56 protein-coding genes and 1 tRNA gene (2 of these 57 cut by a window edge) are annotated in these 57,671 nt (G+C 48.7%); 29 read left to right on the top strand and 28 right to left on the bottom strand.

The window, feature by feature from the left end:
• The 4 genes from AC6R10_RS07235 to xni form a co-directional block, all read left to right on the top strand.
• Window positions 1-328: the 3' end of a tetratricopeptide repeat protein gene (locus AC6R10_RS07235; RefSeq protein ID WP_500671876.1), read on the top strand. The gene continues 1,943 nt to the left of window position 1, outside the view; only the last 328 of its 2,271 coding nucleotides appear in the window; its start codon lies off the left edge, out of view; the stop codon is at window positions 326-328.
• A gap of 111 nt (window positions 329-439) precedes the next feature.
• Window positions 440-2,005, top strand: a complete 1,566-nt coding sequence (locus AC6R10_RS07240; RefSeq protein WP_334555224.1) for a diguanylate cyclase — start codon at window positions 440-442, stop codon at window positions 2,003-2,005.
• Between the two features lie 170 nt (window positions 2,006-2,175).
• Complete coding sequence (gene ppnN, locus AC6R10_RS07245; RefSeq protein ID WP_500671877.1) at window positions 2,176-3,537, top strand: nucleotide 5'-monophosphate nucleosidase PpnN; 1,362 nt, start codon at window positions 2,176-2,178, stop codon at window positions 3,535-3,537.
• Between the two features lie 70 nt (window positions 3,538-3,607).
• A complete protein-coding gene (gene xni / locus AC6R10_RS07250) occupies window positions 3,608-4,387 on the top strand; it encodes a flap endonuclease Xni (RefSeq protein WP_334555222.1) in 780 nt (259 codons plus the stop codon).
• A gap of 50 nt (window positions 4,388-4,437) precedes the next feature.
• On the opposite strand, the gene rlmM is transcribed toward xni, so the two are convergent.
• The 7 genes from rlmM to pomA form a co-directional block, all read right to left on the bottom strand.
• Window positions 4,438-5,529, bottom strand: a complete 1,092-nt coding sequence (gene rlmM / locus AC6R10_RS07255) for a 23S rRNA (cytidine(2498)-2'-O)-methyltransferase RlmM (RefSeq protein WP_500671878.1) — start codon at window positions 5,527-5,529, stop codon at window positions 4,438-4,440.
• Window positions 5,526-5,924 carry a DUF423 domain-containing protein gene (locus AC6R10_RS07260; protein ID WP_500625975.1) on the bottom strand — a complete coding sequence of 133 codons (399 nt, stop codon included), beginning with the start codon at window positions 5,922-5,924 and terminating at the stop codon, window positions 5,526-5,528. Before AC6R10_RS07260 ends, rlmM begins: the two co-directional genes overlap by 4 nt.
• Complete coding sequence (locus tag AC6R10_RS07265; protein ID WP_500671879.1) at window positions 5,914-6,537, bottom strand: alpha/beta fold hydrolase; 624 nt, start codon at window positions 6,535-6,537, stop codon at window positions 5,914-5,916. The genes AC6R10_RS07260 and AC6R10_RS07265 overlap by 11 nt, the downstream gene beginning before the upstream one ends.
• Window positions 6,530-7,438: a transcriptional regulator GcvA gene (locus AC6R10_RS07270; RefSeq protein WP_334555218.1), complete on the bottom strand. Its 909-nt coding sequence runs from the start codon at window positions 7,436-7,438 to the stop codon at window positions 6,530-6,532. Before AC6R10_RS07270 ends, AC6R10_RS07265 begins: the two co-directional genes overlap by 8 nt.
• Window positions 7,439-7,849: 411 nt before the next feature.
• A complete protein-coding gene (thiI, locus tag AC6R10_RS07275; protein ID WP_500671880.1) occupies window positions 7,850-9,298 on the bottom strand; it encodes a tRNA uracil 4-sulfurtransferase ThiI in 1,449 nt (482 codons plus the stop codon).
• A gap of 221 nt (window positions 9,299-9,519) precedes the next feature.
• Entirely contained in the window at window positions 9,520-10,467 is a 948-nt protein-coding gene (locus tag AC6R10_RS07280; protein ID WP_500625972.1) for a flagellar motor protein MotB, read from the bottom strand.
• 9 nt (window positions 10,468-10,476) lie between these two features.
• On the bottom strand, window positions 10,477-11,241 hold the full coding sequence (gene pomA, locus AC6R10_RS07285; RefSeq protein WP_334555215.1) for a flagellar motor protein PomA: 765 nt from the start codon (window positions 11,239-11,241) through the stop codon (window positions 10,477-10,479).
• Window positions 11,242-11,457: 216 nt separating this feature from the next.
• On the opposite strand from pomA, the gene xseB reads away from it, so the two are divergent.
• From xseB to dxs, 3 genes are read left to right on the top strand one after another with little or no spacing between them, the layout of a single operon-like run.
• The gene (gene xseB, locus AC6R10_RS07290) at window positions 11,458-11,700 is read left to right on the top strand and encodes an exodeoxyribonuclease VII small subunit (RefSeq protein WP_500625971.1); all 243 of its coding nucleotides are present in this window, start codon (window positions 11,458-11,460) and stop codon (window positions 11,698-11,700) included.
• Window positions 11,701-11,720: 20 nt separating this feature from the next.
• Window positions 11,721-12,605, top strand: coding sequence for a (2E,6E)-farnesyl diphosphate synthase (gene ispA / locus AC6R10_RS07295; RefSeq protein WP_500671881.1), 885 nt, complete (start codon window positions 11,721-11,723; stop codon window positions 12,603-12,605).
• 20 nt (window positions 12,606-12,625) lie between these two features.
• The gene (dxs, locus tag AC6R10_RS07300; protein ID WP_487902607.1) at window positions 12,626-14,509 is read left to right on the top strand and encodes a 1-deoxy-D-xylulose-5-phosphate synthase; all 1,884 of its coding nucleotides are present in this window, start codon (window positions 12,626-12,628) and stop codon (window positions 14,507-14,509) included.
• A gap of 107 nt (window positions 14,510-14,616) precedes the next feature.
• Here the strand turns inward: dxs and truC are convergent, their stop codons facing one another.
• Complete coding sequence (gene truC / locus AC6R10_RS07305; protein ID WP_500671882.1) at window positions 14,617-15,351, bottom strand: tRNA pseudouridine(65) synthase TruC; 735 nt, start codon at window positions 15,349-15,351, stop codon at window positions 14,617-14,619.
• A complete protein-coding gene (locus AC6R10_RS07310; protein ID WP_500671883.1) occupies window positions 15,348-15,662 on the bottom strand; it encodes a YqcC family protein in 315 nt (104 codons plus the stop codon). The genes truC and AC6R10_RS07310 overlap by 4 nt, the downstream gene beginning before the upstream one ends.
• Window positions 15,663-15,738: 76 nt before the next feature.
• Between AC6R10_RS07310 and AC6R10_RS07315 the strand changes: the two genes are divergently transcribed.
• The 3 genes from AC6R10_RS07315 to AC6R10_RS07325 all read left to right on the top strand — a co-directional run bounded on the left by AC6R10_RS07315 (window position 15,739) and on the right by AC6R10_RS07325 (window position 18,107).
• Window positions 15,739-16,782: a DUF3549 family protein gene (locus AC6R10_RS07315; protein WP_500671884.1), complete on the top strand. Its 1,044-nt coding sequence runs from the start codon at window positions 15,739-15,741 to the stop codon at window positions 16,780-16,782.
• A gap of 12 nt (window positions 16,783-16,794) precedes the next feature.
• Window positions 16,795-17,094: a DUF3301 domain-containing protein gene (locus AC6R10_RS07320; RefSeq protein WP_334555208.1), complete on the top strand. Its 300-nt coding sequence runs from the start codon at window positions 16,795-16,797 to the stop codon at window positions 17,092-17,094.
• Window positions 17,095-17,825: 731 nt separating this feature from the next.
• A complete protein-coding gene (locus tag AC6R10_RS07325; protein ID WP_487903182.1) occupies window positions 17,826-18,107 on the top strand; it encodes a hypothetical protein in 282 nt (93 codons plus the stop codon).
• An 82-nt stretch (window positions 18,108-18,189) separates the two neighbouring features.
• Here the strand turns inward: AC6R10_RS07325 and sucD are convergent, their stop codons facing one another.
• The 8 genes from sucD to sdhC all read right to left on the bottom strand — a co-directional run bounded on the left by sucD (window position 18,190) and on the right by sdhC (window position 27,816).
• On the bottom strand, window positions 18,190-19,062 hold the full coding sequence (sucD, locus tag AC6R10_RS07330; protein WP_334555206.1) for a succinate--CoA ligase subunit alpha: 873 nt from the start codon (window positions 19,060-19,062) through the stop codon (window positions 18,190-18,192).
• Complete coding sequence (gene sucC, locus AC6R10_RS07335; protein WP_334555205.1) at window positions 19,062-20,228, bottom strand: ADP-forming succinate--CoA ligase subunit beta; 1,167 nt, start codon at window positions 20,226-20,228, stop codon at window positions 19,062-19,064. Before sucC ends, sucD begins: the two co-directional genes overlap by 1 nt.
• A gap of 206 nt (window positions 20,229-20,434) precedes the next feature.
• Complete coding sequence (gene odhB / locus AC6R10_RS07340; RefSeq protein ID WP_334555204.1) at window positions 20,435-21,643, bottom strand: 2-oxoglutarate dehydrogenase complex dihydrolipoyllysine-residue succinyltransferase; 1,209 nt, start codon at window positions 21,641-21,643, stop codon at window positions 20,435-20,437.
• Between the two features lie 28 nt (window positions 21,644-21,671).
• On the bottom strand, window positions 21,672-24,497 hold the full coding sequence (sucA, locus tag AC6R10_RS07345) for a 2-oxoglutarate dehydrogenase E1 component (RefSeq protein WP_500671885.1): 2,826 nt from the start codon (window positions 24,495-24,497) through the stop codon (window positions 21,672-21,674).
• 96 nt (window positions 24,498-24,593) lie between these two features.
• Window positions 24,594-25,304, bottom strand: coding sequence for a succinate dehydrogenase iron-sulfur subunit (locus tag AC6R10_RS07350; RefSeq protein WP_334555202.1), 711 nt, complete (start codon window positions 25,302-25,304; stop codon window positions 24,594-24,596).
• A 14-nt stretch (window positions 25,305-25,318) separates the two neighbouring features.
• Window positions 25,319-27,085, bottom strand: a complete 1,767-nt coding sequence (gene sdhA, locus AC6R10_RS07355) for a succinate dehydrogenase flavoprotein subunit (RefSeq protein WP_334555201.1) — start codon at window positions 27,083-27,085, stop codon at window positions 25,319-25,321.
• Window positions 27,086-27,430: a succinate dehydrogenase, hydrophobic membrane anchor protein gene (sdhD, locus tag AC6R10_RS07360; protein ID WP_334555200.1), complete on the bottom strand. Its 345-nt coding sequence runs from the start codon at window positions 27,428-27,430 to the stop codon at window positions 27,086-27,088. It abuts the gene before it with no gap.
• A complete protein-coding gene (sdhC, locus tag AC6R10_RS07365) occupies window positions 27,424-27,816 on the bottom strand; it encodes a succinate dehydrogenase cytochrome b556 subunit (RefSeq protein ID WP_334555199.1) in 393 nt (130 codons plus the stop codon). Before sdhC ends, sdhD begins: the two co-directional genes overlap by 7 nt.
• Before the next feature lie 394 nt (window positions 27,817-28,210).
• Between sdhC and AC6R10_RS07370 the strand changes: the two genes are divergently transcribed.
• Window positions 28,211-29,500 (top strand): citrate synthase, encoded by a 1,290-nt coding sequence (locus tag AC6R10_RS07370; protein WP_334555198.1) that lies wholly within the window; start codon window positions 28,211-28,213, stop codon window positions 29,498-29,500.
• A gap of 71 nt (window positions 29,501-29,571) precedes the next feature.
• Here AC6R10_RS07370 and AC6R10_RS07375 read toward each other — a convergent pair whose 3' ends face one another.
• Window positions 29,572-30,330, bottom strand: a complete 759-nt coding sequence (locus AC6R10_RS07375; protein WP_500671886.1) for a Nif3-like dinuclear metal center hexameric protein — start codon at window positions 30,328-30,330, stop codon at window positions 29,572-29,574.
• A gap of 85 nt (window positions 30,331-30,415) precedes the next feature.
• On the opposite strand from AC6R10_RS07375, the gene AC6R10_RS07380 reads away from it, so the two are divergent.
• A complete protein-coding gene (locus AC6R10_RS07380; RefSeq protein ID WP_500671887.1) occupies window positions 30,416-31,165 on the top strand; it encodes a DUF1853 family protein in 750 nt (249 codons plus the stop codon).
• 166 nt (window positions 31,166-31,331) lie between these two features.
• Here AC6R10_RS07380 and pgm read toward each other — a convergent pair whose 3' ends face one another.
• Entirely contained in the window at window positions 31,332-32,978 is a 1,647-nt protein-coding gene (pgm, locus tag AC6R10_RS07385) for a phosphoglucomutase (alpha-D-glucose-1,6-bisphosphate-dependent) (protein ID WP_500671888.1), read from the bottom strand.
• A 110-nt stretch (window positions 32,979-33,088) separates the two neighbouring features.
• Entirely contained in the window at window positions 33,089-33,628 is a 540-nt protein-coding gene (gene seqA / locus AC6R10_RS07390; protein ID WP_487903176.1) for a replication initiation negative regulator SeqA, read from the bottom strand.
• A gap of 105 nt (window positions 33,629-33,733) precedes the next feature.
• Between seqA and AC6R10_RS07395 the strand changes: the two genes are divergently transcribed.
• The 3 genes from AC6R10_RS07395 to fldA all read left to right on the top strand — a co-directional run bounded on the left by AC6R10_RS07395 (window position 33,734) and on the right by fldA (window position 35,408).
• A complete protein-coding gene (locus AC6R10_RS07395; RefSeq protein WP_487903175.1) occupies window positions 33,734-34,498 on the top strand; it encodes an alpha/beta fold hydrolase in 765 nt (254 codons plus the stop codon).
• Between the two features lie 92 nt (window positions 34,499-34,590).
• Window positions 34,591-34,812 (top strand): DUF2788 domain-containing protein, encoded by a 222-nt coding sequence (locus AC6R10_RS07400; protein ID WP_053440537.1) that lies wholly within the window; start codon window positions 34,591-34,593, stop codon window positions 34,810-34,812.
• 62 nt (window positions 34,813-34,874) lie between these two features.
• Window positions 34,875-35,408: a flavodoxin FldA gene (gene fldA, locus AC6R10_RS07405; protein WP_500671889.1), complete on the top strand. Its 534-nt coding sequence runs from the start codon at window positions 34,875-34,877 to the stop codon at window positions 35,406-35,408.
• Between the two features lie 58 nt (window positions 35,409-35,466).
• Here fldA and AC6R10_RS07410 read toward each other — a convergent pair whose 3' ends face one another.
• A complete protein-coding gene (locus AC6R10_RS07410) occupies window positions 35,467-35,970 on the bottom strand; it encodes a DUF4442 domain-containing protein (RefSeq protein WP_334555191.1) in 504 nt (167 codons plus the stop codon).
• A gap of 203 nt (window positions 35,971-36,173) precedes the next feature.
• Here AC6R10_RS07410 and fcrX point away from each other — a divergent pair, with 203 nt between their 5' ends.
• Window positions 36,174-36,623 carry a ferric iron uptake transcriptional regulator FcrX gene (gene fcrX, locus AC6R10_RS07415; RefSeq protein WP_334555190.1) on the top strand — a complete coding sequence of 150 codons (450 nt, stop codon included), beginning with the start codon at window positions 36,174-36,176 and terminating at the stop codon, window positions 36,621-36,623.
• 120 nt (window positions 36,624-36,743) lie between these two features.
• On the opposite strand, the gene glnS is transcribed toward fcrX, so the two are convergent.
• Together glnS and nagE are read right to left on the bottom strand one after the other, a co-directional pair.
• Window positions 36,744-38,414 carry a glutamine--tRNA ligase gene (gene glnS / locus AC6R10_RS07420; protein WP_500671890.1) on the bottom strand — a complete coding sequence of 557 codons (1,671 nt, stop codon included), beginning with the start codon at window positions 38,412-38,414 and terminating at the stop codon, window positions 36,744-36,746.
• A 269-nt stretch (window positions 38,415-38,683) separates the two neighbouring features.
• A complete protein-coding gene (gene nagE / locus AC6R10_RS07425; protein ID WP_487903173.1) occupies window positions 38,684-40,171 on the bottom strand; it encodes an N-acetylglucosamine-specific PTS transporter subunit IIBC in 1,488 nt (495 codons plus the stop codon).
• 516 nt (window positions 40,172-40,687) lie between these two features.
• Between nagE and nagA the strand changes: the two genes are divergently transcribed.
• From nagA to asnB, 4 genes are all read left to right on the top strand, one after another.
• Window positions 40,688-41,824, top strand: coding sequence for an N-acetylglucosamine-6-phosphate deacetylase (nagA, locus tag AC6R10_RS07430; RefSeq protein WP_500671891.1), 1,137 nt, complete (start codon window positions 40,688-40,690; stop codon window positions 41,822-41,824).
• Between the two features lie 2 nt (window positions 41,825-41,826).
• Window positions 41,827-43,041, top strand: coding sequence for a DNA-binding transcriptional regulator NagC (gene nagC / locus AC6R10_RS07435; protein WP_334555186.1), 1,215 nt, complete (start codon window positions 41,827-41,829; stop codon window positions 43,039-43,041).
• Between the two features lie 76 nt (window positions 43,042-43,117).
• Window positions 43,118-44,707, top strand: coding sequence for a cation:proton antiporter domain-containing protein (locus AC6R10_RS07440; protein ID WP_500671892.1), 1,590 nt, complete (start codon window positions 43,118-43,120; stop codon window positions 44,705-44,707).
• A 225-nt stretch (window positions 44,708-44,932) separates the two neighbouring features.
• A complete protein-coding gene (gene asnB, locus AC6R10_RS07445) occupies window positions 44,933-46,597 on the top strand; it encodes an asparagine synthase B (protein WP_487903170.1) in 1,665 nt (554 codons plus the stop codon).
• A gap of 104 nt (window positions 46,598-46,701) precedes the next feature.
• On the opposite strand, the gene rfaH is transcribed toward asnB, so the two are convergent.
• Window positions 46,702-47,193, bottom strand: a complete 492-nt coding sequence (gene rfaH / locus AC6R10_RS07450; RefSeq protein ID WP_500672021.1) for a transcription/translation regulatory transformer protein RfaH — start codon at window positions 47,191-47,193, stop codon at window positions 46,702-46,704.
• Window positions 47,194-47,478: 285 nt separating this feature from the next.
• Between rfaH and AC6R10_RS07455 the strand changes: the two genes are divergently transcribed.
• Window positions 47,479-48,861 carry a peptide MFS transporter gene (locus AC6R10_RS07455; protein ID WP_500672022.1) on the top strand — a complete coding sequence of 461 codons (1,383 nt, stop codon included), beginning with the start codon at window positions 47,479-47,481 and terminating at the stop codon, window positions 48,859-48,861.
• Window positions 48,862-48,996: 135 nt separating this feature from the next.
• A complete protein-coding gene (locus AC6R10_RS07460; protein ID WP_500671893.1) occupies window positions 48,997-49,863 on the top strand; it encodes a TraB/GumN family protein in 867 nt (288 codons plus the stop codon).
• 300 nt (window positions 49,864-50,163) lie between these two features.
• Here the strand turns inward: AC6R10_RS07460 and AC6R10_RS07465 are convergent.
• A tRNA-Pro gene (locus tag AC6R10_RS07465) sits at window positions 50,164-50,240 on the bottom strand.
• 240 nt (window positions 50,241-50,480) lie between these two features.
• Here AC6R10_RS07465 and AC6R10_RS07470 point away from each other — a divergent pair.
• From AC6R10_RS07470 to rluF, 3 genes are all read left to right on the top strand, one after another.
• Window positions 50,481-50,621 carry a DUF3149 domain-containing protein gene (locus AC6R10_RS07470; RefSeq protein WP_334555181.1) on the top strand — a complete coding sequence of 47 codons (141 nt, stop codon included), beginning with the start codon at window positions 50,481-50,483 and terminating at the stop codon, window positions 50,619-50,621.
• A gap of 145 nt (window positions 50,622-50,766) precedes the next feature.
• Window positions 50,767-51,348 carry a DNA endonuclease SmrA gene (gene smrA / locus AC6R10_RS07475; protein ID WP_487903168.1) on the top strand — a complete coding sequence of 194 codons (582 nt, stop codon included), beginning with the start codon at window positions 50,767-50,769 and terminating at the stop codon, window positions 51,346-51,348.
• Between the two features lie 122 nt (window positions 51,349-51,470).
• Window positions 51,471-52,478 carry a 23S rRNA pseudouridine(2604) synthase RluF gene (gene rluF / locus AC6R10_RS07480; RefSeq protein ID WP_487903167.1) on the top strand — a complete coding sequence of 336 codons (1,008 nt, stop codon included), beginning with the start codon at window positions 51,471-51,473 and terminating at the stop codon, window positions 52,476-52,478.
• Window positions 52,479-52,600: 122 nt separating this feature from the next.
• Here rluF and upp read toward each other — a convergent pair whose 3' ends face one another.
• Window positions 52,601-53,227: a uracil phosphoribosyltransferase gene (gene upp, locus AC6R10_RS07485; protein ID WP_334555178.1), complete on the bottom strand. Its 627-nt coding sequence runs from the start codon at window positions 53,225-53,227 to the stop codon at window positions 52,601-52,603.
• A gap of 177 nt (window positions 53,228-53,404) precedes the next feature.
• Between upp and purM the strand changes: the two genes are divergently transcribed.
• The 4 genes from purM to AC6R10_RS07505 all read left to right on the top strand — a co-directional run bounded on the left by purM (window position 53,405) and on the right by AC6R10_RS07505 (window position 55,678).
• Window positions 53,405-54,445 (top strand): phosphoribosylformylglycinamidine cyclo-ligase, encoded by a 1,041-nt coding sequence (gene purM, locus AC6R10_RS07490; RefSeq protein ID WP_500671894.1) that lies wholly within the window; start codon window positions 53,405-53,407, stop codon window positions 54,443-54,445.
• A gap of 2 nt (window positions 54,446-54,447) precedes the next feature.
• Entirely contained in the window at window positions 54,448-55,089 is a 642-nt protein-coding gene (gene purN, locus AC6R10_RS07495; RefSeq protein WP_334555176.1) for a phosphoribosylglycinamide formyltransferase, read from the top strand.
• Window positions 55,090-55,280: 191 nt separating this feature from the next.
• Window positions 55,281-55,487: a YaeP family protein gene (locus AC6R10_RS07500; RefSeq protein WP_500671895.1), complete on the top strand. Its 207-nt coding sequence runs from the start codon at window positions 55,281-55,283 to the stop codon at window positions 55,485-55,487.
• Complete coding sequence (locus AC6R10_RS07505) at window positions 55,487-55,678, top strand: DUF4250 domain-containing protein (protein WP_334555174.1); 192 nt, start codon at window positions 55,487-55,489, stop codon at window positions 55,676-55,678. The genes AC6R10_RS07500 and AC6R10_RS07505 overlap by 1 nt, the downstream gene beginning before the upstream one ends.
• A 96-nt stretch (window positions 55,679-55,774) precedes the next feature.
• Here the strand turns inward: AC6R10_RS07505 and AC6R10_RS07510 are convergent, their stop codons facing one another.
• Window positions 55,775-55,990 carry a DUF3622 domain-containing protein gene (locus tag AC6R10_RS07510; protein ID WP_334555173.1) on the bottom strand — a complete coding sequence of 72 codons (216 nt, stop codon included), beginning with the start codon at window positions 55,988-55,990 and terminating at the stop codon, window positions 55,775-55,777.
• Between the two features lie 173 nt (window positions 55,991-56,163).
• On the bottom strand, window positions 56,164-57,671 hold the 3' portion of the coding sequence (gene purL / locus AC6R10_RS07515) for a phosphoribosylformylglycinamidine synthase (protein WP_500671896.1). Its footprint extends 2,386 nt past the window's final position; only the last 1,508 of its 3,894 coding nucleotides appear in the window; the start codon falls outside the window, past its right edge — the gene reads right to left on this strand; the stop codon is at window positions 56,164-56,166.

Below are 57,671 nucleotides of genomic sequence, written 5' to 3' on the forward strand. Positions count from 1 at the left end.
TGAGTTTGAGCCTCAACGCTCGCTTAACCGCATCGTACGAATTGGTATGGCGGATTACCCCTTCCTACCAAGGGCTTATACGGCCGTGAATGATAAAGAGTTGATTGATGTGTTGTTGATGTCCACCAGCACGGCGCGTACCTTAAGTATGAAAGAACACAGCAGTCAATGGGTTTACCTCAAGGCGATTGAGAATGCTCCGGCGGCGAGCCTTGCAACTGGTAACATACGTAAAGCGTGTAAACATTCCATTAATCAAGGGTTAATAAAGGTCCATTCATCGTTCAAGAATGAGGACAGTATCAAAAAACTATTAAAAGATGAGTAAAACCTGGGCAAACGACGTCGGTATGTCGTGACGGGCGGATTTATTTTGATATTATCGTTAAATTCGTTATTAAGGTTAGGCTTTTCCTATCCGTCTTAAGTTTAGATTTTCATGGGCGTTCTTGAGCAAGATCTTCAGTCACAGCTGTACAATCTGAAATCTCAATTGGAACAAGTCCGATTGAATCACAGAGATACCTCGTTCAAGTTTCAACGAGAACAAAAGGTATTGAAGCGAATCGTCGCGTCCCTAAGTAGCGCCTATACTTATGAGAACCCTAGGCTTCAAGATGGCTTGATAGAACTGCGTCGAGCCTTAGAACAGCAGCAAGATGTCACTACCATGATACCGAAGCTCGCCGTTCTTGAACGCCTGCTTAAACAGCAGAGCATAGCGATGGACAAACAGAGCGACAATTTAGACTCGAAAATCAAAGCAAGCGGTGAAACCCTGCTACGCCTGACGGGTTTGCCTGCCAAGATTAAGCGTGATCTGCGCGATTTACTCAGTTATTCCAACGGCATTGAGCGGCCTAAAGCAGAACAAGCTTTGACTCTACTTGGCCTCTACGAACGCTCCATCAAAATCATTACTTCCAATCCTGACACTTCCATCAATCAAATCGCCAACAGCTCGGATCGCGAACTGCTTTTGCGCCTTTCGGATGAACTGCAACACCTCATCACTGAATTGGATTTTGAGGGCGAGTCAGGGGATCTCTTAGCGGATATCCGTGCCAAACTGCTGATTGGTGTCTCTTCACATGTACTGCTTGAGCTCACCTTACAAACGCTCAAGCTGGTCATCGAAGGCACCAAGTATGAGCGCAAGACCTCTGAGCAGTTTTTAGAGCAAGTGAACGCTTCTCTCGCGACGACACTCAAAAGTAGCGCGCAAAATACGCAGCAGTCAGAAAGCTACTTTGAGCAGCGCAAAGAGATGAACATCGAGCTCTCCGAGTTACTGGGCAGCACTCAATCTAAGGTCAACAACGCGCAGTCGCTCGATGATCTCAAGCAAGATCTCAATCCACTGTTGAGTCAGCTCAATGCATTAACCGAACGGTTACACTTAGCGGAGCAGCGTGAGCAAGCCCTCATCGAGCGGATGGAATATGGCAATAATCAGTTGGAAGCGCTGTTCGAAGTGACACAAGATTACCGTCGTCGACTTGAAGATCAAGCGCAGCGCATGTTGCTTGACCCACTGACCAAGGTCTACAACCGCACCGCCTTTAACGATCGTTTAGAGCTTGAATATCGCCGCTGGATTCGCGCGCAACATAATCTTCGCGTGGTGATGTTTGATATTGATGGTTTTAAAGTCATCAATGACAGCTTTGGGTATTCTGCGGGCGACAAAGCACTCAAGATCATTGCACGCACCATTAAGAGCCAGTTGAATAGCACTGATACGGTCGCCCGTTTCTCAGGCGAAGAGTTCATCATTTTACTGCCTGAATCCGATGACAACGCCAGCTTTAAGCTCATCCAAACTGTTCAGTCTCAGGTCTCGAAGCTGCCATTCAAATTCCGCGACCAAAACCTCTCCATCACCTTGTCGGCAGCCAGTACCTCCTTCAAAGAGTCCGATACCCCAGAAGAAGTGCTCGAACGCCTAAACCTTTCACTGAAAGAAGCGAAATCCGTCGGCAAAAGCCAACTGGTTTGGAAATAACCCTCCCTTCATTTCTCAGCTTGATATAAACATATCAAATACTTAGCCTTTATTATCTGTTAAAGCATGCTAAGCTAGTAGTAACTCAGTTATTCACTCCCTCTCCATTTTCCACTGAGCACTAACAATAATAAATCACCGCATGAAACAATTCTGGTTAAGGAGACTTCATGATCACACATATCAGCCCAGCCGGTAGTATGGACTTACTGTCTCAACTTGAAGTTGAGCGCCTTAAAAAAACGGCCTCGAGTGATCTCTACCAACTGTATCGCAACTGCACGCTGGCGGTGCTTAACTCCGGCAGCCACACGGACAACTCAAAAGAGCTACTCGACAAATACAAATCCTTTGATGTCAATGTTTTACGCCGTGAGCGAGGCATCAAACTCGAACTCATCAATGCACCAGAGCACGCCTTTGTTGACGGGGAAATCATCAAAGGTATTCAGGAGCATCTCTTCTCTGTGCTGCGCGACATTGTCTATGTCAACATGCACTTAGCGGACAATCAACGTCTAAACCTGACCAATGCCAGCCACATTACCAACTTGGTGTTTGCCATTTTGCGTAACGCCGGAGCCCTAATCCCTGGGCTTGAGCCTAACTTAGTCGTCTGTTGGGGCGGCCATTCTATCAATGCGACGGAGTACCAGTACACGCGCGAAGTGGGTAACGAGCTGGGTCTGCGTGAAATGAACATCTGTACCGGCTGTGGTCCTGGTGCGATGGAAGGCCCAATGAAGGGGGCTGCGATCGGTCATGCCAAACAGCGCTACTACGAGCAGCGTTATCTTGGCCTCACTGAGCCATCGATCATTGCTGCTGAGCCGCCAAACCCGATCGTCAATGAACTGGTCATCATGCCGGACATTGAAAAGCGCCTCGAAGCCTTTGTGCGTATGGCGCACGGCATTGTGATTTTCCCCGGCGGCGCGGGCACAGCGGAAGAGCTGCTTTACGTGTTAGGCATTATGATGCACCCAGAAAACGCCGATCAGCCGCTGCCCATCGTACTGACCGGGCCAAAAGAGAGTGAAGAGTACTTCCGCTCCATTGACCAGTTTATCGGTGCCACGCTAGGTAAAGCTGCACAACAACACTACGAAATCGTGATTGATGATCCCGCGCGTGTGGCGCAAATCATGAAACATGGAATGAGTGAAGTGCGTGCTCATCGTAAAGAAACCGGCGATGCATACAGCTACAACTGGTCACTTAAAATTGAGCCTGAGTTCCAACTGCCCTTTGAACCGACCCACGACAACATGGCAAGTTTGGATTTGCACCTCAATCAACGACCTGAAAACCTCGCCGCTTCTCTGCGTCAAGCGTTCTCGGGTATTGTGGCGGGTAATGTTAAGGCAGAAGGTATTCGTGAGATTGAACGCCACGGCCCGTTCGAACTCGATGGCGATAGTGAGCTGATGAAAAAGATGGACAGACTATTAAAAGACTTTGTCAGCCAAGACCGGATGAAACTGCCCGGAGGCAGTGCCTACGAACCGTGCTATCGGATTAAGACCGCCTAGCAATCTATCACTCAATCATTACAATAAGGGCCTTAGAGCCCTTATTTTATGCCGTTTTGGTAACGCTGTTATGTCTATACACCTTGTGATCATCGATGCCCTCAATTTGATTCGCCGAGTCCACTCAGCGCAGCCTGATGCGTCAGACATCGCACGTACCGCTCAAACCACCTCGCGCACTTTAAGTCGCATCATCAACGAAAGCCAACCCACCCACATCATTGCGGTGTTTGATCATCACCTGCAAGAGCGAGGCTGGCGCGCCGAACTGTTACCTGAATACAAACAAAACCGCAAACCGATGCCCGAACCACTGCAAGAGGGCCTAGAGAGCATTCAAGAAGCATGGTGGCAATTGGGGGTGGATTCGCTGTTATCTGAAGGGGATGAAGCGGACGATTTGGTCGCTACACTGGCGATGAAGGTCGCGAGTCACGGAGAAAAAGTGACCATCATTTCCACCGATAAAGGCTATTGCCAATTGCTCTCTCCCACCTTGCAAATTCGCGACTATTTTCAGCATCGTTGGTTGGACGCGCCATTTATCGAACAAGAATTTGGTGTCAAACCCGAGCAATTGGCCGACTACTGGGGATTGGCTGGCATTAGCTCAAGCCAAGTGACTGGGGTTCCGGGCATTGGCCCGAAAGCCGCCAAAGAGATCCTGACCCAATTTGCCAACATCGATGAGGCCTACGCCAGCGAGAGTTTAGCGCCCAAATATCGTAAAAAATTGGACGAGCATATTGAGCAAGCCAAACTGTGCCGCCAAGTTGCCGCGCTGAAAACCGATATCGAGCTTGGATTCAACTTACAAGATTTGCGCTATTCACCGCCCGAACAAGGATAAAAAAACAGCCCTGACAATGCAGGGCTGTAACTTGACCTTTATCGGTTAGCTTAGTGCGGCGAGATGTTCGATAAACACTGGACGTGTACGGTGATCTCTTCTCGATCATGATACAAGTGCTTAGCTTGCAGCTTGAATTTTACCTTGTTTTCAATCAGGAAAATCTTCAAGTTTTCAATATCTTCCAACACTTCATCGTAACGCCCTTTCATCGGCAACTTTAAATTGAAGATCGCCTCTTTCGCCCAACCACTGATGATCCATTCGCCCATCAATTGCGCCACACGTGACGGTTTTTCAATCATATCACACACGAGCCAAGTGACGTTTTTACGCGCGGGTTCGAACTTAAAACCATCTTCTTGATGGTGTTTCACCTGCCCTGTTTCCATCAAGCTGTCCGCCATCATGCCGTTATCAACCGCATGGACAAACATCGAACGCTTGACCAGTTGATAGGTCCAACCGCCCGGACACGCACCTAAGTCCACACCCCACATGCCAGAGGCAAGACGCTCGTCCCACTCTTCTTTTGGGATAAAGACATGGAACGCTTCTTCAAGCTTCAACGTCGAACGACTAGGCGCATCAGCAGGGAACTTAAGACGCGGGATGCCCATAAAGAATTGGGAGTTGTTGCTAGGTAACGAGTAGCCAACAAAACAGTGCCCCGGCGCTACAAAGCAGAGGTGCAAGACTGGCTTCTTCGGGCTCTCTCTATCGAAAAGAATGCCTTTGCCGCGCATCGCTTGGCGCATCGGTACGGTAAATTTTCGGCAGAACTTGAGTAGCTCTTTGGCCTCATTGGTGTCTGGCGTCTCAATTCGGATATCGCCGCAACGAGGAAAACCTTCGACCTCAGCCAGAAATTGCAAAATCGGCGTGATACGATCTTCACGAGGCAGTTGGTCAACCTCTACCGCCACCGCAAACATCTGACGGGCAAAAATGAGCGACTTAAAGTCGAGCTCTTTGACCAACTTCTCGGCATCGCCCTCTTGATAGCATTCAAACAGCACGTATCCCGAATTCTTTTTCAGGCGAGGGAAACCATACACTTCCAACTGGGTGGCGCGATCTTGAATTTCTCCGGCACACTCTTTCTCAAACCCAGAACGGCAATAGAGCATTAACTGTTTCACTGATTCACCTCGTTACTTTGCAGTGCGGCGACAACAAACAGCGCCCAACCAATCAAAAACATCACTCCACCGAACGGAGTGATCGGGCCAAACCATTTGATGCCCGTGATCGCGAGTGCGTATAAGCTGCCGCTAAAACAAAAGATGCCGATGATAAAGCAAATTGCCGCACGTGCGAAATTTTTTTCTCCCGCGGAAAATGACGTCAACCGAAGGAAAAGCGCGCAGAGCATGATCGCGATAGCGTGGAGGAACTGATAATGGACGCCGGTTTGGAACACCTCCAGAAGATAAGGCGGCAGCATGGCTTTTAAACCATGAGCAGCAAAGGCTCCTAACGCGACACCAAGACCGGAAAACGTGCCCCCCAAGGCAAGTAAGTGGTTACTTTTCACTGTAGACTCCTTGAATAAACTCGGCCAACTTCTCGACCGCTAAGGCGATATTCCTTTGCTCAGTATGCCCAGAGCGTTTGCGAGGTTTAAAGCTATGATCGCCATCTGGAATGAACACAAGCTCGGTACATGACGACAAAGAGAAATTCACGCACTCATCTTTTGAGCCGAACGCATCACGCTCACCTTGCAAAATCAAGGTGGGTTTGTGGATAGTGCTTAGGTGGTCGCCCTTAAAGTTCTCTGGCTTGCCCGGCGGGTGAAAAGGAAACCCCAAACATGCCACCGCGCGCACCTTATCGTCATCAGCCAATAAACTCGCCATGCGTCCTCCCATCGACTTACCGCCGATCACCACAGGGGAAGCGGCATGTTGCTCAAGTACCTGTTGATAGGCTTCCAGTAACTTGGGCGCTCTGTCTGGCGGGCGGCGCTTGCCATCTTGTTCGCACTTTTCCATATAGGGAAAATTAAAACGAATCACTTGAATACCGTGACTCGCGAGCCCCTTGGCGACGGCATCCATGAACGCATGATCCATTCCCGCCCCCGCGCCATGAGCAAAAATAAACACAAGATCATGGCTGTGGCCGTCAATACGTCGATTATTCATCCAGCAATACCTCTTGTTCTTTGTGCGCCTTGGCCAGCATCCAATCACGGAAAGTGGCAATACGACCCATATCCGCCTGCTTCTCATGGCAGACCACATAAAAGGCGTTCTTGGAGACCAATACCTCATCGAATGGGGCAATTAAGCGTCCTGCCTCCAACTCTGGCTGGGCAAGCACGTTGTTACCCAAGGCGACCCCTTGGCCGTGAGCAGCCGCCTGCAGCACCATGGTTGAGTGGCTAAAGATGGGGCCATGGTTGACGTTGACGCCTTCAATGTCATGCTCTTTCGCAAACTGCTTCCAATCTTTGCGCGAGGTATCGTGAAGCAGAGTATGCTGCTTGAGGTCACTTAATGTTTCTAATGGTTTGTTACCTAAAAGTAACGACGGGGAACAAAGTGGGATTAAAAATTCTTGGTAAAGTTTGTCTGCTCGAAGCCCGGGCCAATTACCGCGCCCGTAGTAAATAGCCACATCGACATCATCGGTCAGAGACCCCTCGTCCATATCAACGGCTTTAATACGCACGTCGATATCTGGCTCTTGCTGGTTAAAGTCCGCCAGTCTTGGAACAAGCCATTGGATCGCAAAGCTCGGCGGTAAGCTGATAGTTAGGGCACCTTTCTCACTTCTTTCCAGAACTTTATCTGTCGCTTCGGCCAGTGAAGAGAAGATATCTTTGATATCAAGGAAATAACTTTGACCTTCCTCGGTGAGCAGTAACGAGCGATTTCGGCGACGAAACAGTTTCAAGCCGAGAAACTCTTCCAGCGCTTTAATCTGGTGGCTCACTGCCGCTTGAGTCACAAACAACTCTTCGGCAGCACGGGTAAAGCTCAAATGACGTGCGGCGGCCTCGAACACTTTTAATGAGTTCAAAGGGGGCAATCTTCTGGACATTAGGGTCGCCTCTATATGGATTAGTTTTTTTAATCTGAAACATTATAAATTGTCCATTGCCTGACGACTAGAGAAATTCTATATTTCTCACCGCACCAAGAGCCTGAACGGCTTGATATTTCGGTATCAATTGGCTTCTTGTTGCGATGTTGTGTTTGCAAACTCGAATTTCGAGTTCGGTAGTATTCTACCCGCTTTGATAACTATCAAAGCGCATACTTCCTGTATTTATTTTGACCTGTCTGTCAAATTTTTTAGCACCGCCTTATGGCGGTGTTTTTTTATGCCCTGTATTCGTGTTCTTCAGACAATAACGGCTTAACGCTTCCTTATCTGCTCACTTACCCAGTCAAACAAAAACGCGCAGCGTGAGACAACTCAGGCTGCGCGTTTATAGGGGTTAAAAAACCACTATGGGCGATAGACTTTGATGTTACTAAAGCCTTGCTCTTGCAGATATAGCGCTTGTAAGCGACTCATCACCCCACGCTCACAGTAAAGCAGATACGTGTGAGACTGATCGAGATCGCCAAATTGCGTGGCTAGCTTGTAGAACGGGATGTGCTTAACCTCGACACCCTCTATTTCTAATGGCTTATCGTCTTCCTCTTCTGGACTACGAATATCCAAAACCACTGCGTGCTCTTCCACCGCTTGAACTTGCTCAACTTCAGGCGCCGCTTGCTCTGTCTCTTTCGCAATATCTCGGATATCCATTTGACGCGCTTCGCGCACCACTTGCTCAAGAATATCAAAGTTGAAGTTGGCCTCTTCCGCTTCTAGCTTGCCTTTCACCGCTTTGACGGTTGGCTTTTTAGAGATCACCCCACAATATTCTGGCATGGTCTTAGCGAAATCTTCGGTGCCGATGTTACGCGCTAGGTTGATGATGTCTTCTTTGTCCCAGTTGATCAGCGGACGAAGAATCAAGGTATCGGTCACGCCGTCAATATGACGCAGGTTGGTTAAGGTTTGGCTTGATACTTGGCCAAGCGCCTCACCTGTGACCAAGGCCTGAATACCAAACTTCTCAGCAATCATACCGGCTGCGCGCATAAACATACGCTTTAGCACCACGCCCATTTGACCATCGTCGACCTTTTCCAAGATCTCTGCGACCACAGGTTCAAAATCGACCGAAATAAAGCGCACTTTGGCCGACGATCCGTATTTATTCCACAAGTAGTAAGAGACTTGTTTAACGCCGATTTCATGCGCCGGACCGCCCAAGTTAAAGAAGCAGTAATGCACTTTTGAGCCACGCTTGATGTGCAGGTAGCTAGAAACACCTGAGTCAAAACCACCTGAAATCAGACTCAGCACATCTTCTTGCGTCCCTAGTGGGAAGCCGCCCAAGCCTTTGTGGCGTGCGATGACTTGGTTAAGTTTGTCGCCTGCGACTTCAACCTTGACTGTCACATCTGGGTTTTGCAGCTTAACGCTGGCACTTTCCACCGCTTGGTTAAGGCCACCACCGACATAGCGTTCCAGTTCGATAGAGCTGAAATCATGCTTGCCACGACGCTTTGCGCGCACCACGAACGTCTTACCTTCAATGTTGGGGCGATTAAGTTCTAGCACTTGCTCGTAGATGTCGTGCAAATCTTTAAACTCTGACTGCTTAACCTCTAAGACATGATGAATGCCCGGCGTGTGCGTCAACACTTCGATGGTTTCGTTGTAGTACTTATCAGACTCGGAGGTCACTTCGATGTGATCACGACGGTTAAATACCGCTACAGACTCCGTTCGGCTTTTGATAATGTTGCGAATATTACACTCTAGAATCTTGGTGAAGCGCTTGCGCACCGATTCACTTTTTACGAAGATTTCTGGATGGGGCTTAACGATAAATTTCATAGTTCACTTCACAAGTTCTGTTTCGCACATAAATAGAGGTTAGCCTTAACGCGTTGCGCTGGCTAAGGGCGCAGGATTATACACGAATGAGTGCGCATAAAAAAGACGAGCCATCGCTCGCCTTTTGACCATTCTCGATGACGCTAAGTTTCCGCCTCTCGAATCGCGCTTTTATCCTAACTGTTTTTGCCCTGACTACTTTTGCTTACTTTTGCTTTAGCTTAGTTGTCCAGTACAGGCACTTCATCGCTGAGCAGGGCTTCCCCTTGCAAGATGCTGATTTCAACTCGGCGATTGCGTGAGCGCTGCGCTTCGGTGTCATTAGGTCCGAGCGGCTGAGTATCCGCCATACCACGCACTTCTAAACGGCTATGGTCAAACCCTCTCACTCGCTCCATTTCCTGTGCCACTGATACCGCACGCTGAGCGGAGAGATCCCAGTTCGAACGGTAGAGCTCCGAATCCAACCTTTGGTTGTCCGTATGGCCAGAGACGCGCACCACACCAGGAATGTCTTTAACAAGATCCGCTATCTGGCGCACTAAAGGACGGAACTTAGGCTGCAAGAAGGCAGAACCTTCGGGGAAGGCACCTTTTTCACGAATTCGGATATCGATTTGTTGACCGAGGTTTTCTACCTCAATCGCCCCTTGCTCAATTTCACGTTCTAGCGCTTTCTTGATGCTTTCCATCAAGGTTTCAAGCTCTTGTGACTTCTCTGCCGATTGCTGTTGTTCGTTGTCTGACTCAGAGTTCTGGTTATCTTGCGTTGACGTATCGGGCGATTTACCGCCAGTCAGCTTGCCTTTGTCACGTTGGGTTCCCCCGGCGCGATCGGACTCGCCTTCATGAAACTCCAGTGTTTGCTGAGTGATGTCGATGGTTTGCTGCATGATGACGTCAATCGGCGTTGGTTCAGGTCGACCCGGTCTGAACTCTTGAGCAATGATACTGGTCCCCTTCGGGATGTCTTTCACTTCCAAGCGGTTTTGCACACCAAACGCAAACTTCATTGATCCCGCGATCTGTTTGAACTTCAGTACGTCCATTTCAGAGAATGACAACAGTAGTACGAAGAAACACATGAGCAGCGACATCAAGTCGGCAAACGTCCCCATCCACAAGGGCAAGCCAGGTGGCGGACATTTGCAATCGTTCTCGTCGTCCATCTTTATTCCTTACTCGTTATCGACGTCAAGGGCACGCTTACCTTCATTGAGGTAATTTTTCAGATAGCTGTCGATAACACGAGGGTTTTGACCGTCTTGAATAGCCAGTACGCCATCCATGATCAAGCGACGGTTTAACTTCTCTTGTTCTCGGCGCAGGGAAAGTTTGTCGGCAATTGGGAAGAACACCATGTTAGACAAGATCGCCCCGTACAGCGTTGTCAACAACGCCACCGCCATAGCAGGACCGATCGCTTTGGGATCGTCCATGTTCGACAGCATCGCCACCAGACCGACCAAGGTACCAATCATGCCCATCGCCGGCGCTACGTCACCAAAGGCGCGAAATACGCTGGTACCGAATTCATGTCGTTCGTCCGTCAAGGAGATGTCTTTTTGTAACGCGGCGCGCACGACATCGGCGTCATGACCGTCGACCAATAAGTCGATGCCCTTTTGCATGAAACTGTTGGTGATTTCCATCTCTTCGAGTGCAAGGAAGCCACCTTTACGAGCAGCGTCAGCCATTTCAACCACTTTAGCGATGAGATCTTCTGGCTCGTCTACCTTGAACATGAAGGCTTTGCCAGCAATCTTCGCCGCGCCAAAGAATTGCCCCATGGTAAACTTCATCAGTACAACAAAGGTCGAACCGCCGACCACGATCAATATCGATGTGACATCGATAAACATCATGATGCTTCCGCCAAGTATCATTGCCATGATGACGAAGGCAAATCCGCCAAGCAATCCCAAAAGCGTTGCTAAATCCACAAAGCACTCCTCATGCTAACTCCAAGCTTCTACCAAATTATATCGGCAACATGTTCAGATCTTTAGTTTTTTATAAGTTTCGCGTCACAACATCCATCTTTGCTTGACCGGAGCCACCGCGCAAGCTCGATTTTTCTGACAAATTTACTCGGTTAAATTTGACCATCATTGGCGGCTAAGGTAACTTTCGTCCATCTTTACAAATGTAGAAAAGTTATGGCGAGCAAGAAACCCGAAAATATGACATTCGAGGCAACAATTGAAGAACTGGATACAATTGTTGCAAATTTAGAGAATGGCGATTTATCGCTCGACGACGCATTAAAGAAATTCGAACGCGGCATCACTCTTGCTCGTGCTGGTCAAGCTAAATTGAGCGATGCAGAACAACGTGTCAGCCTGCTACTTCGTAATGACGATGACGCGCCGCTCGTTGATTTTGATGCCCAGCCTGAATAACGGTTTTAGAAGATTCTCCTATGATTGAGGCCTTAACCTCTCTTCAACAGCGCAATAATGCTCAGCTGCAAGCTTGGCTCGATCGCTACCCACACCAGCATCTTCCGCTACTGGAGGCCATGCGCTATGGCTTACTGCTCGGTGGAAAACGCGCGCGACCTTTTTTAGTGTACATCACCGGCCAGATGCTCGGATGTGAGTTGGAATCATTGGACACGCCCGCAGCGGCGGTGGAATGCATCCACGCTTATTCCTTGATTCATGACGACCTACCCGCGATGGATGACGATGAGCTTCGCCGTGGCCAACCAACTTGCCACATTAAGTTCGACGAAGCGACCGCTGTGCTCACGGGAGACGCATTGCAAACGCTCGCCTTTACCATTTTGGCGCAAGGCCCATTGCACCCTGAGGCCGAAAGTCTGCGTATAAAGATGGTACAGGAGTTAGCGAATGCCTCGGGCGCCAATGGTATGTGTTTAGGTCAAGCGTTGGATTTAGCAGCGGAAAACCGCGCCGTGTCTCTTGAGGAGCTCGAAACCATCCATCGGAATAAGACGGGGGCACTGATGAAGTCTGCAATTCGTCTTGGCGCCCTCGCCGCCGGTGAACGAGGGGTCGAGGTACTGCCACATCTTGATCGTTACGCCGATGCCATTGGGCTGGCGTTTCAAGTCCAAGATGACATTTTGGACATCATCAGTGACACGCAAACGCTTGGCAAACCGCAAGGCTCAGACCAAGCGCTCAACAAAAGTACCTATCCCGCTTTGCTAGGATTAGAGGGAGCCATCAACAAAGCTCACACTCTGTTTAATGAGGCGCTTCAAGCATTGGAAGCGATCCCCTACAATACAGAATTACTGGAAGAGTTCGCCCGATATGTCATCGAGCGCAAGAACTAACACTATAAGCGCGCATAACTATGACTCTTGATATTTCAAAGTATCCGACACTTGCACTGGCTGACACGCCGCAGGAGCTACGCTCGCTGCCGAAAGATGTGCTGCCAGCGTTGTGTGACGAGCTACGCACCTACTTACTCAACTCGGTGAGCCAATCGAGTGGTCACCTTGCCTCAGGCCTTGGTACGGTGGAACTCACGGTCGCTTTACACTATGTCTACAATACGCCATTTGACAAGTTGATTTGGGACGTCGGTCATCAAGCTTACCCGCACAAGATTCTGACGGGTCGCCGTGAGCAAATGCCAACTATTCGTCAAAAAGACGGTCTGCACCCCTTTCCTTGGCGTGAAGAGAGTGAGTATGACACCCTCTCTGTCGGACACTCATCCACATCGATCAGTGCTGCGCTGGGCATGGCGATCAGCGCTGGGCGTGAAGGGAAAGATCGCAAAGTCGTTAGCGTGATTGGTGATGGTGCCATCACCGCAGGTATGGCATTTGAAGCGATGAACCACGCCGGTGACGTTCACCCTGACATGCTGGTGATCCTCAACGACAATGAAATGTCCATTTCAGAAAACGTTGGTGCACTTAACAACCACCTTGCGCAAGTGCTGTCTGGCAGCTTGTACACCTCGATTCGTGAAGGGGGCAAAAAAGTCCTCTCTGGCGTGCCGCCAATTAAAGAGCTGGTTCGTCGTACCGAAGAGCATCTAAAAGGCATGGTGGTACCAGGGACTCTGTTTGAGGAGCTGGGCTTTAACTACATTGGCCCTGTTGACGGCCATGACGTCAATGAACTAGTGAAAACACTGAAAAACATGCGTGAACTCAGTGGGCCACAGTTTTTGCATATCATGACCAAAAAAGGCAAAGGTTATGAACCCGCAGAAAAAGATCCCATCGGTTATCACGGTGTGCCTAAATTTGATCCAAGCCACAGCTCGCTGCCAAAAAGCAGCGGAGGTAAGCCGACATTCTCAAAAATCTTCGGTGACTTCCTGTGTGACATGGCAGCCATCGACCCGAAATTGATGGCCATCACGCCAGCGATGCGCGAAGGCTCTGGTATGGTGCGCTTCTCTAAAGAGTTCCCCAAACAGTATTTCGACGTTGCGATCGCAGAGCAGCATGCTGTGACCCTAGCAACGGGCATGGCGATTGCGGGCAATCACCCTATCGTCGCGATCTACTCGACCTTCTTGCAGCGCGGTTACGATCAACTGATTCATGACGTCGCGATCATGGATTTGCCCGTCATGTTTGCCATCGATCGCGCCGGTCTGGTGGGCGCTGACGGTCAGACTCATCAAGGGGCGTTTGACTTAAGCTTTATGCGTTGCATTCCGAATATGGTCATCATGGCGCCGAGCGATGAGAATGAATGCCGACAAATGCTTTACACCGGCCATCAGCATCAAGGTCCTAGTGCCGTTCGTTATCCGAGAGGCAGCGGCATGGGCGTTGAGATTGAAACCGAGTTCACGGCACTGGAGATCGGTAAAGGGCGAGTGGTTCGTCAATCTCGCCACTCTCAAGAGGGCCCGAGTGTCGCTATCTTGAGTTTTGGTACCTTCCTTGCGAACGCACTCGAGGCGGCTGAGGGCCTAGATGCCACAGTTGCTGACATGCGCTTTGTTAAACCGCTTGATGAAGCTCTGATTCGTGAACTGGCAGCGCAACACGATGTGCTGGTTACCATTGAAGAAAACGCGATTGCGGGCGGCGCAGGTGCAGGCGTGATTGAGTTCATGATGAAGAATAAGCTACTCAAACCTGTGCTTAACCTGGGTTTACCGGATGAGTTTATTGCTCAAGGTACACAAGAAGAGTTGCATCAAGAGCTTGGCCTAGATGCAAAGGGCATAGAGCGCGCGATTCGCGATTATCTTGCTTGCTAAGCGCGTACTTTACCATTTCACGCACTTGCCCTAACAATTCAAGCCATAACAATTCAAGTCATAAAAGAGCGCAGACCCAGTCTGCGCTCTTTGCGTTTGTGTTCTCATCAATCCGTTAAACGTTCGAGCGGCCAAGACATCGACGCCATGATCCTCAGCCAACACTCATCGACTGGCGCAACGATGGTGATGGGCTCTTGGGTATAAGGATGAACAAAACTCAACCGCGAGGCATGCAGCATCAACCTGTGTGCATCAAAGACGTCACGAAATAATCGATTATGCTTACCATCACCATGTGTAGTATCACCGACGATAGGGTGCCTCAGGTGGGCCATATGGCGTCTAAGCTGGTGCTTGCGACCGGTAAGAGGCTTTAACTCCATTAACGCGTAGCGAGACGTAGGGAACGGTCCTGTGGAATAAGGCACCTCCGCTGTTGCCAGTGGACGATAATCGGTAATGGCCTCTTGCGCTTCCTTTTCTTGGCTCGCGAACTTGTCGGCGATTTTATCCAACTCTAACTTAAGCGCGTAGTCGAGGCGAGCCGCCTCATGAATCCAACCGCGCACAACGGCATGGTACGTTTTCTCCATTTGATGTTCAGCGAACATCGGCATCGCCTCTGCTGCCACTTCACTGGACAACGCAAAGATCAGCACGCCCGATGTTGGCCTATCTAAGCGATGAAGAGGAAATACATGCTGACCAATTTGATCGCGAAGCGTCTGCATCACAAATTGCGTTTCGTGCTTGTCTAGCCAGCTGCGGTGCACCAACATACCCGCGGGCTTATTGACCGCGACAAAATACGCATCTTGGTAAAGAATCTCTAGCGTCATTGACACACCTCATCTACCTGCCTTATCAGTTCAAGCAACGGCTGATAGTCGCTGTTTGACTGCCAACACTGCTCAAAATAGGGCGCGATAGCAAAACCGCTCGGAAGAGGCTCACCGTTCTCGATCATCGCGGTCATTTTGTCGACAAAGATCCATTGAAGCCAAGCTTCAGGAGCAAGCTTATCCATCGCAAAGGGCTGTGCGCTCTCAAGTTGTGACTCATCAGGTCGAGTATGTTGCCAAAGTTGTAATGCTTGCAGTTGCGCTTGAATAGACGCAAACAAGGTGAGCAATTGTTGTTGCTGTGTCATAAACCTAAACGTGAAACCTTGAAATTAATGATAAGAGTACCATTTATAGAGGAAAGAAAGTTAGGACAATTCATCGATGGATACCATTCACTCACTCACTGACCTGCTGAAAAATAGCCATTGCGACTACCGTGTCTTCGATTTAGGCCGTCGCATCAGCGTCATTGATGCTCAGACATTTTCTGATGTGGAACAAGGACAGAAACCCTACCCTTACCCACTTCAACGTAAAGCACACCTCGCGATCGCCTATTGGAATGAACACAAGCAACCTTGGATTTGGTTTTTAAAATTCAAGTTGGATGAGCGTGGCTTGTTTCAACAAGCGGACATTGGCCAATTTATTAAATACGTCATCGAGGCGATGGGCTCACGCTTAAATCAAGAGATGAGTGAGGAGCAGCAACAGAAGCTATCCAACAACCCCTATACGTTCAAACCCAGCGATGACAAGATGGCGGTTTTCCATAGTCAAATTCGCGCCGAACTCGACCTTCCTTGTAGTCAGTACTATGAACACGCGCAACACTATTTCAAAGGTGGATTAGGCTTTGAACAGTGGCAGACTGTCGGGCTTCAAGGCATCAGTGATATGTGCGCACGTCTAGGACGTGACCAAAATGGCGTGCATATACGTAAGTCCCTCACATCGCTGCCTAGCCAGCCCCTGTATGCTCTGCTTGGGGTGCTCGAACATACGTCACCACTACCCAGCAAATTAGCCGAGCGACTCAGTGAAATGGCGCACAAGGAGATGGAGGCCAAAACGCCGGATCTGTTTTTGCTCTCTGCACTGACTCGCGCCTTATCCGGCAGTCACCATCAACTGAGTCACCGCTTGGTTCAAACCCTCTTAGCCTCGCCGCTGCTCAGTCATCAAGAAGTGCTCATCGCTATAGCTGGCCGCTGCTGGCACTGGCTGTCAGATCAAGACATCGCAGAGCAGTTCTTGCTGCGACTGGCGCAAACCGGTAATCAAACACTCTTTAATCAGCTGTTTGCCGATCTGGTGATGCTCCCTGAGCTGCGTATGGTCCTGCTGCCGTTGCTCCACACCAGCCCCTCCCCTGAGCTGGCTCAAGCGCTGCTGAACCTTCAGAAAGCGACCAAAGCCGAGTAGAAAAGAGGGCGTATGATTGACAACTTACTGGCCATCCTAGCACTGAGCTTTGGCTGTTTTATTTTTTGGCAACATCGTCGTCAGGCCGAGATCGCCAAAGCAATCGCCATACGTAAGTGCGACCAATTAGGCTTACAGCTCTTAAGTGTGGCGCTAGATGGACACAAACTAAAAACGCCACAGGGTCAGTGGCGTTGGCATACTATTTACCTATTTGAATTTTCGTCGCTTGGTGACGACTGTTATCAAGGAAAGATCACCATGCAAGGGTTTCACCTGCGTGATATCTGGTTAGAGCCACATCGCCTGTAGACGCACTAAGGATTAAACACGTAGGGCCGCTAGACTAACGTCCGTAGGCAAAAGCATCGATAGGAAAAAGCATGGAATAAGAAAAGCCCCGATACTTACGTATCGGGGCTATAGTCTTACTCGCAGCAGTCCGGCTACAAAAGGTGCTCCATGCATCTTCCTTAATAGTGACTGTGATCCGTCAGTCTCTTCCTACTTCGCCATCCTAGCGGTGTCCTGTTTGTCCTTTGTGCTAACCTTCCCCGTTAGCGCTCATCACTTGTTCCTTGAGCGGTGTCCTTGGCATCTTCCTGATGCTGTCCTGCCTCATCCTAGAGGGGTCCATTTCGTTCCTTGATCGCTAATGTCCTATCAGCGAAACCGTGTCCGTACGGCTATCCTAGCATCCTGCGCAATTGTCCATCCTGGCCAATCTCTCTTCATCCTGAAGAGTGCAATCCGTGCTGTTTCCTGTTCCGTGTCAGCATCCTTCCGACAGGGATTAATTTACGTGATTGACGATTTTGGACAAGTCTGATGGTCATTTCTTTTATATTTACAACTCATAAACAACAAAAATAATCAAATACTATCAAACAGTTATATTTCACTATTGATATAAGAGCTAGCAAAATGACGAATTTTTCTCACACGCTTTGTGCGAGATCTCGCACACGCAATTACCAAATTTTCTATTCGTTTTCTTCATCGTCGCCGAGTATCATGTGATCGATTACACACAAGGAGTCACTATGCTTACTCAGGATGTGAGCCAAGAGCTCAAACAGGTATTAGAACAACTCAGCCAAGAAGGTAAAGAGCCGACGGTTGCCTTGGTCAAAGCTCGGCTTTCTACTCCCATTCCCATGCCAGCGCTGATCACAACAATTAAAAGCTGGAAAGCGTCACTGCGCGTACCAAAAGTTGAAGTCGCGGCAAAGCCGCCGCTTGAAGAAGATCGCGTTGCTCAACTTGAGCAGCAAGTACGCGAGCTCACCGCCCGATTAGCAGCCATTGAAGCGAAGCTAGGCTAATAATCCAACGAGCCCGACAAATAAAAAGGCTTGGCATTTCACTGCCAAGCCTTTGTTTGTATACGTGAGCGTAATGCTAAGATTACCAGCCCGTCACTTCGCGGAGACCTTTACCGATCTCAGCCAGTGATTTCACCGTCTTAACACCTGCCGCTTCAAGTGCAGCAAATTTATCTTCCGCTGTTCCTTTACCACCTGAAATGATCGCACCCGCGTGGCCCATACGTTTGCCAGGAGGCGCAGTGACACCCGCGATGTAAGAAACAACTGGCTTAGTGACATTTTCTTTGATGTACGCCGCCGCTTCTTCTTCCGCAGTACCGCCGATCTCACCGATCATTACAATCGCTTCCGTTTCAGGGTCTTCTTGGAACAATTTCAGGATATCAATGAAGTTTGAACCTGGAATTGGGTCGCCGCCGATACCCACACATGTTGACTGACCAAAGCCTTCGTCTGTCGTCTGCTTAACCGCTTCGTAAGTAAGCGTGCCAGAACGAGACACAATACCGACTTTACCCTTCTTATGAATGTGACCCGGCATGATACCGATCTTACATTCGTCAGGAGTAATAACGCCTGGACAGTTTGGACCAATCATGCGAACGCCGGTTTCTTCCAACTTCACTTTCACGTCGATCATGTCCGTGGTTGGGATGCCTTCGGTAATGGTAACGATAAGCTCAATACCCGCATCGATCGCTTCTAAGATCGCGTCTTTACAGAAAGGTGCTGGTACATAAATCACAGTGGCTGTTGCGCCTGTCGCCTCAACGGCTTCACGTACGGTATTGAATACCGGTAGACCGAGGTGAGTTTGGCCACCTTTGCCCGGAGAAACGCCACCGACCATTTGCGTACCGTAAGCAATCGCTTGTTCAGAGTGGAAAGTGCCTTGACCGCCGGTGAAACCCTGACAAATTACCTTGGTGTCTTTGTTAATTAGTACAGACATTATTTGCCCTCCGCAGCAGCAACAACTTTCTGAGCTGCGTCGGTGAGCGACTCAGCTGCAATGATATCAACATCAGAATTCGCAAGCACTTCACGACCGAGATCGGCGTTTGTACCTTCTAAACGAACCACAACCGGTACGTTTACACCTACTTCTTTAACCGCACCGATGATGCCCTCTGCGATCATGTCACAGCGCACGATACCACCAAAGATGTTGACGAGTACGGCTTTAACATTGTCATCAGATAAGATGATCTTAAAGGCTTCAGCAACACGCTCTTTCGTCGCGCCGCCACCCACATCTAGGAAGTTTGCAGGCTTGCCACCATGTAGGTTAACGATATCCATCGTACCCATCGCTAGGCCAGCACCATTGACCATACAGCCAACGTTACCATCAAGTGCAACGTAGTTTAGCTCCCACTGAGCAGCGTGTGCTTCACGCTCATCTTCTTGTGAAGGATCGTGCATTTCACGCAGTTTAGGCTGACGGTAAAGTGCGTTGGAGTCGATGTTAATCTTACCGTCCAAGCAAAGCAGGCTGCCTTCACCGGTAATCACCAACGGGTTGATCTCAAGCAGAGCAAGATCATATTGAGAGAACATAGTGCCAAGACCCATAAAGATCTTCACAAATTGTTTAATTTGGTCACCTTCAAGGCCGAGTTTGAAGGCAAGTTCACGGCCTTGATAAGCTTGAGGGCCAACCAATGGGTCAATCGCCGCTTTGTGGATCAGTTCTGGCGTTTCTTCTGCCACTTTCTCGATTTCCACACCGCCTTCGGTTGAGGCCATGAATACGATTTTACGACTTGCTCGGTCAACAACTGCGCCAAGGTAGAGTTCATTGGCGATGTTAGACGCTTCTTCAACCAAGATCTTAGTAACCGGCTGGCCATTCGCATCAGTTTGGTAAGTCACTAGGTTCTTACCTAGCCACTTTTGCGCAAACTCTTTTACGCCGTCTTTGGTTTCGTGCAGTTCTACACCGCCCGCTTTACCACGTCCACCCGCGTGAACCTGACATTTGACGACTTTCTTGGTTGTCGAAATTCGACCGGCTGCTTCGTACGCTTCTTGAGGCGTGCTGCACGCGTAACCTTTAGGTACAGGCAAACCGAATTCTGCAAACAGCTGTTTGGCTTGATATTCATGCAAATTCATTTTGATATTCCGTTTATGTTCCCTTAAGGGATTATTATTTCCATAACGTCGCAGCGAACTGCATTACGTCCGTAGGGTCTTCTCAAATCAACCGCATATCTCGTTACCGACACTGCGATTCAAATGAAGGCCAGACAGTTGAGCGAGTCTAGCCTTTGAAACTTTAGACGTCTAGCTATCTAAGACAGCTAGACGTTTCAGCGATATTAAACGTCTAATAACAGACGTGCTGGATCTTCCAATAGCTCTTTGATGGTCACTAGGAAGCCAACGGACTCACGGCCATCAATCAGACGGTGGTCGTATGAAAGCGCGAGATACATCATCGGCAAGATCTCGACTTTGCCATCCACCGCCATTGGACGATCTTGAATTTTATGCATACCCAAGATTGCTGACTGAGGTGGGTTGATGATTGGCGTTGACATCAATGACCCAAATACACCACCGTTAGTGATAGTAAAGTTACCGCCCATCAATTCGTCGACCGTCAATTTGCCATCACGACCTTTAATCGCAAGCTCTTTGATGCCTTTCTCGATATCTGCAAAGCCTAGGGTGTCACAGTCTTTCAATACTGGCGTCACTAGGCCACGTGGCGTCGATACCGCCATGCTGATGTCGAAGTAGTTGTGGTAAACGATATCGTCACCATCGATAGACGCGTTCACTTCTGGGAAACGCTTCAATGCTTCCGTCACCGCTTTGACGTAGAAAGACATAAAGCCAAGGCGAGTACCGTGGCGCTCTTCGAACTGATCTTTGTACTGTTTACGCAGGTCCATGATAGGTTTCATGTTCACTTCGTTAAACGTTGTCAGCATCGCGGTGTTGTTCTTCGCTTCCAGTAGACGGTTAGCCACTGTCTTACGAAGACGCGTCATAGGCACACGTTTTTGGCTACGTGCCGCTGCTGGGGCTTCAACGGCTGCAGGCGCTGCCGCTTGAGGTGCTGCTTTCGCGTTCGCAAGGTGCGCTTCAACATCTTCACGCGTGATGCGACCACCTACGCCCGTGCCTTTAACTTGGCTCGCTTCAAGGCCATGCTCACCGAGTAGGCGACGCACTGCTGGGCTAAGTGCATCATTGCTTTCTTCGCTCAATGACGCCTTGTGACGCTTGTCTGGTGACGCTTCTGACGCTTCTGTTGTGTCAGTCGTTGGCTCACCGGCGACCGCACCTGGCTTAAGTTTGGCAAGAAGCTGCTTCGAGAGCACGGTTGCGCCTTCGACTTCAATAATGGCTTCAAGTACACCCGCTTCTGGCGCTGGGACTTCTAGAACCACTTTGTCCGTTTCAATATCCACCAACACCTCGTCACGCTCTACAACGTCACCAGGTTGTTTGTGCCACGTCGCGACCGTAGCGTCAGCAACAGATTCAGGTAAATCTGGAACCAGAATTTCAATTGTCATATCGGTTTCTTCCTTTAACTTCTAGTTCTTAATCCGAAGTTTTTGTATTCACGTTTAGCGCGTCTTCAACTAGCGCCTTTTGCTGTTTCAAGTGTACTGACATATAGCCGACCGCAGGAGATGCTGACGCAGGACGGCCCGCGTATTTAAGATCTGCGCCTTTCGGAATAGCAGCACGGAAGTTGTGTTGACTGCAGTACCAAGCCCCTTGGTTTTGCGGCTCTTCCTGACACCAGACAAAATCTTCCACGTTGGTGTATTGTTCGATAGCGGCTTTCACCTCTTCCAGTGGGAATGGGTAAAGCTGTTCGATACGAACAATCGCGACGTCGTCTTGTTCATTGCTACGACGCTGCTCAAGCAGGTCAAAGTAGACCTTACCGGAACAGAACACGACACGTTTCACTTTGGCTGGCTCTAAGTTGTCGATTTCGCCAATTGCCGCTTGGAATGTGCCATCGGCCAATTCATCCATGGTAGACGTACACAAAGGATGACGCAGCAGCGACTTCGGAGACATCACAATCAGAGGACGACGCATCGGGCGAACCACTTGACGGCGAATCATGTGGTACACCTGAGCTGGCGTTGACGGCACAACCACTTGCATGTTTTGCTCTGCACATAGCTGTAGATAACGTTCTAAGCGTGCAGAAGAGTGCTCTGGTCCTTGACCTTCATAGCCGTGCGGCAACAACATCGTCAAACCACACAAACGGGCCCACTTCTGTTCACCAGACGAGATAAACTGGTCAATCACGACCTGCGCGCCGTTGGCAAAGTCACCAAACTGCGCTTCCCATAGCGTCAGGCCGCCCGGCTCAGCGGTCGCATAACCATATTCAAACGCAAGCACGGCTTCTTCAGACAGCACCGAGTCAAATACCTGGAACGGGCCTTGTTTGTCGTGGATGTTAGACAGTGGCACATACGTGCTGGCGTCCGCTTGGTTGTGCAGTACTGCATGACGGTGGAAGAAGGTGCCACGACCTGAATCCTGACCGGAGATACGAATACGCTTACCATCGTCAACCAAGGTGGCATAGGCTAAGGTTTCAGCCATACCCCAGTCGACCGCTTTCTCACCGCTTAACATAGCTTGACGATCGTTGTAGAGCTTATTCACTCGGCTCTGGAGCTTGTGGCTCTCTGGGTACTGACAAATACGTTTGCCTAGTTCAAGCAGACGCGCTTTATCAAAGGTATTGCTCCACGGCATATCCCACTCGTGTCCAAGGTATGGAGACCAGTCCACTGAGTGCAGAGCCATCGGGCGCCACTCTTTGACCACCACTTCACCACGATCAAGCGCATCACGGTATTCATTGACCAGTTGCGTGGCCACGTCGATACCGAAATCACCGCGCTCCATCAACACATCGGCGTAGAGCTTACGTGGTGTTGGGTGCTTCTTAATTTTTTGATACATCAGCGGCTGAGTCGCGTTCGGCTCGTCCGCTTCGTTGTGACCGTGACGACGGTAACAAACCAGGTCAATCACCACATCGCGTTTGAATTCGTTACGGTAGTCAAGGGCGATACGCGTCACAAACGCCACCGCTTCTGGATCGTCTGCGTTGACATGGAAGATCGGTGCTTGGACCATCTTAGCGATGTCCGTACAGTACATGGTTGAGCGCGTATCTCTTGGGTTAGACGTCGTAAAGCCGACTTGGTTGTTCACCACGATACGAACCGTACCACCCACTTGGAAGCCGCGTGCTTGAGACATGTTGAACGTCTCTGCCACGACACCTTGACCGGCAATCGCTGAGTCACCGTGAATGGTGATTGGCAAAACAGTACTGCCGTCTTTATCACCTAAACGGTCTTGACGTGCACGTACTGAGCCCATGACAACTGGGTTGACGATTTCTAGGTGAGACGGGTTAAAAGCAAGCGCGAGGTGGACATCACCACCTGGGGTAGCGAAGTCAGCAGAGAAGCCTTGATGGTATTTCACATCACCCGTTCCCCATGTTTCGTCGTGTTTGCCCGCGAATTCATCAAACAAATCTTGTGGCTTTTTACCGAGCACGTTGACCAACATGTTCAAACGGCCACGGTGCGCCATACCAATCACGACTTCACGCATACCACTTGAGCCTGCGTGACGAATCAGCTCTTTGGTCATAGGGATTAGGGCATCCCCACCTTCGAGTGAGAAACGCTTCGCGCCAGGGAACTTCGCGCCAAGGTAACGCTCTAGGCCTTCCGCTGCGGTAAGCTCGTCAAGGAATGTTCGCTTCTCGTCTTGGCTGAACGTCGGCTGGCCGACGACCGACTCGAGACGTTGTTGAATCCAACGCTTTTGCTCGGTGTCGGTCATGTGCATGTATTCAGCACCCACTGAACCACAGTAGATTTTTTTCAGCGAAGAGTAGATGTCTTTCAACGGCATGGTCTCTTGACCAATAGCAAATGAACCTACGTTGAAGGATTCTTCTAGATCGTCTTCTGTGAGAGAGTGGAAAGCAGGATCAAGCTCAGCCACAGGTGAGCGTTGCCATAATCCTAGGGGGTCTAATTGAGCCGCTTCGTGTCCACGAAAGCGGTAAGCATTAATTAACTGAAGTACTTTTACTTGTTTAGCGTCGACATCTGGATCACTAACTTGGACATTGTAATGCTTTGTTTCTTGAGCGAGTCGTCGGAAGTAGTCACGGACACGCGAATGTGGCTGTTCAACCACTTCGTTGTCAGGCTTAGGCAAGCCATCGAACACGCGTTTCCACTCCTCACTTACCAGATCGGGATCACTTAGATACAGTTCGTAGAGGTCCTCTACATACGTTGCATTGGCGCCAGCCAAGTGTGAAGACTCGAGCCATGCCTTCATCACGCCGTTGTGCATATTTTCCCTTAACCAGTAGTTTTCACGTTTGCTTCGGTCTGCGCCGAGCTAATAAGAGCCGGTCACGACATTATGACCGGCAATTTTTATTGTCCATTAAACCGAGCGGTTCACGAGCATGGTCTTAATGTGACCAATCGCTTTCGTCGGATTTAACCCTTTTGGACAAACACTTACACAGTTCATGATGCCGTGGCAACGGAAAACGCTAAATGCGTCATCAAGATTTGATAAGCGTTCATCTGTCGCCGTATCACGGCTGTCAATCAGCCAACGGTAAGCGGCAAGTAGGCCCGCAGGGCCTATAAATTTGTCAGGATTCCACCAGAAAGACGGACAGGATGTCGTACAACATGCACACATAATACATTCGTACAATCCATCCAAATGAGCACGTTCATCAGGAGATTGTAGGTTCTCTCTTGATGGGGGAAGTGCGCCGTCGTCAATCAAGAATGGCTTAACTTTCGCATAGTTATCATAGAACTGTGTCATGTCAACGATTAGATCACGCACGACAGGCAATCCCGGCAGTGGACGGATGACAATCTTGTCACCTTGCAATGCCGACAGCGGTGTAATACAGGCTAATCCGTTTTTACCATTCATGTTCAGACCGTCAGATCCACAGACACCTTCACGGCATGAACGGCGAAATGCAATCGTAGGATCTTGCTCTTTCAGCAGAATCAGAGCATCTAACACCATCATGTCAGAGCCTTCGTCGACCTCTAGAGTGTAGTCCTTCATATAAGGTTTGCTGTCTACATCTGGGTTGTAGCGGTACAAAGAGAAGTTTAGTTTCATGATTCAATCCTCCCTTAGTATGTACGTACTTTCGGCGGGAATGCTTCACGATGAACTGGTGTCATGTTGACATCACGCTTGGTCATCGCTTCGGTTTCCGGGTTATAAATTGAGTGACATAGCCAGTTGTTATCATCACGCTCAGGGAAGTCAAAACGGGCATGCGCTCCACGACTTTCCGTACGGTAGTTCGCTGCAACGGCAGTAGAGAACGCCGTTTCCATGAGGTTGTCTAGCTCTAAACATTCGATACGCTGGGTGTTGAACTCAGAAGATTTGTCCGCAAGGTGTGCGTCTTTTAAACGCTCACGAATGACTTTAAGCTCTTCGAGACCCGTTGCCATCGCGTCGCCTTCACGGAAGACAGAGAAGCTGTTTTGCATACACGTTTGCAAATCTTTGCGGATCTGAACTGGGTCTTCACCACCTTTACTGTTCTCCCAACGCATAGTGCGCGCCAGTGACGCTTCGATGTCAGACTCTGTCGCTGGGCGTGCTTCTGCTTGAGCCGCCAAAGTCTCGCCAAGGTGTAGACCCGTCGCTCGACCAAAGACCACCAAATCAAGCAGCGAGTTACCCCCGAGACGGTTAGCACCGTGCACAGATACAGAGGCAATTTCACCACAAGCAAACAGACCTTGAACTTCAACATCGCTGCCATCTGCCAGCTGTTTGATCGCTTGACCGGACACTTGAGTTGGTACGCCACCCATCATGTAATGACAGGTCGGGATAACAGGGATTGGCTCTTTAACCGGATCGACGTGAGCAAAGGTTCTAGAAAGCTCACAAATGCCTGGTAGACGCGATTCAAGCACATCTTTACCCAAGTGATCCAACTTGAGTTTGATGTGTGGACCCCATGGACCGTCACAACCGCGACCTTCACGAATCTCAATCATCATTGAGCGCGCGACCACGTCACGACCTGCCAAGTCTTTCGCATTCGGCGCATAGCGCTCCATAAAGCGCTCGCCATCTTTATTAAGAAGATAACCACCTTCACCGCGACAACCTTCTGTAACCAGAACACCCGCGCCGGCAATACCAGTTGGGTGGAACTGCCACATTTCCATGTCTTGCATTGGCACACCAGCACGAAGCGCCATACCCACACCATCACCTGTGTTGATGTGTGCGTTAGTCGTTGAGGCATAAATACGCCCCGCACCACCTGTCGCAAGTACCGTAGCTTTGGATTTGAAGTAACAGATTTCACCCGTTTCCATGCAAATAGCGGTACACCCCATGATGGCGCCGTCTTGGTTTTTTACCAAATCAAGCGCGTACCACTCAGAGAAAATGGTGGTTTTGTGTTTGACGTTTTGCTGATACAGGGTGTGCAATAACGCGTGGCCCGTACGGTCAGCGGCAGCAGCAGTACGAGCGGCTTGTTCGCCACCAAACTCTTTCGACTGACCGCCGAAAGGACGTTGGTAAATGCTGCCATTATCGAAACGAGAGAATGGCAGACCCATTTTCTCTAGTTCGATGACAGACTCTGGTCCGTTTTTACACATGTACTCAATGGCGTTTTGGTCGCCAATATAGTCCGACCCTTTAACGGTGTCGTACATGTGCCATTGCCAATCGTCTTTATGCGAGTTACCGAGCGCAACGGTAATACCGCCTTGCGCTGATACAGTATGAGAACGAGTTGGGAAGACTTTGGACAGCAAAGCACACGTCAGGCCTTGCTCTGAAATTTGCAGTGCAGCACGCATACCTGCACCACCAGCGCCGATTACTACGGCATCAAATTCACGAACTGGAATAGACACTTACGCACCCCACAATACAAATAGACCAGAGAAGAAATAACCCAATAGAATCGCGATCACACCCAACTGAAGCGCACCACGTAACTTGGCGCATTTGATGTAATCGGTCAGCACCTGCCACAAACCAATCCAACCGTGGATTAGCACAGACACGAGGGCGAGCATGGTGAATACTTTCGTAAACGTACCACCAAAGAACTGAGTCCAGGATATGTAAGAGATATCGGTGAAGGCACAAAAGCTCACCAGATAAATCGTATAGAGTGTCATGATGATGGCCGTAGCACGAATGAGTAAGAAATCGTGCACACCGTTACGACCAAAGGATGAGATGTGTTTTACCATACCATTACCCCCGCAAGTAGAGACAACACGGCTGTTGCTGCGAATGCAACCTTAGCGCTCATCGCGCCAGATTCCAGCTCTTCGAAATGACCCAGATCCATCAACAGGTGACGAATACCACCTGCAATGTGATAGGCCAATGCCGTCAGAATGCCCCATAAGATGAACTTCACGAAGAAGCCATCGACGATGTCAGCAGCTTGCGCGTAACCGACAGGGGATGATAAGGAAATATTTAATAACCAAAGTAAAATCCCGACCGCGACAAACGTAATCACACCAGAGACCCGGTGTAAAATCGATGCGATTGCTGTGATCGGAAAGCGAATGGTCTGCAAATCTAAATTAACAGGTCTTGACTTTCTTTCTTTCACGGGCTTGCTCACTCAGCTCCATTGAGCATTTATTGTTATGGATGAAATTTGGTTGCAAACCCACAAAAGTTAACATTTATTTAACACTCAACAGGTAATATACCCCGATCGAATTGTAAAATTATTGTTAACAACAAGATTCGAAACGTCACCTCACATTTGTTTCAAGCCTTGAATTTATTAGGTTTACACCAAAATTTACAGTGTCACTATACGGCTCGCAACATTCTAATACAATTGATGTAACAATTTTTGCTACACAGAACAGATTTTTAACCTTACAGCTTCAAAAAATCAAAACAAGTGCACACATCAGAGTAGAAGAATTGACTTTAATACGGAAGACACGTACAAAAATGTCACACAAACATCCTGGATGGATTAATAATAAACAAAGGAGATTGTTATGGCAGATAAGAAAGCGACCCTTCATGTCGAAGGTCAAGCGCCGATCGAGCTGCCAATTATGGAAGGTGCCCTAGGTACTCCTGTAATTGACGTTCGTAAACTTGGAGCAAATGGATTCTTTACTTTTGACCCGGGTTTTCTTGCCACTGCATCTTGTGAATCTCAAATCACCTACATCGACGGTGGCAAAGGCATTCTTTTGCACCGCGGTTACCCCATTGATCAGCTCGCTAACAACGCTGATTATTTAGAAGTGTGTTACATACTTCTTTATGGTGAAGCCCCAACACGTGAACAATATGAGCAATTCAAAAAGACAGTAACCCGTCATACGATGGTTCATGAGCAAATCGCTAGCTTCTTCCACGGCTTTAGACGTGATGCTCACCCAATGGCCGTCATGTGTGGTGTGGTCGGCGCGCTTGCCGCCTTCTACCACGACTCACTGGATATCAACAACGACGAACACCGTGAAATCGCAGCGTATCGTCTACTTTCGAAAATGCCAACGTTGGCGGCCATGTGTTACAAATACTCGATTGGCCAGCCATTCATTTATCCACGCAACGATCTCAGCTACGCAGAGAACTTCCTACACATGATGTTCGCAAATCCTTGCGAAGAGTACGAAGTGAACCCTGTTGTCGCCCGTGCGATGGATAAGATCTTTACTCTGCACGCAGACCACGAACAAAACGCCTCAACCTCGACAGTGCGTCTTGCTGGTTCTTCTGGCGCGAACCCGTTTGCTTGTATCGCAGCAGGTATCGCCTCATTGTGGGGCCCGGCGCATGGCGGCGCGAATGAAGCGTGTTTGAAGATGCTCGAAGAGATCGGCAGCGTCGACAACATCCCAGAGTACATTGAACGCGCGAAAGACAAAGACGACCCATTCCGTCTCATGGGCTTTGGTCACCGTGTGTACAAAAACTACGACCCACGTGCGACCGTGATGCGTGAAACTTGTCACGACGTACTCAAAGAGCTCAACATTCAAGACCCATTGCTCGATGTCGCGATGGAGCTAGAACGTATTGCGCTATCCGATGAGTACTTCGTTTCGAAGAAACTGTACCCGAACGTCGATTTCTACTCAGGTATCATTCTTAAAGCGATTGGTATTCCTGTCTCGATGTTTACCGTTATCTTTGCAATTTCTCGCACCATCGGTTGGATCGCACACTGGAATGAAATGCACAGCGACCCACTCAACCGTATCGGCCGACCACGTCAGCTCTACACTGGTGAAGTGCAACGCGACTTTCAGCCTATTCATGAACGTGAATAGCCTGTCATAAGAAACACAAAGGGTTGAGATCGTCTCAACCCTTTTTTGTTTTTTTGAGTATTCGCGCCCAGTTATACTGGATTATCGATGTCGATAAATTCAACCTCTAAGCCGTGCTGCGCGGCTAACCACTCCCCTAGTGCTTTCACCCCATATCGCTCAGTCGCATGGTGACCCGCACTAAAATAGTGAATGCCGCGCTCTCGCGCTGTGTACGTCGTTCGCTCTGAAATCTCACCAGAAAGAAACGCATCCAGACCTTGGTTGGCAGCCAGCTCAATGAAATCCTGACCACCTCCGGTACACCAGCCAATGGTTTCAATCACACTGTCGCCGCTTTCAGGCAGAATATGCAGTGGCGGGCGATTGAGTGCTGCATCAATCTTGTGTGCTAACTCAGCGCCTGTCATAGGGTGCCTGAAACGACCAAACATGGCGACGGATTGAGGGTGCCCTTCCAGTCCACCTTCTACATCGATATCCAGTAACTTTGCAAGCTCAGCGTTGTTGCCAAGCTCCGGATGAATATCAAGAGGTAAGTGGTAACCGTACAAATTGATGTCATTTTTGATCAAGGTTCGAATGCGCTTTCCTTTCATCCCTCGAATGGGTTCTGGCTCACCTTTCCAAAAATAACCATGATGGACGAGTAGCGCCTGCGCGCCTCGCTCGACCGCTTGCTCAATCAAGGCTTGCGATGCGGTGACGCCCGTCACGACCTTAGTGATCTCAGCTGCGCCTTCCACTTGTAAGCCATTCGGCGCGTAATCTTTGATTTGCTCTGGCGATAACTTTTGATTGAGGATTGCTTCGAGTTGTAAGTGATTCATGACCACATTCCACATTATCGGTTGTTTGCTTAGCGGCCAGTGTATGTCAAGCTAGTCCGCAGTGACAACCAAGCCGTAAAGAAAGATGACACGATTCACCCGATTCTATCAATGGCTGACCGCAACGCCGCCCTTGTTTGAGCTTACCCCGCCGTTTTGCTCACTCACGACCCTCGATCCTGCCCCTTTGGACTCGCAGCCCTATACTGGCAACGCACGTTTGGGGTTCGTCTATCAATATTTGGTTACTCAAGCCCTAAACAACAGCAAGCGCTATGACGTCGTGTTGGATGAGTTACAAATTCAAAGCCCAGAGGGAAGAACCTTGGGCGCGATTGATTTGATAGTTTATGACCACCAAGCCTCTCAACATCAGCACTGGGAGCTGGCCATTAAGTTTTACTTACTCCACAACGGTCGATGGTATGGGCCCAATGCACACGATCAACTGGATAAAAAACTCGACAGAATGCTCAATCACCAACTATTGATGAGCCAAACGGCGGCATTTGTGGAGCAATACCCACAATATCAACCATTGGAAAGTAAATTGTTACTCCAGGGCCGCCTCTACATCAATCCATTTCAGCCTGAGACCATTCCTAGCCACTGCCTAGGTTATGCGCTTAACCCAAGTCAAATCAGTGGCTACTGGTGCTATGCAAGCCAATGGGAACAGATCAATAAGCCACTGTTCGCTTTGGATAAGCATCAATGGGCGGTGGGCAACAGCGAGATGGGAGAGGTAGTGACGCTCGACTCAGAGCGATTTGTCCATGCACAAACGCAAGACGGAGAGTTTTGGTTTATTGTTCCTGATACTTGGCCAAACTGAGGTCAAACGCAGAGTGACTATGACGCTCACAACCCGACAGCAAGTCGCTAAGTGAAAGATAACGTGGAATATCATGTGGCAGGTAATAAAGCAGCACAAATAAAAAAGGCTACCCGAAAGTAGCCTAGTTTGGTGTCTCCTGTGACTTAAAACGAGAGCGTCTCTATTATAGCCCTGCGTCAGCAAACACTTGATTCACGATTTGCTGCGCTTCCGCTTCAATCTGCTTAAGATGCTCAGCCCCTTTGAAACTCTCACAGTAAATCTTGTAGATGTCTTCCGTACCGGATGGACGAGCCGCGAACCAACCGTTATCGGTCGTGACTTTTAGACCGCCAATGGCCGCACCATTACCTGGCGCATGTGTCAAGCGAGCAGTGATAGGATCGCCCGCCAAGGTTTGCGCACTGACCATTTCTGCAGATAGCTTTTTCAACACGTCTTTCTGTGGCCCATTTGCGACCGCTTGAATTCGGTTGTATTGAGACTCCCCATGCTTTGCCGCCAACTCTTCATAGTACTGCTGTGGATTCTTGCCGGTGACGGCAGTGATCTCAGCGGCAAGCAAACACAAGATGATGCCATCTTTATCTGTTGACCAAGGTGTCCCATCTTTACGTAAGAATGACGCGCCAGCACTCTCTTCACCACCAAAACCAAACTTACCTTCATACAGGCCATCCACAAACCATTTGAAACCGACAGGCACTTCGCACAGCTCACGTCCTAAATCCGCCACAACACGGTCAATCAAGGCGCTTGAGACCAAGGTCTTGCCCACGGCGACATCTTGTTCCCATCCTTCACGATGGCGGTAGAGGTAATCAATGCAGACAGCTAGGAAGTGGTTAGGGTTCATAAGCCCTTTTGGCGTCACGATGCCGTGGCGATCGTAGTCAGGGTCGTTGCCAAACGCGAGATCATATTGATCTTTCAGCGCGAGCAGCCCCGCCATAGCGTACGGTGATGAGCAGTCCATACGAACCACACCGTCTTTGTCTAACGACATAAACTGGAACGAGGGATCAATCGCTTCGCTAACTAAAGTGAGGTTAAGGTTGTAAGTGGATGCGATTTGACGCCAGTAATCAATACCACTGCCACCGAGTGGATCAACGCCGAGGGTCAAATTCGCTTTTTGAATCGCTTCCATGTCAATCACATTGACTAGGTCGTCAACATACGGTTTCACCAAGTCGACTTCAGAAAACAATTCAGAGGTTTTCGCTTCTGCCAACGGCATGCGCTTCACGCCTTGTAAACCCTCTGCGATCAGCACGTTCGCGCGATCCTGAATGGCTTTGGTTAGGGCATCTTCCGCAGGGCCGCCATGCGTCGGGTTGTACTTAATTCCGCCATCTTGTGGTGGGTTGTGAGAAGGCGTGATCACAATACCGTCCGCCTTTTGCTCATGCTTTAGGTTGTAACTCAATATCGCATGAGAGACGCCAGGCGTCGGCGTGTAGCCGTTGTCTTGCTGCGCAATCACCTTGATGCCATTGGCAACAAGCACTTCAACCACCGTTGAGAACGCTGGCTCTGACAACGCGTGTGTGTCCTTACCGACAAACAATGGCCCTGTGGTGCCTTTCTCGGCACGCACTTCTGCGATGGCTTGGGCAATCGCCAAAATATGATGCTCGTTAAACGTAGATTTGTCCGCACTACCACGATGGCCTGACGTACCGAACTCCACTTTATGGTCTGGGTTGCTCGCTTCAGGTTGAAGTAAAAAGTAGTTTGCCACTAAGGCAGGGATATTATGCAGATCTTGCTGCTGAGCCTTTTGTCCCGCTCTCGGGTGCATAGCCATGTCGACATCCTTTCTTAAATTGGGAAGAAAACAAAAAACCTCATAATACTTGAAGTTATTCGTGCATTATGAGGTTTAAATCCGATTTCTTTGACGGTGATTACAAGTTTCTAAATCGAGTTAATCACTTTCTCAATCAGATCGGCGGGGAAATTCATGCGAGCCATCAATTGCTCAATCATTTGGCGTTTGCGGCTCGTGTTGTTGTTGGTTATCACCCAAAATGGCGTGCCAGGAATCGCCTTAGGCTTGGTCGTATTGCCACTTTCTAACAAGGTCGCTTCGTTGTCAGCAAAATAGACACGTTTACGACCTTTCACTTGTGTTGCTTCTGAAAAACCAGTGGGGTCGATTCGATGAAGAGTAGAGAGTACTAGCATAAAGCGGTCAATCGCTTTCTTCAGCCCTGCAAACTCATCGGAAATCAGCAGTGAGCGCATCGCTTTGACGCTATCCACGCGCTCTTCAAACACAGCGTCTTTACTGACAACGACGCCTTTCTTTGCTGTGGGCGTTGTTGCGAGCGACTCCGTTTGCTGGCGGTCAGCGTTTAGTAAACGACGGAGAATATCAGAAGCACTCTCCCCAATATGCTGGGTCTGACTTGCGATGTAACGGTATAGATCCTCATCAACCTCAATTGTTTTCATTCGCTTTTCACAATCTCTATGTTTAAACTCTGGGGGATTATAGCGAGATCTTCGCGCAGACTCTACGTTAAACCCACACGAATAAACAAAAAACGAAGTTTTAAAATGTCACCATTGCTCAACTACAAACTTGAAGGACAAGGACCCACCGTTGTTCTGCTTCATGGCTTATTTGGTAACTTGGACAATCTCGGTTTACTGGCGCGCGATCTGCGTGAAGACCACCAAGTGCTAAGTGTTGATCTTAGAAATCATGGCCAATCTTTTCACAGCGACGAACACAATTACGATGTGTTGGCCAGTGATGTCCTGCGTTTGCTCGATCATTTGAGCATTGAAACTGCAGTCGTGGTGGGGCACTCGATGGGCGGTAAAGTCGCCATGGCGCTGGCCGGATTGGCCCCAACTCGAGTACACAAGCTGATCGTGCTCGACATGGCGCCTGTGCAATATACCCAAGCAAGACATGATAATGTCTTTAAAGGATTAGAAGCCGTACTCACAGCTCGGCCACAATCTCGTCAGCAAGCCCTATCCCTTCTCGCACAGCACATTGACATCGATGGCGTCAGGCAGTTTCTGAGCAAGTCGCTGTATAAAGAAGGCGATCATCTCGCGTGGCGCTTCAACGTAACGAGCCTTAAAAACAATTACTGGGATATTTTAGGCTGGCAATCCTTATCCCCTGTAGATGTGCCGACCCTCTTTCTCAAAGGAGGCGATTCGGATTACCTTACCGCCGAGCATCAACCAGCGGTTCAGGCGCAATTTCGCCACGCTAAAGCACACGTCATTGCCAATACAGGCCATTGGTTGCACGCAGAAAAGCCCGCGGAAGTATTACGCGCTATTCGCAAGTTTATTGGCTAGCCATCGAATACGCGTTCAATCTCTCCTGACCGTTAACTTTACGAGTTAACAATGGTATAGTGCAGCGCAAGTAATTTGGCATAAGGGATTCCATGCTTTACGACTATATGAACATGCTTGAGTCGATAGGTCTCGACTTGCTTTTTGCGTCTATCTTTTTTCTCATCGGTATGGCGATAAAAGATGTACTCAAAGCGGGAAATGTCCCACCATTTGGTCGTCGAATTGTATGGTTAGTCCTATTCCTGGGCTGCGCTGGCTTTATTGCCAAAGGCATCATTCAGCTTAGCTGGGAAGGTGGTGGTCTGGGGTAACAGGCCAAACGCGGTTCGCCATTTGGCCCGCCACAACACGTAAAAGTAAAGGTAACGAATCTATGGCAAGTGTAGGTATCTTCTTTGGTAGCGACACAGGTAACACTGAAGCTGTTGCGAAGATGATTCAAAAGCAACTGGGTAAACAACTGGTTCACGTTCAAGATATTGCCAAAAGCAGTAAAGAAGACATTGATAACTTCGATCTTCTGCTTTTGGGTATTCCTACTTGGTACTACGGTGAAGCACAATGTGATTGGGATGACTTTTTCCCAGAGCTAGAGCAAATCGATTTCTCGACCAAGTTAGTTGCGTTATTTGGTTGTGGCGATCAAGAAGATTACGCAGAGTACTTCTGCGACGCCATGGGCACAGTACGTGATATCGTTGAAGCAAAAGGCGGTACGATTCTCGGTTACACCTCAACCGATGGTTACGAGTTTGAAGCATCAAAAGCCCTAGTTGAGGGTGACGATAGCCAATTTGTCGGTTTGTGTATCGACGAAGATCGCCAACCAGAATTGACTGAAGACCGCGTTAACAACTGGTGTAAGCAAATCCATGAAGAGATGTGCTTAGCTGAGTTGGAAGACTAAGCTGACCTTTTAAAAAAACCTCCATCTTTGGAGGTTTTTTTGTATTTAATCCAGTCTGTTATGCCGATTGAGGCGCCTGTTCCTCATCCCTAAACTTCGGTTTTTTACGTACATACAACTTACGTTGTACTTCCGATACCACCATACCGTTGCTGTCTTTTACATGCGTAATGAACTCTGGAAAGCACTTGTCGCCCCCTGCGGTTTGAGTCAGGATGTCATCAAGCATCTGCTGAGAGATTAAGAAATCGGCGTGTAAATCACTTTGTCCCGGCTTGATGAAGTTGATGCTCGCTTCTTTGTCCCACACGTAATATTGCTTGCCCAAAATCCCCATCAGCATTAATGAATAGACGGGATCGGTCAGGGAAAAAATGCTGCCCCCATATTGGGTACGATTGGCGTTCTTGTTCCACCAGCGTAACTTGAGCTTCATCTTCACCTCACGAAAGTCTTCACTGATCGACACAATACGAATCCCAGCCCCCCAAAACGGTGGCCAGATATTAAGGGCAAACTTCACAACACTGGGTTTATAGATCTTTTCAAGTAGCGTAGACATCCGTGAAATCCTAAACTGATTACATTGCCAAAACGTTAACAAATTGTAACTCATTAGACCAGTACTATAAGTGACCGCTCGCTAGTTTATGATAAAACATGAGTAACCCTTTGAGATTCGGGTTTATTGTTATTAACGAGTACCCTATAATGATTGGAATATTGGATTCTGTTTAATGCCGCAGAACATCAACAGGAAAGTATATGTCAGATAACAACCAAGCGCTGAAGGATGCCGGTCTTAAAGTCACTCTTCCGCGACTCAAAATTTTAGAAGTATTACAGCAACCAGACTGCGCGCACATCAGTGCTGAAGATTTGTACAAGAAACTCATCGATCTGGGTGAAGAAATCGGTCTGGCTACTGTTTACCGCGTTTTAAACCAATTTGATGATGCTGGCATTGTGACCCGTCACCACTTTGAAGGTGGAAAATCAGTCTTCGAACTGAGCACTCAACACCATCACGACCACTTAGTGTGTCTAGACTGTGGTGAAGTGATTGAATTTTCAGACGAAATCATCGAAGAGCGTCAACGAGAGATCGCCTCTCTGTACAATGTCCAGCTGACCAACCACAGCTTGTACCTATACGGAAAATGTGGCGATGGCAGTTGTAAAGACAACCCTGACGCGCACAAACCAAAAAAATAACAGTAGATCAGTGCTAAAGCTAATTAGGCACTGTCTCTTTTCTGCTGATTAAAAAAATGCCAGTCATCAAGACTGGCATTTTTTATCGCTCACTGGCGACCCTAATAGGATTCGTTGCGCTTACTGAGCTTCAATCTTAGCCCAAGTATCACGCAAGCCAACGGTGCGGTTAAAGACCAACGCCTCAGGCTTAGAATCTTTCGCGTCCGCGCAGAAATAGCCCATACGCTCAAACTGGTAGCCTTTCTCCACTTCAGCGTTAGCTAGGCTTGGCTCAACAAACCCGTTCATCACCATCAGTGAATCAGGATTGATCGTCTCAGCAAAGTTGTCCGCTGCAGCTGGATTTGGCACAGTAAACAAGCGATCGTAAAGGCGAATTTCAGCCGGTAAGCCTTTATCTGCTGAGACCCAATGAATCACACCTTTCACTTTACGGCCATCCTCAGGATTTTTGCCGAGTGTTTGGTCGTCATAGCTGCAGTAGATGGTGGTGATATTACCTTGCTCGTCTTTCTCGATACGCTCAGCCTTAATGACATAAGCACCGCGAAGACGCACTTCTTTACCAAGAACTAAACGCTTGTACTTTTTGTTGGCTTCTTCACGGAAGTCTTCACGCTCAATCCAAACCTCACGAGTAAACGGCACTTCGCGCTCACCCATCTCAGGCTTGTTAGGGTGGTTGGCGACCGTTAATGTCTCTACGCGCTCTGCGTCAAAGTTCTCGATAATCACTTTAACAGGGTCTAGTACCGCCATCGCACGAGGTGCATTTTCGTTCAGGTCATCGCGAATACAAGACTCAAGCGAGCTCATTTCGATCATGTTGTCTTGTTTGGTCACACCAATGCGCTTACAAAACTCACGAATGGAGCCCGGCGTGAATCCTCGGCGACGCAAACCAGAGATGGTTGGCATACGAGGATCATCCCAGCCGCTCACCAACTTCTCTGTCACTAGTTGACTTAGCTTACGCTTAGACATGACCGTGTATTCAAGATTCAGACGGCTGAACTCATACTGGTGTGGCTGACAGTCAATCGTGATGTTCTCTAGCACCCAGTCGTACAAACGTCGGTTGTCTTGGAACTCCAACGTACACAACGAATGAGTGATCCCTTCAAGGGCATCAGAGATACAGTGTGTGAAGTCGTACATTGGGTAAATGCACCACTTGTCACCGGTCTGGTGGTGAGTCGCGAATCGAACGCGGTAAAGCACAGGATCACGCATCACCATAAACGACGAGGCCATGTCGATTTTGGCGCGTAGACAAGCCGTCCCCTCTTCAAAACCACCCGCACGCATTTTTTCGAATAGCGCGAGGTTCTCTTCAACACTGCGGTCACGATATGGGCTAGGTTTGCCCGGTTGAGTCAAGGTACCACGGTACTCACGAATCTGCTCAGGACTTAGCTCTTCAACATACGCTAAGCCTTTGTTAATTAATTCAACCGCGTACTCGTACAGCTTGTCAAAGTAGTTGGATGAGTAACAAACCTCACCATCCCACTCGAAACCTAACCAGCTCACATCATTCTTAATCGACTCAACGTATTCGACGTCTTCTTTTTCTGGGTTCGTGTCATCAAAACGCAGATTACACTTGCCCTGATAGTCTTGAGCAATACCAAAGTTTAAGCAAATTGACTTAGCGTGACCGATATGAAGATAGCCGTTTGGCTCCGGCGGAAAACGAGTATGCACGCTAGTGTGTTTACCATCCGCTAAATCTTTATCAATGATTTGGCGAATGAAATTCGATGGACGAGCTTCAGCTTCACTCATCTATAGCACCTCAATTGTTTTAGTATTGTTCAGAAAAAGTTCTCTAAAGGGAAAAGTCCTTTAGGGCATATAGCGGGTAATGATCCACAATTCTAAGCGGATACACAACAAGAACAGGTCTTTTCTTGAGAAATAATGAGTGTTGATAAACGATGCCCGATAAAGCGCGCAGTTTTCGACCAACATAGCACAGCCCAAACGAGATTCTGGGCCGTAAAAGAAAGAGCCTCCCAATTGGGAGGCTCCGTTTTAATCGTCTTTAGACTCGATTAAGAAGGCAGTTGTACTGGCGTCAAATCTTCATCGGCTGGAATGTTTTTCATTTCGCCGGCAATGATTTCCGCAAGTGGGCCAAGGATAACTTGAAGGTTGTTCGCGCCAAGTTTAACCACACCCATTGCACCTAGGTTCTTCAGCACTTTCTCATCAACAATGCTGGTATCTTTGATAGTCAGACGTAGACGAGTGATACAAGCGTCGATGTTAGTTAGGTTCTCATGGCCACCTAGCGCTTTTAGGTACTGTTTAGCCAACTCAGATGAGTTCTCAGAACCTGAAACTTCAGTAGCTTCGTCGTCTTCACGACCTGGCGTTTTTAGACCAAACTTCAGAATAACGGTGCGGAATACTGCGTAGTAGAGGCCGAAGAACACAAGACCTTGTACAATCAGCATGTACCACTTAACCGCAAGTGGGTTACGCGTTGATAGTACCATATCCACTAGACCAGCCGAGAAGCCGAAGCCTGCAATCCACTCCATTGATGCAGCGATGTAAACAGAGATACCGGTTAGCAACGCGTGCAATACGTACAGTAGCGGCGCTAGGAACATGAATGAGAACTCTAGAGGCTCAGTCACACCTGTGAAGAAAGAAGCAAAGCCTGCTGCGATCATGATAGACGCGACTTTTTCTTTGTTCTTCGCTTTGGACGTGTGGTAAATCGCTAGCGCTGCACCAGGTAGACCAAACATCATGATTGGGAAGAAGCCCGCTTGGTACATACCCGTTACACCTGGGATTGCCGTACCTTCAGCGATGGATTTCGCACCACCTAGGAAGTTAGGAATATCGTTGATGCCCGCCACGTCGAACCAGAATACTGAGTTCAATGCGTGGTGTAGACCGACAGGGATAAGTAGACGGTTAAAGAATGCGTAGATACCAGCACCGACTTCGCCCAGACCTTGGATACCTTCACCAAAGCTCACTAGACCGCCGTATACTGATGGCCATACGTACATCAATACGAACGATAGGAAGATACCTGCGAACGATGTCATGATAGGTACAAGACGCTTACCGGAGAAGAACGCGAGCGCTTTGTGCAGCTCAACATGTGAGAAGCGGTTGTAGATTTCAGCCGAAATGATACCCACTAGGATACCCACGAACTGGTTTTGAATACGACCGAATGCCGCAGGGACTTCGCTTGCATCAATACCTTGGATTTGAGCAACGGCACCTGGAGAAAGCAGTTTCGTCACTACGTACATCATGACGAGGCCAGCCAGAGCAGCCGCACCATCTTTGTCTTTAGATAAACCGTAAGCCACGCCCACAGCAAATAGCCATGACATGTTATCGATAATAGCGGCGCCAGCCTGAATCAAGAAACCAGCAAGTGCGCTGTTTGCGCCCCAACCGTTTGGATCGATCCAGTATCCAACACCCATGAGTATTGCTGCAGCAGGTAGCGTGGCGACAGGCACCATTAACGCTTTACCTACTTTTTGGAAATAACCAAGAATATTCACCTTAAGTTCCCCCTATAGGATTTTTAATTGGTCGAGTAACTTTTTTTAGTTGCTCAATTTAGTCCTTGTCAGTTTATGATATTAATTTTGCTCCGCAAATTAAAAGCTCATCATTTGTGATCATAATCACCAGATACAGGGGTATTTCGAGGTTTTTGCTAGCCAGATCATAAAACTTATTTTACAATGCGAATAAATGAGATTTATCGGCTAGTATCAGTGCATAAGTCAGATGCGGAAACATAGTAAAAACTCATGGATAACATGATGTTATTACGACATTTAAAGAGAAAGACAAACAGAAACTCGCCCTGACACTGTCTTAGGACAGAATTCAAAACTGAACCAAGTCAGCGTAAAATGACGCTTCGGCTGGTAAAGATATTTCGCGATCTAATTGAAGTTTTCAAATAAAGTTGTCGGATCAATTCATTGCTCTTCAGTTTGATCTATAAAAGAATGAGAAATGTGACCCTAACTCGTTGACGGGTCTATACCTATAAGGATTTGCTGACCATGTATGCGCTAACCAACTGCAAACTCTACACCGGCAGTGACGTTCTAACGAACCACGCTGTGATTGTGAACCAAGGGCTCATTGAGGCAGTTTGCCCCGAAGAGGCTCTGCCACAGACGATCAAAACCATCGACCTAAAAGGCGCAAACGTCAGTCCAGGTTTTATCGATCTGCAACTGAACGGGTGTGGCGGCGTAATGCTGAATGACGAAATCACAGCTCAGACTATGCAAATCATGCATCAAGCCAATTTAAAATCGGGCTGTACCAGTTACCTGCCGACTCTGATTACCTCTTCCGATGAAGACATGCGCGCCGCCGTCGCGGCGGCTCGCGAGTATCACGCTCAATATCAAAACCAATCTCTCGGCCTTCACCTTGAAGGGCCTTATCTCAACGTAGCGAAAAAAGGCATTCATAGTGTCGACTATATTCGCCCTTCCGATGACAGCATGATTGACTTTATGTGTGACAACGCCGATGTCATCGCTAAAGTCACACTCGCGCCAGAGCACAATGACGCCGTTCATATTGAACGCTTAAGTGCAGCAGGCATCGTGGTCTCGATTGGTCACACCAATGCCACCTATGCACAAGCTCGTCAAAGCTTCGATTCAGGGGTGACGTTTGCCACTCACCTCTTTAATGCCATGACCCCAATGGTCGGCCGAGAGCCAGGGGTGGTTGGTGCGATTTATGACACGCCAGAAGTTTACGCGGGCATCATTGCAGACGGTTTCCACGTCGATTACGCCAACATCCGAATTGCGCACAAAATTAAGGGTGAAAAATTAGTATTAGTGACCGATGCCACAGCTCCTGCAGGCGCTGACATGGATTACTTTATTTTTGTAGGTAAGAAAGTATATTACCGGGATGGCAAGTGTGTCGATGAACATGGCACACTAGGCGGTTCAGCCTTAACCATGATTGAAGCAGTTCAAAACACGGTTGAGCACGTCGGTATCGCTCTGGACGAAGCCCTTCGCATGGCAACCCTTTACCCTGCGAAAGCAATCGGTGTAGACAATAAACTGGGTCGAATTAAAAAAGGCTTAGTGGCAAACCTCACCGTATTCGACCGCGACTTCAACGTCCAGGCGACGGTAGTAAACGGACAATACGAGCAGAATTAAGAATGAATGGCGGACAAATAGGTAACGTAGATCTAGTAAAGCAGCTCAACAGCGCAGCAGTGTATCGGCTGATTGACCAACAAGGGCCAATCTCTCGCATCCAGGTGGCCGATGTCAGTCAGCTCGCGCCCGCCAGTGTTACCAAAATAACCCGCCAACTCTTAGAACGTGGTTTGATTAAAGAAGTCGCTCAGCAAGCCTCAACCGGAGGACGCCGTGCGATTTCTCTTACCACAGAAGTGGAGCCCTTCCACTCTGTGGCCGTCCGTATCGGCCGAGACTATTTGCAATTTAGCCTCTATGATCTCGGCGCTAAAGAGCTCGCTAGCGATTATCAAGAGTTTTATTACACCACCCAAGACGAACTGGCAGAAGGTTTGGAGTCTCAACTTAAAGCCTTTATCCAAAGTCAGCAAAGCCACATCAATCAGTTGATCGCCATCGGTATATCCTTACCCGGTCTCGTCAATCCTGAAACCGGTGTGGTCGAGTACATGCCGAATATTTCGATCAACAACTTTACCCTAGCAGAGATGATTCGCGATCGTTTCCACGTCGAATGCTTTGTCGGTAACGATGTGAGAGGGATGGCGCTGGCGGAGCACTACTTTGGCGCCAGCCAAGATTGCCAAGACTCAATTTTAGTCAGCGTACACAGAGGAACGGGCGCGGGCATCATCGTCAATGGGCAAGTGTTCCTTGGCTTCAACCGCAACGTTGGCGAAATAGGCCACATTCAAATCGATCCTCTCGGGGAGCAGTGCCAATGCGGGAACTTTGGCTGCCTCGAAACGGTGGCGGCAAACCCTGCCATTGTCGAGCGCGTCAACAAACTCATCAAACAAGGGTATGAGTCTACCTTAACCACACTCGACAGCATCACTATTGCGGATGTCTGTGAACACGCCAACTTAGGCGACGAGCTGGCAAAACAGAGCTTGGTTCGAGTCGGCAACCAGTTAGGTAAAGCGATCGCCATTACGATTAACTTGTTTAACCCGCAAAAAATCGTGATTGCCGGTCAAATCACCCAGTGTGAAGAGATCCTCTTCCCAGCCATTCGCCGCAATGTTGAAAATCAATCCCTCACGACCTTCCATAAAGATTTGCCTATCGTGGCGTCACAGATTGATAAGCAACCGACATTAGGCGCCTTTTCAATGATCAAGCGTGCTATGCTGAACGGTGTTTTGTTACAAAAATTGTTAGAAGATTAACGTCTTATCACTTGAAGTTAGATAGAATACCGGGCTACTAGACGTAGCCCGTTTTTATAGGATTATTTACACCGCTATGGAACTCGTACTGATCTCCGCCGCGTTTCTCGCCGGCTTTCTCGCGCTCAAGTGTAACCTGCCTCCCTTGGTAGGCTTTCTGCTGGCTGGTTTTGGCCTGCACGCCTTGGGGTTTGAATCGAATGACACCTTGGTGCTGCTGGCCGACCTGGGTGTCACGCTGCTGCTGTTTACCATCGGACTTAAGCTCGACATCAAAACCTTACTCTCCAAAGAAATTTGGGCCGGCGCGACACTGCACAACCTTTTGTCTACCGCGATTTTTTCTGTTGCGCTTTTTTGCTTTAAGTTTCTTGGGATCAGTTCACTGGCGAGCATGGAAGTGGAGCAAATTGTTCTGCTGAGCTTTGCACTCTCCTTCTCAAGTACCGTATTTGCAGTGAAATCATTACAAGAGAAAGGGGAAATGAACGCGACCTATGGCACCTTGGCCATCGGTATTTTGATCATGCAAGATATCTTTGCCGTGGTGTTTCTCACCGCGTCAACCGGCAAGCTGCCTGAATGGTATGCCGTAGCACTGTTTGCCTTACCGCTGCTTCGCCCACTGTTCTATAAGGTTCTAGACTGGGTTGGCCACGGCGAAATGCTGGTTCTGTTCGGCATCTTCTTTGCGCTAGTGGTGGGCGCGGGGCTGTTCGAACTGGTGGGCATGAAGCCTGATTTAGGGGCGTTGATCTTGGGGATGCTACTGGCAGGTCATGCCAAAGCGTCTGAGTTAGCAAAGTCCCTATTTAACCTCAAAGAGCTATTTTTGGTCTGCTTTTTCCTCAACATTGGTCTGTCTGAGCAGCCAACACTAGCCGGGTTTGCTCTAGCTATCCTCTTCTTGCTGTTGCTGCCGTTAAAAGGCGCGCTCTATTTCATTATCATCAACGCCTTTAAATTCCGCGTCCGCACTTCTCTACTCGCTTCGCTCTGTTTGTTTAACTTCAGTGAGTTCGGCCTTATCGTCGGCGGCCTTGCATTTAAAATGGGTTGGATGAGCGGCGATATCCTGGTGGCGCTTGCGCTTGCGGTCTCCATCTCTTTTGTGATTGCGGCACCTATCAACCGCTACGGCCATGCCCTCTATCAACGTTCAAGCCGCTGGCTCAAGGAGCACGCCGCAGAATCGCTGCATAGTCGAGACCAGCGTATTAACCCGGGCCATGCTCAAGTGCTGATTTTAGGCATGGGTCGAATTGGTACCGGTGCCTATGATGAGATTCGAGCTCGTTACGGCAAGATCAGTCTGGGTATCGAGGTGCGTGAAGATGCCGCTCGCCAGCACAAAGCGCAAGGGCGTAACGTGATCGCCGGAGATGCAACCGACCCTGATTTTTGGGAGCGTATTTTAGACACTGCCAACGTCAAACTCGTGCTGCTGGCAATGCCGCATCACCAAGGAAATCAGATCGCGCTGCAACAGTTGCAACAACGCCACTTTAAAGGGCAGATCGCGGCAATTGCCGAGTATTCAGATCAATTGGATACTCTCGTTGAGCAAGGCGTCGATGCAGCCTTTAACATATACAATGAAGCAGGTAGCGGTTTTGCGCGCCATGTGTGTGAGCAGCTAAAACCGCAATTTAGCTCTATCCGCTAGCACGCTTGCTCGTCAAGGTGACAGGCTACCTCTCGAGGTAGCCTTTTTTTATTTTGAACAAAAAACAGGCAAAACCTAGATTTCATTTACAATAATCACCATTTAATTAGATATTTTTTATCAGCAAAGCCTCTTTAATATTTTTTTTATCAATCTTGGTTGCATTTTTTAATCAGAATGGCAAATTGAAGTTAACAGATTAAACGAAATTCAAAGGGAAGTAGTATGTGTTCGATTTTTGGTATTTTAGATATAAAAAGTGATGCGTCCGCTTTGCGCCCTGTGGCGTTGGAAATGTCTAAAAAGCTGCGTCACCGTGGTCCAGACTGGTCCGGTATCTACTCATCAGATAACGCGATCCTTGCGCATGAGCGCTTGGCAATTGTCGGTCTGAACAGTGGGGCACAACCGCTCTACAGCCCAGATAAAAAACACATCCTTGCCGTCAATGGTGAAATCTACAACCACAAAGAAATTCGTGCTCGTTACGAAGGTAAATACGATTTTCAAACCGACTCTGACTGTGAAGTTATCCTCGCTCTTTACCAAGACATGGGAGCGGACCTACTGGAAGAGCTAAACGGTATTTTTGCTTTCGTTCTTTATGATGAAGAGAAAGATCAATACTTAGTTGGCCGAGATCACATCGGTATTATCCCGCTTTACCAAGGCTACGATGAGCACGGCAACTATTACGTTGCATCGGAAATGAAAGCCTTGGTGCCTGTTTGTCGCACCGTGAGTGAATTCCCACCGGGCAGTTACTACGGCAGCAGCGATGCAGAGCCTCAACGCTACTACATCCGTGATTGGAATGAATTTGCTGCCGTTGAAAACAACACCACCAGCAAAGAAGAGCTCACAGAAGCGCTAGAAGCCGCGGTTAAACGTCAGCTCATGACCGACGTGCCTTATGGCGTACTTTTGTCCGGAGGGCTAGATTCGTCCATCACTTCCGCCGTGGCGAAACGTTTTGCCGCGATGCGTATTGAAGATGATGAGCAGTCTGAAGCTTGGTGGCCGCAACTGCACTCGTTTGCGGTCGGATTAGAAGGTGCGCCTGACCTCAAGGCAGCTCGTGAAGTGGCAGAGCAAATTGGGACCGTTCACCATGAGATGACCTACACCATCCAAGAAGGGCTTGATGCGATTCGTGATGTGATTTACCACATTGAGACCTACGATGTGACGACTATACGTGCGTCAACCCCGATGTTCTTAATGGGACGTAAGATCAAAGCCATGGGAATTAAAATGGTGCTCTCGGGCGAAGGTGCCGATGAGATTTTCGGCGGATACCTCTACTTCCATAAAGCACCGAACGCGAAAGAGTTCCATGAGGAGACTGTGCGTAAGTTGCTGGCACTCAACATGTTTGATTGTGCTCGCGCAAACAAGTCCCTTGCGGCTTGGGGGGTGGAAGGTCGCGTGCCATTCTTGGACAAAGAGTTTATCGATGTCGCGATGCGTCTCAACCCGAAAGATAAAATGTGTGGTAACGGTAAGATGGAAAAACACATCTTGCGTGAGTGCTTCGAACACTACTTGCCAGAATCAATTGCATGGCGTCAGAAAGAGCAGTTCTCGGATGGCGTGGGTTACAGCTGGATCGATACGCTAAAAGCGGTAGCGGAAGAGAAAGTCACAGATCAGCAGATGGAAACCGCTGCGTTCCGTTTCCCGTACAACACGCCAACCACCAAAGAAGGCTACGTCTATCGCGAAATCTTTGAAGAGTTGTTCCCACTTCCTTCAGCAGCCGAGTGTGTACCTGGTGGTCCATCGGTGGCGTGTTCATCGGCAAAAGCGATTGAATGGGATGAGTCGTTCAAAAACTTCGCAGACCCATCAGGTCGCGCAGTGAAAAGTGTGCACAACGAAGCTTACTAAATCACGCTAGAGCGCTAATGACATCCTAGTGACAAAAAGGCTCCCCAGTGAAACTGGGGAGCCTTTTTTACCAATCGAACTCACTAAACTGGACATCTTGCTGACTAAACATCGAAATCTTGGTTGCCCACACTCACTTCGACGGTTTGATTGAGAAGCTTGACCAATATAATCGATCGTAGCTCCCCATCTGATTCTTTAAAGATGGCCTCAACCCCAGCAAACGGGCCCGTTAACACCGACACAGGCTGCCCAGCTTTAGGGATCCCTTGGTTGTCTTGTAGCTGCATCGATTCCATCGACTTTAACCCTTCAATCAAATCTGGTGAAACCACTTGAGGCATTGCCCCCCTGCGGACAAAATCCACCACACCGCGCGTCGAGCGTATGGTGGTAAACGCCGGTCCCTGTTGTGGGTCAAAGCAGATAAATACATAACACGGAAAAAGGGGCTCAGGCTTGGTTTGTCGCTTACCTCGACGAATCGCAGTTCGTGTGATCACGGGGTAATAACACTCAACCTTCTGATTTTCTAAATGCTGTTGAGCGCGTTCTTGTTCGCCACGTTTGCAATAAAGTAAGTACCACTGCTTCATCTTAGTTCGCCAATCTATCGTTTTGCGCCATCCTACCATTCTCGTGACCATGGGGGAATTCATAAGCTTAATAGTCAAGTGCGATTGAGCGCCGCTTATTTCAATTATGAAAAATAAGTTCTCTTTGCATGAAAATAGTGACAATAGTCACACAAAACCTTGTAGATCATACATTTAGATCATTAGATAAGTACGATGAATAAAAACCCCATTTGCAGATAATAAATCCAAGGTGTATAGAATGAATGAAATAATATTCTTTAATAAATAGAATTAGCAAAACTTATATCAAAACAACATCATCAGTATTTTGGTCATCCTCGTGGCCTATTCCTTCTGTTTGGAACTGAGCTTTGGGAACGTTTTTCCTACTACGCCATGCGCGCCATCTTAGTCCTCTATTTAACCGACGCCACTATTCATGGTGGAATGGGTTGGACAACCAAAGAAGCACTCGACCTATACGGCATCTACACTGGACTGGTGTACATCACTCCTCTGATCGGCGGATACTTGGCTGACAACTACTTAGGTCAACGACGCTCTATTTTGATCGGTAGCGCGTTAATGGCGGCCGGCCAGTTCACCCTAGCAATGCCTGCTGGGGCCATCGGCCTTGATCAAGTCCCTAGCTTTTATCTTGGACTCGCACTGTTGATTGCGGGTAACGGACTGTTCAAGCCGAACATTTCAACCATGGTGGGCGACCTTTATCAAGAGGGTGATAATCGCCGCGATGGTGCGTTCACCATCTTCTATATGGGCATCAATATCGGAGCCTTGCTTGCCGGTGTTGTCTCTGGCTCAGTGACCAATGAGCTGGGTTGGAAAGCGGGCTTTTTTGTTGCAGGTTTAGGCATGGTAATAAGCCTTATCATGCAAATGACGCTCGCCAAATCATGGTTAGGTGATATTGGCACCGTACCCGCCGCAGCGCGCGATCTCGCAAACAAAAACAACGCGACTAAGCAACCGCTGACAACGCAAGAAGTGGACCGTCTAAAGGTCATTCTTGTCATGGGCCTATTTGTGATTGTTTTTTGGGCTGGCTTTGAGCAAGCGGGCGGCCTGATGAATATCTACACTCAGCAGTACACCGATCGAATGATCGGTAGCTTTGAGGTACCTGCGGCTTGGTTCCAATCACTTAACCCGTTTTTTATCATCACCCTAGCTCCCGTATTGGCGGCGTTTTGGGTCAAACTTGGCAAGTGTGAGCCAAACTCGCCGGTGAAGTTCGCTTGTGCCCTGTTTTTCTTGGCGATGGGTTTTGTCTGCATGGTGGGCGCTGTCATGGAACAAGGCGGTGATCCGAGCGTGAAAACCTCCATGTTGTGGTTGGTCGGCGCGTTCTTTTTCCATACCTTGGGTGAGCTCTGCCTATCCCCTATCGGCCTATCATTAGTCACCAAGCTTGCACCGCTTCGATTGGCGTCCTTGATGATGGGGGCGTGGTTTGGCTTTAATGCGATTGCCAACTATGTAGCTGGATTTGTTGGATCGCATGTGGGCGAACTGGGACCAATGGCGATCTTTAGCGGGATTGCTGTCACTGCAACGCTGTCCGGTATTTTACTGCTGATGTTCTCAGGTACATTGGTTCGATGGATGCACGGCGCAGAGAGCAAACAAGAGAGCCACGAATTGGCTGAGCCTCAAACTGCCTGATCGGTTACTTATCCTCCCCAATACAGCGCTCGGCACAAACCGAGCGTTATGCCCTTTGCTCTCGATGAGCAAAATTATGCTATAACCTAGTCACAGTCCGAGCCAGTTGTTGGCCTTCCCACTAGGAAACTTCGAATGCATAAATGGCTACTCTCTTGTGTTACTTTGTTCTGCTGCACTCTGCAAGCGGAGCCGCTCTACTGGCACGCCAGTAAAGGGGCGTTAGATTTTCATATCATTGGTTCGGTTCACGTCGGTGACGACAGTATGTACCCACTCCCCTCCCCTATCAGCGCAGCTCTCGAACATAGTGACGGATTGATCGTCGAAACCGATATCCACAACGGTCAAGCCGTCAGCTACCCGCAACAGACGATCAGCAGCGCAGAGATCTTATCCGCCAAACAAAAACATGAGCTCTCTGGCATTGCCAATTTACTGCGCCTCAATGAAGCGCAACTGCTTGCTTCGCCTCCTTGGGCTAGCGCGCTGACCATTCAGATGCGCCAAATTGAGTACCTCGGATTTCAAGCCAGTAAAGGCGTCGATGCCTACCTGCTGACCCAAGCGAACAATCTTAATGTTCCGGTGCTCTCTCTAGAAAGCATGCAATTTCAAATCGATATGCTGGCAAGCGATCCTGACGTAGGCCAAGAGATGCTGACAAGCATGATCGATGACTTTGATCACTCTGAACACATGGCAAAATGTTTAATCAAAAGTTGGATCGCGGGTGACAAAGCGCAGCTCGAAGAGTTTGCTCAGTTAACCAAGATGTCACCAGACTTTGAGCAAGCATTTTTAATTGACCGCAACCTCGACTGGGCGACCAAACTCAGTAACCCAAACTGGCTACCCAATGCCAAGGGCAGCTACGTGATTGTGGTGGGCGCATTGCACCTGGTCGGAAAGCACAACTTGATTGAACTGCTGCAAACTCAAGGATTCGAGATTGAGCAACTCGCCCAAACCGCTCCCGCTGGCTGTGAATTTAAGTATTAATGGAGTAAGAGGGGATAAACCACTCGTCTAGACGTAAAAAAGCCCCGCTATTGCTAGCGAGGCTTTAAGAAAGTGGTCGGTGAAGAGGGATTCGATCGGACTGGCGCCCAGCCCACGACCCATAATGCGCAGCATAGTTGTCTAGACGTAAAAAGCCCCGCTATTGCTAGCGGGGCTTTTAGAAAGTGGTCGGTGAAGAGGGATTCGATCGGACTGGCGCTCCAGCCCACGACCCATAATGCGCAGCATAGTTGTCTAGACGTAAAAAGCCCCGCTATTGCTAGCGGGGCTTTTAGAAAGTGGTCGGTGAAGAGGGATTCGAACCCCCGACCCTCTGGTCCCAAACCAGATGCGCTACCAAGCTGCGCTATTCACCGAGAACGGAGCCGTATATTACGGATTCTGTTTGCCAACGCAAGCCATTTCCCGCACTTTTTTCCAAATTCACACCGTTTGACTAAAACGCGAGCAACGGGCCACAAAATGTGAGCAAACACACAGCAAGCAGAACAAAAACGCAACCATCGGATAACACTTGATCTAGATCAGTGTTGAATTAATGACCAGCCATTACCTTAAATTCCGTCAACACACACTTTGTATTTGGCGGAGGAACTATGGACTTTTGGCTTGATCTTCTCTTTGGTAATGCAGTAGGTCTATCTTCAATGATTGTCATCTTGGGTGCCTTTAGTCTCATGCTCTTTTACGGCGCTTTCTTCGTCTACAAGGTGATGAATGACAAATCTCCTCACTAGAATCGCTTAGCTCTATTCTCTGAATAGACATTCGCTATGCACCGAAGTAGACACACTGTTTACTTCGGTTTTTTATTTCTTGCTGATCACAACAGGCTTACGTAAGTATAATAGCTTTATTGATTGAATACTCTGAGATACCGTCATGTCTAACGACGACGATTTTGCACTGTTTCAGCAAATGATGGGAGACGTTAAACCCATCAAGCAAGACACCACTCAACACGTCAAAATGCATCAGGTCACCCAAGCGCAGCTGGCTAAACGCGAAGCGGCTATGTGGCTCAGCGATGATGCTCCCGAGTACCTCTCCATTGACCATGCGCCGATGCTCAAACCCGAAGATATCATTGAGTACAAGCGCGATGGTGTACAAGATGGGGTCTTTCGTAAACTGCGCCTGGGTAAGTACCCACTTCAAGCAAGGTTAGATTTACACCGTAAGACGCTCAAACAAGCGCGTGACGAAGTGCTCACCTTTCTCAAACAGTGCATGCGTATGGATATTCGCACGGTGCTGATCATTCATGGTCGAGGCGAGAAATCCAATCCCCCCGCCATGATGAAAAGTTATCTTGCAAAGTGGCTATCACAAATCAATGACGTCCAATGTGTACACAGTGCACAGCGTTTTCACGGCGGCACGGGTGCGGTCTACGTCATGCTGAGAAAAAGTGCCGACAAGAAACAAGAGACTCGAGAGCGTCATCAAAAACGGCTCGGGTAAATCCGTTTCCGATCGTTATGGTTGGTCTAAGATAGACAGAGTGATACACTCCCCGACCCCGATTTCGGATCCATCCACCACCACATCACGGGTTGCCGTTGTGAAACGTAAAGAGAATGCTCATGTCCCAAGATAGCGCGAAACGCCTTAACAAATTCATCAGTGAAACCGGCTTTTGTTCACGTCGAGAAGCAGACCGACTGATAGAGCAAGGTCGAGTCACCATTAATGGCCAAGTGCCGGAAATGGGCACCAAGGTGCTTCCCGGAGACGATGTTCAAGTCGATGGAAAACCTATCAGTGGTGCCACCGATAAACCGATTTATATCGCTTTAAATAAACCGACTGGTATCACCTGTACAACCGAGCGAGATGTACCGGGTAACATTGTTGACTTTATTGGCCACAAAAAGCGCATCTTCCCAATTGGTCGCTTAGATAAGCCGTCGGATGGGTTGATCTTTCTTACCAATGATGGCGATATCGTCAACAAAATTCTTCGTGCGGGTAACCATCACGAAAAAGAGTACGTCGTGCGTGTTGACAAGCCCATCACCGATGACTTTATTCATAAGATGAGCAGCGGCGTGCCGATTTTAGATACCGTCACGCTACCGTGCCGTGTCACCAAGGAAACCAAGTTTTCATTTCGAATCGTGCTGACACAAGGGTTGAACCGTCAAATACGCCGTATGTGTGAAGCGTTGGGATACGAAGTATTCAAGTTGCGCCGAGTTCGCATCATGAACATTACCTTGGATGGTATCCCTAATGGTCAATGGCGCTACTTGTCTGACCAAGAGGTTGAGACGATTCTCGCTATGTGTGAAGGCTCAAGCGGGACTGAAGAAGCCTCAAAGGTTGACAGCAAAGGGCGAAGAATCCGCCGCGCGACGGATGCAAAGCTCTTTGATAGTCGAGAAGAGAACCAAGAATCTAAAGCGCGACGCAATCAAAAGCCGCGAACGTTTAAAGGTCGCAATGCCGATGATCTTCGTCACGCGCCTAATTCGAAAAAGGGCCGCGCCCATCACCACAATCCGAGCCAAAAGCCCGCCAACAAACACTCAGGCCCCACGACCAAACCGGCAAAACCACGCACCGGCGGCACGCTAAGTTTGAAGAAGTAACGCAGGCGAAGTATCCGTTCAGCGCTTTGCTGCAATGAAAAAGGAGCATCATTCGATGCTCCTTTTTAGCCTCTAAAAGTCAGTCAACACGCTAGCGTATAAAGTGACTTCGATATCAACGATTACTTAGTGCCGAAAATCTTATCACCGGCATCACCAAGACCTGGGACAATGTAACCTTTGTCGTTCAGTTTGCTGTCAATAGCAGCGGTGTACAGTTCCACGTCTGGGTGCGCTTTTTCTAGAGCTTCGATGCCTTCTGGCGCAGCAACCAACACCAACACTTTGAATGACTGACAACCTTGCTCTTTAAGAAGGTCAATCGTCGCAATCATAGAGCCGCCGGTAGCAAGCATAGGGTCAACAACCAACGCGATACGCTCATCAATGTTTGACGCCAGTTTGTTGAAGTAAGGCACAGGCTCCAACGTCTCTTCGTCACGGTAAATACCCACCACACTGATGCGAGCACTAGGAATGTGCTCAAGCACGCCGTCCATCATACCTAGGCCAGCACGAAGAATCGGCACAACGGTGACTTTCTTACCCTTGATTTGATCCACTTCTACCGGACCATTCCAACCGTCAATGGTTACTTTTTCTGTTTCAAAGTCTGCGGTCGCTTCATAGGTCAGCAAGCTGCCGACTTCTGTTGCAAGCTCGCGAAAACGCTTAGTGCTGATATCACCTTCTCGTAGAAGACCAATTTTGTGTTTCACAAGAGGGTGTTTAACTTCAACAACTTTCATTTCCATCTCCGGATCTATGGCAAATTTCAAATAAACTTGTCGATTATAAACGATTTCGTTCACAATTTCTTGTCGTAGCGCAAAAGAAAAAACTTGCGCAAACGTTTGCTATCTAGCTTTGACCACTGGTAGAATAGCGCCGTTTTCACATCCAACTTTCTAACCGAGGACTTCCCCGTGAGTGCTGATAACACTTCTCTTAGCTATAAAGATGCTGGCGTTGACATTGATGCAGGCAACGCACTTGTTGACCGTATTAAAGGTGCGGTAAAACGTACACGTCGCCCTGAAGTAATGGGTGGTATTGGTGGTTTTGGCGCGCTGTGCGAATTGCCAACCAAGTACAAGCATCCAGTTCTCGTCTCAGGGACAGACGGTGTGGGCACTAAGCTGCGCCTTGCTTTGGATATGAAAAAGCATGACACCATCGGTATTGACCTTGTGGCAATGTGTGTCAACGACCTGATTGTTCAAGGTGCAGAGCCGCTGTTCTTCTTGGATTACTACGCAACAGGTAAGTTGGATGTCGATACAGCAGCGGATGTTGTGTCAGGCATTGCAGACGGCTGTGTGCAAGCAGGTTGTGCACTGATCGGTGGTGAAACCGCAGAAATGCCAGGGATGTATGAAGGCGAAGACTATGACGTAGCAGGCTTTTGTGTTGGCGTCGTCGAAAAAGAAGACGTGATTGACGGCACGAAAGTCGCCGCTGGCGACGCGCTGATCGCGGTCGGTTCAAGCGGTCCACACTCAAACGGTTACTCACTCATTCGTAAGATTCTTGAAGTCTCTGGTGCTGACAAAAACGAACAGTTAGCTGACAAAACGATTGGTGAGCACCTACTCGAACCCACCAAAATTTACATCAAATCGGCACTCAAGATGATTGAGCAGCATGACATTCATGCCATCTCCCACATCACTGGTGGCGGTTTCTGGGAAAACATCCCTCGCGTACTGCCTGAAGGCACCAAAGCGGTGATCGATGGTAACAGCTGGGAATGGCCAATCATCTTCAAATGGCTACAAGAGCAAGGCAACGTCACAACCCACGAAATGTACCGCACATTTAACTGTGGTGTTGGTCTGATTGTCGCCCTACCTAAAGCACAAGCGGACGCAGCGGTTGAACTGTTGAAAGCCGAAGGCGAGAACGCTTGGGTAATTGGTGAGATTGCAACAGCGCAAGCAGGCGAAGAACAAGTAGAGATCAACTAAAGATGAAAAGCGTTGTTGTTTTAGTTTCAGGGAATGGTTCTAACTTGCAAGCGATTATTGATGCTTGTGAAACCAACATCGATAATGGCCGAGTAACCGCTGTTTTTTCAAACAAAGCAACCGCTTACGCTTTGGAACGTGCGAAAAAAGCCGGTGCTGGCGCGCACTTTCTTGATCCAAACTCATTCGATACTCGCGACGCCTTTGATCGCGAGTTGATGAAGCAGATGGATGAATACAAGCCTGACGTTGTGGTCTTGGCGGGTTATATGCGCATTTTAAGTGGCGAGTTCGTTCGTCACTTTATGGGGCGAATGATCAACATCCACCCATCGCTGTTACCCAAATACCCAGGGCTCAACACTTACCAACGTGCTATTCACGCCGGTGACGAAGAGCATGGTACCAGTGTCCATTTTGTCACTGAGCAACTTGACGGCGGGCCTGTCATTTTACAGGCAAAAGTGCCAATCTTTGATGAAGATACTGTCGAGACCCTCACCGAGCGCGTGCAAACGCAAGAGCACAAAATCTACCCTCTAGTCGTAAAGTGGATGGTGGAAGAGCGCCTCGTGATGAAAGATGGCAAAGAAGCCTACCTCGATGGCAAGCTGCTCGGCATGCATGGTTACGCCGAAGAGTAATCAAACCGTTTCAATCCAATTGGCGAGCGTTAATGCTCGCTTTTTTTGCGCTGCGTTTCTCCTACCTCACCCTATTGGTGAAAAAATCGACTAAGGCTTCACGAGTTTGCGCTAGCGCAACCGGGCGCTTTGAGTTTCCTCTCGTCCCTGTGTATATTTGAGAGCAGTTATCATTTGTTAAGGATACCAACATGCAAGTTTATCAGTGCTGTGACATGATTCGTGAGCTTTACGCCCAGATCGGTAGTGGCGATCAAGCCTATGTCCCACAAGCCATCACCTGCGCGCTCAAAGCGCTTAATGACATTGCAGCGGATGACGCTCTGCCTAAATTGGTACGAGAAAAAGCGGCCTTCGCAGCGGCCAATCTGCTGATTTCTGATTTTGAGGATGCATGATGAATTTGAGCAATTTTGCCAACATGGATAGCGTGATGCTGATGAGCATCGTCAACATGAAATTACGCGATGATTTTGCAGGGGATCTGGACAAGCTTGTAGCGTATTTCGATATTGACCGTGCTGCCCTTGAAGCAAAGCTTGCCAGCGCAGGGTTTGAATACTTGCCTGAGGCGGGGCAGTTTCGTTAACGCGACCGCCTCTCTGCGAGCGCTAGGTTATCTTGGCTAGCGCTCAAAACAAACGTACCTACACTCAGGTAGGCACAATAAGGTCGACAACAGTGATTACTTGGCTTTTTTACGCGCGTTGTGACCGGCTTGCGCTTTGGCGAATACCGCCAATTGCTCTTCACCCCAAGCTTGTGCAGCTTGTTCAGACTCAAACCCTGTTTCACTTTTTGAAACGTGAGTTTTACGTGATGTCACCTGGCGAGTGATTGTCGCACTCCACTGTGACTCTTGTTGAGTAACATGCAACGCATATTTTTTGTTGGCATTCATAAATTTTTTCCTCAGACCAAGCGACCCTAATGATTGAGCCCTTCGCAAAAAAGTGCGCTATTAGAGCTTAAAAAAGCATCGCTGGCTAGTAGTTTTTTCGCTGAAAACACTTTTCGCTAAAAATAAAAAAGCGCAGCGAATTCACGCTACGCTTTTGACTCGATTAATCAGGCTTAGCCGATGTTCTTACGTGCGTTTTGGAACATACGCATCCAAGCGCCGTTTTCACCCCAACCTTCTGGTGCCCATGAGTTGGCAACCGTGCGGAATACACGCTCAGGGTGTGGCATCATAATGGTCACACGACCGTCTTGTGTAGTAAGACCGGTAATCGCATTTGGTGAACCGTTCGGGTTGTTCGGGTATTGCTGTGTTGGGTTACCGTGGTTATCAACGTAACGTACTGCAACCGTACCAGACGCTTCAATCGCCGCTAGGTGGTCCGCATCACGTACTTCAACGCGACCTTCGCCGTGAGAAACCGCGATAGGCATACGAGAGCCTGCCATACCATCAAAGAACACAGAATCCGATTTCTGTACTTCCACTAGGCTAAAGCGAGCTTCAAAACGCTCAGATTCGTTGCGAACAAAACGTGGCCACAAATCAGCGCCAGGGATCAGCTCTTTCAGGTTCGATAGCATCTGACAGCCGTTACACACACCAAGAGAGAAGGTATCGTCACGGTTGAAGAAGCTTTGGAACTGCTCACGTGCTTGTGGGTTGAATAGGATAGACTTCGCCCAACCTTCACCAGCACCTAGTACGTCACCGTAAGAGAAGCCGCCACACGCCACAAGACCTTGGTATTCATCCAACGCTGCCTGACCCGTTAGGATGTCGCTCATGTGGATGTCGGTCGCTTCAAAGCCAGCACGGTCAAATGCCGCTGCCATTTCAACGTGAGAGTTGACGCCCTGCTCACGCAAGATAGCCATTTTCGGCTTCGCACCTTTTGCGATGTAAGGCACAGCAACATCTTCGTTGACATCAAAGCTTAGATTAACGTTCAGACCTGGATCAGAGTTGTCTTTCTTCGCTTCAAACTCTTGGTCAGCACAGGCAGGATTATCACGTAGACTTTGCATCTTATGTGTGGTCTCAGCCCAGATAGTACGAAGTTCTGTACGAGAGCGCTCAAGGATAACCGTCTCACCCGCGGTGATAACAAAGCTGTCTGTTGCTTCTACTGAACCAATAACATGAGAACATGCCTCTAGGCCGTTGGCAGCCAATACCGCTTTCACTGCGTCTAAGTCATCGTTCTTCACCTGAACAACCGCGCCTAGCTCTTCGTTAAATAGCGCGGCAAGCGCATCGTCGCCTAGGTTTGCGATGTCCGCTTTCACGCCACAGTGACCCGCAAAGGCCATCTCTGCCAAGGTCACGAACAGACCGCCATCCCCTTTATCGTGGTAAGCTACCAGCTTGTCATCACGAACTAGCGTTTGCATGGCGTCAAAGAAGCCTTTTAGCTGCTCTGCGTTATCCACGTCCGCAGGCTTATCACCCAGTTGTTTGTAAACCTGTGCGAGTGCTGTCGCGCCTAGACGGTTCTTACCGTTACCAAGGTCAACAAGAACCAGTGACGTCTCGCCTTTGTCAGTACGTAGCTGAGGCGTTACTGTCTTACGAACATCTTCAACACGACCAAATGCGGTGATCACCAATGAAAGTGGTG

Source organism: Vibrio sp. R12-SG2-ISO1 (assembly GCF_059834045.1).

Bases quoted from the DNA above. Each gene is read 5' to 3' on its own strand.
- asnB (WP_487903170.1), top strand. From the start codon at position 44,933: ATGTGTTCGATTTTTGGTATTTTAGATATAAAAAGTGATGCGTCCGCT.
- rluF (WP_487903167.1), top strand. From the start codon at position 51,471: ATGTCCCAAGATAGCGCGAAACGCCTTAACAAATTCATCAGTGAAACC.
- AC6R10_RS07320 (WP_334555208.1), top strand. From the start codon at position 16,795: ATGATTGACAACTTACTGGCCATCCTAGCACTGAGCTTTGGCTGTTTT.
- AC6R10_RS07240 (WP_334555224.1), top strand. From the start codon at position 440: ATGGGCGTTCTTGAGCAAGATCTTCAGTCACAGCTGTACAATCTGAAA.
- AC6R10_RS07310 (WP_500671883.1), bottom strand. From the start codon at position 15,662: ATGACACAGCAACAACAATTGCTCACCTTGTTTGCGTCTATTCAAGCG.
- xni (WP_334555222.1), top strand. From the start codon at position 3,608: ATGTCTATACACCTTGTGATCATCGATGCCCTCAATTTGATTCGCCGA.
- upp (WP_334555178.1), bottom strand. From the start codon at position 53,227: ATGAAAGTTGTTGAAGTTAAACACCCTCTTGTGAAACACAAAATTGGT.
- fldA (WP_500671889.1), top strand. From the start codon at position 34,875: ATGGCAAGTGTAGGTATCTTCTTTGGTAGCGACACAGGTAACACTGAA.
- AC6R10_RS07440 (WP_500671892.1), top strand. From the start codon at position 43,118: ATGGAACTCGTACTGATCTCCGCCGCGTTTCTCGCCGGCTTTCTCGCG.
- AC6R10_RS07510 (WP_334555173.1), bottom strand. From the start codon at position 55,990: ATGAATGCCAACAAAAAATATGCGTTGCATGTTACTCAACAAGAGTCA.
- seqA (WP_487903176.1), bottom strand. From the start codon at position 33,628: ATGAAAACAATTGAGGTTGATGAGGATCTATACCGTTACATCGCAAGT.
- rfaH (WP_500672021.1), bottom strand. From the start codon at position 47,193: ATGAAGCAGTGGTACTTACTTTATTGCAAACGTGGCGAACAAGAACGC.
- AC6R10_RS07280 (WP_500625972.1), bottom strand. From the start codon at position 10,467: ATGGACGACGAGAACGATTGCAAATGTCCGCCACCTGGCTTGCCCTTG.
- AC6R10_RS07410 (WP_334555191.1), bottom strand. From the start codon at position 35,970: ATGTCTACGCTACTTGAAAAGATCTATAAACCCAGTGTTGTGAAGTTT.
- sdhD (WP_334555200.1), bottom strand. From the start codon at position 27,430: ATGGTAAAACACATCTCATCCTTTGGTCGTAACGGTGTGCACGATTTC.
- AC6R10_RS07395 (WP_487903175.1), top strand. From the start codon at position 33,734: ATGTCACCATTGCTCAACTACAAACTTGAAGGACAAGGACCCACCGTT.
- AC6R10_RS07470 (WP_334555181.1), top strand. From the start codon at position 50,481: ATGGACTTTTGGCTTGATCTTCTCTTTGGTAATGCAGTAGGTCTATCT.
- dxs (WP_487902607.1), top strand. From the start codon at position 12,626: ATGACTCTTGATATTTCAAAGTATCCGACACTTGCACTGGCTGACACG.
- xseB (WP_500625971.1), top strand. From the start codon at position 11,458: ATGGCGAGCAAGAAACCCGAAAATATGACATTCGAGGCAACAATTGAA.
- fcrX (WP_334555190.1), top strand. From the start codon at position 36,174: ATGTCAGATAACAACCAAGCGCTGAAGGATGCCGGTCTTAAAGTCACT.
- smrA (WP_487903168.1), top strand. From the start codon at position 50,767: ATGTCTAACGACGACGATTTTGCACTGTTTCAGCAAATGATGGGAGAC.
- AC6R10_RS07265 (WP_500671879.1), bottom strand. From the start codon at position 6,537: ATGAATAATCGACGTATTGACGGCCACAGCCATGATCTTGTGTTTATT.
- sucD (WP_334555206.1), bottom strand. From the start codon at position 19,062: ATGTCTGTACTAATTAACAAAGACACCAAGGTAATTTGTCAGGGTTTC.
- AC6R10_RS07500 (WP_500671895.1), top strand. From the start codon at position 55,281: ATGCAAGTTTATCAGTGCTGTGACATGATTCGTGAGCTTTACGCCCAG.
- AC6R10_RS07375 (WP_500671886.1), bottom strand. From the start codon at position 30,330: ATGAATCACTTACAACTCGAAGCAATCCTCAATCAAAAGTTATCGCCA.
- thiI (WP_500671880.1), bottom strand. From the start codon at position 9,298: ATGAAATTTATCGTTAAGCCCCATCCAGAAATCTTCGTAAAAAGTGAA.
- AC6R10_RS07270 (WP_334555218.1), bottom strand. From the start codon at position 7,438: ATGTCCAGAAGATTGCCCCCTTTGAACTCATTAAAAGTGTTCGAGGCC.
- odhB (WP_334555204.1), bottom strand. From the start codon at position 21,643: ATGACAATTGAAATTCTGGTTCCAGATTTACCTGAATCTGTTGCTGAC.
- AC6R10_RS07460 (WP_500671893.1), top strand. From the start codon at position 48,997: ATGCATAAATGGCTACTCTCTTGTGTTACTTTGTTCTGCTGCACTCTG.
- AC6R10_RS07325 (WP_487903182.1), top strand. From the start codon at position 17,826: ATGCTTACTCAGGATGTGAGCCAAGAGCTCAAACAGGTATTAGAACAA.
- ppnN (WP_500671877.1), top strand. From the start codon at position 2,176: ATGATCACACATATCAGCCCAGCCGGTAGTATGGACTTACTGTCTCAA.
- sucC (WP_334555205.1), bottom strand. From the start codon at position 20,228: ATGAATTTGCATGAATATCAAGCCAAACAGCTGTTTGCAGAATTCGGT.
- sucA (WP_500671885.1), bottom strand. From the start codon at position 24,497: ATGCACAACGGCGTGATGAAGGCATGGCTCGAGTCTTCACACTTGGCT.
- nagC (WP_334555186.1), top strand. From the start codon at position 41,827: ATGAATGGCGGACAAATAGGTAACGTAGATCTAGTAAAGCAGCTCAAC.
- ispA (WP_500671881.1), top strand. From the start codon at position 11,721: ATGATTGAGGCCTTAACCTCTCTTCAACAGCGCAATAATGCTCAGCTG.
- AC6R10_RS07400 (WP_053440537.1), top strand. From the start codon at position 34,591: ATGCTTTACGACTATATGAACATGCTTGAGTCGATAGGTCTCGACTTG.
- purN (WP_334555176.1), top strand. From the start codon at position 54,448: ATGAAAAGCGTTGTTGTTTTAGTTTCAGGGAATGGTTCTAACTTGCAA.
- AC6R10_RS07380 (WP_500671887.1), top strand. From the start codon at position 30,416: ATGACACGATTCACCCGATTCTATCAATGGCTGACCGCAACGCCGCCC.
- nagA (WP_500671891.1), top strand. From the start codon at position 40,688: ATGTATGCGCTAACCAACTGCAAACTCTACACCGGCAGTGACGTTCTA.
- AC6R10_RS07350 (WP_334555202.1), bottom strand. From the start codon at position 25,304: ATGAAACTAAACTTCTCTTTGTACCGCTACAACCCAGATGTAGACAGC.
- pgm (WP_500671888.1), bottom strand. From the start codon at position 32,978: ATGGCTATGCACCCGAGAGCGGGACAAAAGGCTCAGCAGCAAGATCTG.
- truC (WP_500671882.1), bottom strand. From the start codon at position 15,351: ATGACGCTAGAGATTCTTTACCAAGATGCGTATTTTGTCGCGGTCAAT.
- AC6R10_RS07505 (WP_334555174.1), top strand. From the start codon at position 55,487: ATGAATTTGAGCAATTTTGCCAACATGGATAGCGTGATGCTGATGAGC.
- AC6R10_RS07370 (WP_334555198.1), top strand. From the start codon at position 28,211: ATGGCAGATAAGAAAGCGACCCTTCATGTCGAAGGTCAAGCGCCGATC.
- glnS (WP_500671890.1), bottom strand. From the start codon at position 38,414: ATGAGTGAAGCTGAAGCTCGTCCATCGAATTTCATTCGCCAAATCATT.
- AC6R10_RS07315 (WP_500671884.1), top strand. From the start codon at position 15,739: ATGGATACCATTCACTCACTCACTGACCTGCTGAAAAATAGCCATTGC.